The organism is Microseira wollei NIES-4236 (assembly GCF_020521235.1).
Classification (GTDB): domain Bacteria; phylum Cyanobacteriota; class Cyanobacteriia; order Cyanobacteriales; family Aerosakkonemataceae; genus Microseira; species Microseira wollei.
In genome coordinates this window covers 1-56413 of the sequence record NZ_BLAY01000030.1, presented here as the reverse complement: position 1 = coordinate 56413, position 56413 = coordinate 1, and the positions used below count along the sequence as shown (strand labels likewise).

The 56413-nt window shown below is 46.9% G+C and carries 59 protein-coding genes and 1 tRNA gene (1 of these 60 cut by a window edge); 21 read left to right on the top strand and 39 right to left on the bottom strand.

The features are described 5' to 3' along the window. On the bottom strand, positions 1 to 2004 hold the 5' portion of the coding sequence (locus tag MiSe_RS12000) for an ATP-binding protein (RefSeq protein WP_226579299.1). The gene continues 198 nt to the left of window position 1, outside the view; only the first 2004 of its 2202 coding nucleotides appear in the window; it begins with the start codon at positions 2002 to 2004; its stop codon lies beyond the left edge, outside the window. A gap of 471 nt (positions 2005 to 2475) precedes the next feature. Between MiSe_RS12000 and MiSe_RS11995 the strand changes: the two genes are divergently transcribed. From MiSe_RS11995 to MiSe_RS11980, 4 genes are all read left to right on the top strand, one after another. Beyond that, a complete protein-coding gene (locus MiSe_RS11995) occupies positions 2476 to 3606 on the top strand; it encodes a HetZ-related protein 2 (protein ID WP_226579297.1) in 1131 nt (376 codons plus the stop codon). Positions 3607 to 4440: 834 nt separating this feature from the next. Beyond that, on the top strand, positions 4441 to 5727 hold the full coding sequence (locus MiSe_RS11990) for an ATPase, T2SS/T4P/T4SS family (RefSeq protein ID WP_226579294.1): 1287 nt from the start codon (positions 4441 to 4443) through the stop codon (positions 5725 to 5727). Positions 5728 to 5975: 248 nt separating this feature from the next. Then, positions 5976 to 6659: a Crp/Fnr family transcriptional regulator gene (locus MiSe_RS11985; RefSeq protein ID WP_226579292.1), complete on the top strand. Its 684-nt coding sequence runs from the start codon at positions 5976 to 5978 to the stop codon at positions 6657 to 6659. 90 nt (positions 6660 to 6749) lie between these two features. Beyond that, the gene (locus tag MiSe_RS11980) at positions 6750 to 8537 is read left to right on the top strand and encodes a M61 family metallopeptidase (RefSeq protein ID WP_226579289.1); all 1788 of its coding nucleotides are present in this window, start codon (positions 6750 to 6752) and stop codon (positions 8535 to 8537) included. 151 nt (positions 8538 to 8688) lie between these two features. Here MiSe_RS11980 and MiSe_RS11975 read toward each other — a convergent pair whose 3' ends face one another. From MiSe_RS11975 to nadA, 8 genes are all read right to left on the bottom strand, one after another. Then, positions 8689 to 9294 carry a hypothetical protein gene (locus tag MiSe_RS11975; RefSeq protein ID WP_226579286.1) on the bottom strand — a complete coding sequence of 202 codons (606 nt, stop codon included), beginning with the start codon at positions 9292 to 9294 and terminating at the stop codon, positions 8689 to 8691. Positions 9295 to 9300: 6 nt separating this feature from the next. Then, the gene (locus tag MiSe_RS11970) at positions 9301 to 9624 is read right to left on the bottom strand and encodes a hypothetical protein (protein ID WP_226579284.1); all 324 of its coding nucleotides are present in this window, start codon (positions 9622 to 9624) and stop codon (positions 9301 to 9303) included. Next, positions 9621 to 9911, bottom strand: a complete 291-nt coding sequence (locus MiSe_RS11965; protein WP_226579281.1) for a type II toxin-antitoxin system RelE family toxin — start codon at positions 9909 to 9911, stop codon at positions 9621 to 9623. Before MiSe_RS11965 ends, MiSe_RS11970 begins: the two co-directional genes overlap by 4 nt. A gap of 42 nt (positions 9912 to 9953) precedes the next feature. Next, positions 9954 to 11288 (bottom strand): TldD/PmbA family protein, encoded by a 1335-nt coding sequence (locus MiSe_RS11960; RefSeq protein WP_226579278.1) that lies wholly within the window; start codon positions 11286 to 11288, stop codon positions 9954 to 9956. A 214-nt stretch (positions 11289 to 11502) separates the two neighbouring features. Further along, a complete protein-coding gene (locus MiSe_RS11955; protein WP_226579275.1) occupies positions 11503 to 12987 on the bottom strand; it encodes a TldD/PmbA family protein in 1485 nt (494 codons plus the stop codon). Positions 12988 to 13169: 182 nt separating this feature from the next. Continuing rightward, positions 13170 to 13865 carry a TIGR04283 family arsenosugar biosynthesis glycosyltransferase gene (locus MiSe_RS11950; RefSeq protein ID WP_226579272.1) on the bottom strand — a complete coding sequence of 232 codons (696 nt, stop codon included), beginning with the start codon at positions 13863 to 13865 and terminating at the stop codon, positions 13170 to 13172. A 52-nt stretch (positions 13866 to 13917) separates the two neighbouring features. Next, entirely contained in the window at positions 13918 to 14526 is a 609-nt protein-coding gene (locus MiSe_RS11945; RefSeq protein WP_226579270.1) for a TIGR04282 family arsenosugar biosynthesis glycosyltransferase, read from the bottom strand. A gap of 72 nt (positions 14527 to 14598) precedes the next feature. Further along, entirely contained in the window at positions 14599 to 15573 is a 975-nt protein-coding gene (gene nadA / locus MiSe_RS11940; RefSeq protein WP_226579267.1) for a quinolinate synthase NadA, read from the bottom strand. A 225-nt stretch (positions 15574 to 15798) separates the two neighbouring features. On the opposite strand from nadA, the gene MiSe_RS11935 reads away from it, so the two are divergent. Beyond that, positions 15799 to 16227, top strand: coding sequence for a CAAD domain-containing protein (locus MiSe_RS11935; protein WP_226579264.1), 429 nt, complete (start codon positions 15799 to 15801; stop codon positions 16225 to 16227). Between the two features lie 198 nt (positions 16228 to 16425). Here the strand turns inward: MiSe_RS11935 and crtB are convergent, their stop codons facing one another. The 6 genes from crtB to MiSe_RS11905 form a co-directional block, all read right to left on the bottom strand. After that, a complete protein-coding gene (crtB, locus tag MiSe_RS11930; protein WP_226579261.1) occupies positions 16426 to 17358 on the bottom strand; it encodes a 15-cis-phytoene synthase CrtB in 933 nt (310 codons plus the stop codon). Then, positions 17342 to 18784 (bottom strand): 15-cis-phytoene desaturase, encoded by a 1443-nt coding sequence (gene pds, locus MiSe_RS11925; RefSeq protein ID WP_226579258.1) that lies wholly within the window; start codon positions 18782 to 18784, stop codon positions 17342 to 17344. Before pds ends, crtB begins: the two co-directional genes overlap by 17 nt. Positions 18785 to 18947: 163 nt before the next feature. Further along, a complete protein-coding gene (locus MiSe_RS11920) occupies positions 18948 to 19289 on the bottom strand; it encodes a DUF5615 family PIN-like protein (RefSeq protein WP_226579256.1) in 342 nt (113 codons plus the stop codon). Between the two features lie 3 nt (positions 19290 to 19292). Beyond that, complete coding sequence (locus MiSe_RS11915) at positions 19293 to 19619, bottom strand: DUF433 domain-containing protein (protein ID WP_226579254.1); 327 nt, start codon at positions 19617 to 19619, stop codon at positions 19293 to 19295. Positions 19620 to 19756: 137 nt separating this feature from the next. Beyond that, entirely contained in the window at positions 19757 to 20035 is a 279-nt protein-coding gene (locus MiSe_RS11910) for a hypothetical protein (protein WP_226579252.1), read from the bottom strand. Between the two features lie 181 nt (positions 20036 to 20216). Further along, the gene (locus tag MiSe_RS11905; RefSeq protein WP_226579250.1) at positions 20217 to 23537 is read right to left on the bottom strand and encodes a CHAT domain-containing tetratricopeptide repeat protein; all 3321 of its coding nucleotides are present in this window, start codon (positions 23535 to 23537) and stop codon (positions 20217 to 20219) included. A gap of 27 nt (positions 23538 to 23564) precedes the next feature. Between MiSe_RS11905 and MiSe_RS11900 the strand changes: the two genes are divergently transcribed. Beyond that, positions 23565 to 23783, top strand: a complete 219-nt coding sequence (locus tag MiSe_RS11900) for a hypothetical protein (protein ID WP_226579248.1) — start codon at positions 23565 to 23567, stop codon at positions 23781 to 23783. A gap of 74 nt (positions 23784 to 23857) precedes the next feature. On the opposite strand, the gene MiSe_RS11895 is transcribed toward MiSe_RS11900, so the two are convergent. The 5 genes from MiSe_RS11895 to MiSe_RS11875 all read right to left on the bottom strand — a co-directional run bounded on the left by MiSe_RS11895 (position 23858) and on the right by MiSe_RS11875 (position 26484). Next, entirely contained in the window at positions 23858 to 24007 is a 150-nt protein-coding gene (locus tag MiSe_RS11895; RefSeq protein ID WP_226579246.1) for a hypothetical protein, read from the bottom strand. Between the two features lie 49 nt (positions 24008 to 24056). Then, the gene (locus tag MiSe_RS11890) at positions 24057 to 24443 is read right to left on the bottom strand and encodes a type II toxin-antitoxin system death-on-curing family toxin (RefSeq protein ID WP_226579244.1); all 387 of its coding nucleotides are present in this window, start codon (positions 24441 to 24443) and stop codon (positions 24057 to 24059) included. Further along, positions 24440 to 24946, bottom strand: a complete 507-nt coding sequence (locus MiSe_RS11885; protein WP_226579241.1) for an AbrB/MazE/SpoVT family DNA-binding domain-containing protein — start codon at positions 24944 to 24946, stop codon at positions 24440 to 24442. Before MiSe_RS11885 ends, MiSe_RS11890 begins: the two co-directional genes overlap by 4 nt. A 22-nt stretch (positions 24947 to 24968) precedes the next feature. Further along, positions 24969 to 26183 (bottom strand): caspase family protein, encoded by a 1215-nt coding sequence (locus MiSe_RS11880; protein ID WP_226579238.1) that lies wholly within the window; start codon positions 26181 to 26183, stop codon positions 24969 to 24971. A gap of 100 nt (positions 26184 to 26283) precedes the next feature. Next, positions 26284 to 26484, bottom strand: a complete 201-nt coding sequence (locus MiSe_RS11875) for a hypothetical protein (RefSeq protein ID WP_226579235.1) — start codon at positions 26482 to 26484, stop codon at positions 26284 to 26286. A 695-nt stretch (positions 26485 to 27179) separates the two neighbouring features. On the opposite strand from MiSe_RS11875, the gene MiSe_RS11870 reads away from it, so the two are divergent. Next, entirely contained in the window at positions 27180 to 27815 is a 636-nt protein-coding gene (locus MiSe_RS11870; protein ID WP_226579217.1) for a helix-turn-helix transcriptional regulator, read from the top strand. Positions 27816 to 27842: 27 nt separating this feature from the next. On the opposite strand, the gene MiSe_RS11865 is transcribed toward MiSe_RS11870, so the two are convergent. Together MiSe_RS11865 and holA are read right to left on the bottom strand one after the other, a co-directional pair. After that, positions 27843 to 28316, bottom strand: coding sequence for a DUF4168 domain-containing protein (locus tag MiSe_RS11865; protein ID WP_226579214.1), 474 nt, complete (start codon positions 28314 to 28316; stop codon positions 27843 to 27845). A 658-nt stretch (positions 28317 to 28974) separates the two neighbouring features. Then, positions 28975 to 29970 carry a DNA polymerase III subunit delta gene (gene holA / locus MiSe_RS11860; protein ID WP_226579323.1) on the bottom strand — a complete coding sequence of 332 codons (996 nt, stop codon included), beginning with the start codon at positions 29968 to 29970 and terminating at the stop codon, positions 28975 to 28977. A 172-nt stretch (positions 29971 to 30142) separates the two neighbouring features. On the opposite strand from holA, the gene MiSe_RS11855 reads away from it, so the two are divergent. The 3 genes from MiSe_RS11855 to cbiE all read left to right on the top strand — a co-directional run bounded on the left by MiSe_RS11855 (position 30143) and on the right by cbiE (position 33017). After that, a complete protein-coding gene (locus MiSe_RS11855) occupies positions 30143 to 30928 on the top strand; it encodes a DUF1868 domain-containing protein (protein ID WP_226579211.1) in 786 nt (261 codons plus the stop codon). Between the two features lie 86 nt (positions 30929 to 31014). Further along, on the top strand, positions 31015 to 31632 hold the full coding sequence (locus MiSe_RS11850) for a cobalt-precorrin-8X methylmutase (RefSeq protein WP_226579209.1): 618 nt from the start codon (positions 31015 to 31017) through the stop codon (positions 31630 to 31632). 119 nt (positions 31633 to 31751) lie between these two features. Further along, the gene (gene cbiE / locus MiSe_RS11845) at positions 31752 to 33017 is read left to right on the top strand and encodes a precorrin-6y C5,15-methyltransferase (decarboxylating) subunit CbiE (protein ID WP_226579206.1); all 1266 of its coding nucleotides are present in this window, start codon (positions 31752 to 31754) and stop codon (positions 33015 to 33017) included. A 74-nt stretch (positions 33018 to 33091) separates the two neighbouring features. Here the strand turns inward: cbiE and MiSe_RS11840 are convergent, their stop codons facing one another. The 3 genes from MiSe_RS11840 to MiSe_RS11830 form a co-directional block, all read right to left on the bottom strand. After that, on the bottom strand, positions 33092 to 34018 hold the full coding sequence (locus MiSe_RS11840) for a CPBP family glutamic-type intramembrane protease (protein ID WP_226579204.1): 927 nt from the start codon (positions 34016 to 34018) through the stop codon (positions 33092 to 33094). A 200-nt stretch (positions 34019 to 34218) separates the two neighbouring features. Continuing rightward, a complete protein-coding gene (locus MiSe_RS11835; protein ID WP_226579202.1) occupies positions 34219 to 34647 on the bottom strand; it encodes an AbrB family transcriptional regulator in 429 nt (142 codons plus the stop codon). Positions 34648 to 35015: 368 nt separating this feature from the next. Further along, on the bottom strand, positions 35016 to 35189 hold the full coding sequence (locus MiSe_RS11830) for a hypothetical protein (RefSeq protein WP_226579200.1): 174 nt from the start codon (positions 35187 to 35189) through the stop codon (positions 35016 to 35018). 322 nt (positions 35190 to 35511) lie between these two features. On the opposite strand from MiSe_RS11830, the gene MiSe_RS11825 reads away from it, so the two are divergent. Further along, positions 35512 to 36534 carry a succinate dehydrogenase/fumarate reductase iron-sulfur subunit gene (locus tag MiSe_RS11825; RefSeq protein WP_226579198.1) on the top strand — a complete coding sequence of 341 codons (1023 nt, stop codon included), beginning with the start codon at positions 35512 to 35514 and terminating at the stop codon, positions 36532 to 36534. A 3-nt stretch (positions 36535 to 36537) separates the two neighbouring features. Here the strand turns inward: MiSe_RS11825 and MiSe_RS11820 are convergent, their stop codons facing one another. From MiSe_RS11820 to psbX, 5 genes are all read right to left on the bottom strand, one after another. Continuing rightward, positions 36538 to 37905, bottom strand: coding sequence for a trypsin-like peptidase domain-containing protein (locus MiSe_RS11820; RefSeq protein WP_226579196.1), 1368 nt, complete (start codon positions 37903 to 37905; stop codon positions 36538 to 36540). Positions 37906 to 38394: 489 nt separating this feature from the next. Then, positions 38395 to 39528 (bottom strand): S1C family serine protease, encoded by a 1134-nt coding sequence (locus MiSe_RS11815; protein ID WP_307731341.1) that lies wholly within the window; start codon positions 39526 to 39528, stop codon positions 38395 to 38397. A 172-nt stretch (positions 39529 to 39700) separates the two neighbouring features. Continuing rightward, on the bottom strand, positions 39701 to 39841 hold the full coding sequence (locus tag MiSe_RS11810) for a hypothetical protein (protein ID WP_226579194.1): 141 nt from the start codon (positions 39839 to 39841) through the stop codon (positions 39701 to 39703). 130 nt (positions 39842 to 39971) lie between these two features. Beyond that, entirely contained in the window at positions 39972 to 40787 is an 816-nt protein-coding gene (locus tag MiSe_RS11805) for a Ycf66 family protein (RefSeq protein ID WP_226579192.1), read from the bottom strand. A 225-nt stretch (positions 40788 to 41012) separates the two neighbouring features. Further along, entirely contained in the window at positions 41013 to 41132 is a 120-nt protein-coding gene (gene psbX / locus MiSe_RS11800) for a photosystem II reaction center X protein (protein ID WP_226579189.1), read from the bottom strand. A gap of 248 nt (positions 41133 to 41380) precedes the next feature. Here psbX and MiSe_RS11795 point away from each other — a divergent pair, with 248 nt between their 5' ends. Continuing rightward, positions 41381 to 41674 carry a YggT family protein gene (locus MiSe_RS11795; protein WP_226579186.1) on the top strand — a complete coding sequence of 98 codons (294 nt, stop codon included), beginning with the start codon at positions 41381 to 41383 and terminating at the stop codon, positions 41672 to 41674. 83 nt (positions 41675 to 41757) lie between these two features. Here MiSe_RS11795 and accC read toward each other — a convergent pair whose 3' ends face one another. Beyond that, a complete protein-coding gene (gene accC / locus MiSe_RS11790) occupies positions 41758 to 43107 on the bottom strand; it encodes an acetyl-CoA carboxylase biotin carboxylase subunit (protein ID WP_226579322.1) in 1350 nt (449 codons plus the stop codon). Positions 43108 to 43374: 267 nt separating this feature from the next. Here accC and MiSe_RS11785 point away from each other — a divergent pair. Then, a tRNA-Leu gene (locus MiSe_RS11785) sits at positions 43375 to 43455 on the top strand. Between the two features lie 49 nt (positions 43456 to 43504). Here the strand turns inward: MiSe_RS11785 and MiSe_RS11780 are convergent. Next, a complete protein-coding gene (locus MiSe_RS11780; RefSeq protein ID WP_226579184.1) occupies positions 43505 to 44971 on the bottom strand; it encodes a PEP-CTERM sorting domain-containing protein in 1467 nt (488 codons plus the stop codon). Between the two features lie 541 nt (positions 44972 to 45512). Here MiSe_RS11780 and MiSe_RS11775 point away from each other — a divergent pair. Genes MiSe_RS11775 through MiSe_RS11765 form a run of 3 tightly spaced genes read left to right on the top strand, consistent with a single transcriptional unit; the run spans position 45513 to position 47968 of the window. Next, positions 45513 to 46319 carry a Uma2 family endonuclease gene (locus MiSe_RS11775; RefSeq protein WP_226579182.1) on the top strand — a complete coding sequence of 269 codons (807 nt, stop codon included), beginning with the start codon at positions 45513 to 45515 and terminating at the stop codon, positions 46317 to 46319. Positions 46320 to 46335: 16 nt separating this feature from the next. Then, the gene (locus tag MiSe_RS11770; RefSeq protein ID WP_226579320.1) at positions 46336 to 47151 is read left to right on the top strand and encodes a class I SAM-dependent methyltransferase; all 816 of its coding nucleotides are present in this window, start codon (positions 46336 to 46338) and stop codon (positions 47149 to 47151) included. 13 nt (positions 47152 to 47164) lie between these two features. Beyond that, a complete protein-coding gene (locus MiSe_RS11765) occupies positions 47165 to 47968 on the top strand; it encodes a class II aldolase/adducin family protein (RefSeq protein ID WP_226579180.1) in 804 nt (267 codons plus the stop codon). 118 nt (positions 47969 to 48086) lie between these two features. Here the strand turns inward: MiSe_RS11765 and MiSe_RS11760 are convergent, their stop codons facing one another. The 5 genes from MiSe_RS11760 to MiSe_RS11740 all read right to left on the bottom strand — a co-directional run bounded on the left by MiSe_RS11760 (position 48087) and on the right by MiSe_RS11740 (position 52066). Continuing rightward, positions 48087 to 49034: a putative 2-dehydropantoate 2-reductase gene (locus MiSe_RS11760; RefSeq protein ID WP_226579178.1), complete on the bottom strand. Its 948-nt coding sequence runs from the start codon at positions 49032 to 49034 to the stop codon at positions 48087 to 48089. Positions 49035 to 49283: 249 nt separating this feature from the next. Continuing rightward, a complete protein-coding gene (locus tag MiSe_RS11755) occupies positions 49284 to 49736 on the bottom strand; it encodes a type II toxin-antitoxin system VapC family toxin (RefSeq protein WP_226579176.1) in 453 nt (150 codons plus the stop codon). After that, on the bottom strand, positions 49724 to 49963 hold the full coding sequence (locus MiSe_RS11750) for a hypothetical protein (protein WP_226579174.1): 240 nt from the start codon (positions 49961 to 49963) through the stop codon (positions 49724 to 49726). The genes MiSe_RS11755 and MiSe_RS11750 overlap by 13 nt, the downstream gene beginning before the upstream one ends. Before the next feature lie 428 nt (positions 49964 to 50391). Next, positions 50392 to 51264, bottom strand: a complete 873-nt coding sequence (locus MiSe_RS11745; protein WP_226579173.1) for a three-Cys-motif partner protein TcmP — start codon at positions 51262 to 51264, stop codon at positions 50392 to 50394. Between the two features lie 13 nt (positions 51265 to 51277). After that, on the bottom strand, positions 51278 to 52066 hold the full coding sequence (locus tag MiSe_RS11740) for a DUF5131 family protein (protein WP_226579169.1): 789 nt from the start codon (positions 52064 to 52066) through the stop codon (positions 51278 to 51280). 134 nt (positions 52067 to 52200) lie between these two features. Here MiSe_RS11740 and MiSe_RS11735 point away from each other — a divergent pair, with 134 nt between their 5' ends. Then, positions 52201 to 52818, top strand: a complete 618-nt coding sequence (locus MiSe_RS11735; protein WP_444980486.1) for a chorismate lyase — start codon at positions 52201 to 52203, stop codon at positions 52816 to 52818. Between the two features lie 78 nt (positions 52819 to 52896). Here the strand turns inward: MiSe_RS11735 and MiSe_RS11730 are convergent, their stop codons facing one another. Then, entirely contained in the window at positions 52897 to 53298 is a 402-nt protein-coding gene (locus MiSe_RS11730; protein WP_226579164.1) for a hypothetical protein, read from the bottom strand. 119 nt (positions 53299 to 53417) lie between these two features. Here MiSe_RS11730 and MiSe_RS11725 point away from each other — a divergent pair, with 119 nt between their 5' ends. The 3 genes from MiSe_RS11725 to MiSe_RS11715 are packed head-to-tail and all read left to right on the top strand — an operon-like array spanning position 53418 to position 54609. Beyond that, the gene (locus MiSe_RS11725) at positions 53418 to 53819 is read left to right on the top strand and encodes a helix-turn-helix domain-containing protein (RefSeq protein WP_226579161.1); all 402 of its coding nucleotides are present in this window, start codon (positions 53418 to 53420) and stop codon (positions 53817 to 53819) included. Between the two features lie 47 nt (positions 53820 to 53866). Continuing rightward, the gene (locus MiSe_RS11720) at positions 53867 to 54319 is read left to right on the top strand and encodes a XisH family protein (RefSeq protein WP_226579158.1); all 453 of its coding nucleotides are present in this window, start codon (positions 53867 to 53869) and stop codon (positions 54317 to 54319) included. Then, on the top strand, positions 54286 to 54609 hold the full coding sequence (locus tag MiSe_RS11715) for a XisI protein (RefSeq protein WP_226579155.1): 324 nt from the start codon (positions 54286 to 54288) through the stop codon (positions 54607 to 54609). The genes MiSe_RS11720 and MiSe_RS11715 overlap by 34 nt, the downstream gene beginning before the upstream one ends. 132 nt (positions 54610 to 54741) lie before the next feature. Here the strand turns inward: MiSe_RS11715 and MiSe_RS11710 are convergent, their stop codons facing one another. Then, positions 54742 to 56070, bottom strand: coding sequence for a serine/threonine-protein kinase (locus tag MiSe_RS11710; RefSeq protein WP_226579152.1), 1329 nt, complete (start codon positions 56068 to 56070; stop codon positions 54742 to 54744). A 104-nt stretch (positions 56071 to 56174) separates the two neighbouring features. Here MiSe_RS11710 and MiSe_RS11705 point away from each other — a divergent pair, with 104 nt between their 5' ends. Beyond that, complete coding sequence (locus MiSe_RS11705; RefSeq protein ID WP_226579149.1) at positions 56175 to 56315, top strand: hypothetical protein; 141 nt, start codon at positions 56175 to 56177, stop codon at positions 56313 to 56315. Positions 56316 to 56413: the final 98 nt, after the last annotated feature.

Genomic DNA, 56413 nt, shown 5'->3' with positions numbered 1-56413 from the left:
TACCCCTGGCAGTTGGATATCCATCAAAATCAAGTTTGGCAGGGATTGCGGCGATACCAGCGGCGAGCCAATTCGCTCCAGCATCGCGCGCCCGTCGCAGACCAACTCAACTCCGTAACCTTCTAACTGTAATACCTCAGTCAGGAGTTGTTGGTTATAGGGCTGATCTTCTACCACCAAAACCCGTTTATCAGCGGTCAGTCTGTTGTCTTGGGTCAATAGTGCTTTACCCGCATCCCCTGACCACTGAGTGCCGATAACGGGCGGCTTTTGCATCTCGGTCATCGGTAACCAAATGCGGAAACTACTGCCTTGGTTTTCTTCAGATTCGAGGGAGACATGACCGCCGTGGAGTTCTGCCAATCGCTTGGTCAACGCCAACCCTAACCCAGTGCCTTCGTGACTTCTGGTTAACGAGGCATCGATCTGCTGGAACGACCTAAACAGCAAGTGCCACTTATCTTTAGGAATGCCGATACCAGAGTCTTTGACTTCTAGACACAGGTAAGGAGTTTTAGGATTGATCAAAGAGCGGTCGGGGCGATATTGTTTTAGCAACTGGGCGCCATCAGCCATGCGACCGCTGAGCTTGATAGACCCACCCTCGGGGGTAAACTTGACCGCATTGGAGAGTAAATTAATCAACATCTGGCCAACTCGACGCTCGTCCAAAACGACCTGCTGTAGGCGGTAATCGAGTTCAAACGAAAGCGCCAGATGCTTTTTATCCGCACGGGGCTGGATCATTTTCAAGCATTCGGTACACAGATGTTGAATCGAGACGGGGGCGAGTTCGAGTTCTACCTTACCTGCTTCGATTTTGGACAAATCCAAAATATCGTTAATCAACTGCAACAAGTGGTGACCGCTTTTTTCGATAATCTGGACATAGCCGAGTTGGCGATCGCTCAAACTCCCCCCAATTTGCCTGCTCAACAAATCGGAAAATCCCAGAATGCTGTGAAGCGGCGTGCGGAGTTCGTGGGACATCGAGGCGAGAAACTCGGATTTTAGCTGGGAAGCTCGCTCTAAATCCTCGTTAATCTGGCGCAAACGCTCTTCTGCTTGGGCGCGTTCGATCGCCACCCCCAACATGCGGCAAGCCGCCATCAGCATATCTTGTTGCGGTGCTTCTTGCAGTTTCATCTGGGTGCGGCATTCCAGGGTTAACACGCCGATAATCCTACCGTCAGCGCTGGGGATGGGAAAGATACCCAATTGACCAATCCCAGGATGGCGAAATCCCCCCAGTGCTTTGGGATGGTTATGATAATCTTCCACAAACAGCGGTTTTCCCGTTTCCACCACTTCCCAGAGTAACCCTTGACCGTAGGGGATACCCTGTTTCAGCACCGCCTGCATTTCCCCTACCGCAATTTCGCCGTGGGTGGCAATAAATTGACCAGAGATGTGGTTAATTAACATCCCAGCAGTGCGATCCGATCCAGTCTTGCCGATCACCTTGACATCGCCAAACGCTGCACCCATTGCTTCTACCAGGTACGACAGCGCAAACTGCCCGATTTCTCGCAAATCAGAAGCAGGTTGTAGCCGTTCCATCAGTCCCAACAAAAACGTCAGGCGGCGAACCTCTGGGTTACTATTTACTTGCGGGCGCAGATAGCCGCTGATATCCCAAAAATCAAACTGGCGTCCTCCATCGGCGGTAACCCCGACGTACACTTCATAGCAGTAGCCGTTGTTTTGCTGAATGCAGAACGAAAGGGTTTCTATTTCCGTCAAATCTAGTGCTGTGACGATTTGTGTCAATAGCTCCTGATCCCAATAGCCCCGCCTTACCAAATGGGAAAATACCTCTTGCCAATCGGGCGCCAAGAGCAGCCAATCGGGGGAAAGTCCCCAAAGCTGAGAAAATCTTTCGTTGCAGGTGAAAAGTCGCCCGGACGGTTCGAAGCTGGCTCGCGCCCACTGCGGCTGATTGGCAATTATATCTGGATCTTGCCCTAATCTTGGCAGGTGCGTCTCGATTGGCTGTGGAGGCATAATTTCACAAGAGGCAAGGTGATAACTATTTTGGGAACACTAGCTTCAAATTAACAAAATGTCACATAGAAGCCGCGTGAGTTGACTCGCGAATTTATTGTGATCTTAAACACCTAATTTGGGGCATGGGAGATGGGATATGAAGTAGATGATTTATTTAACAGCGCCTATTGCCCCATGCTGCATAAGTGCAATCGGGTCAGACGTATATTCAATTAGCAGGGGTTTGCACAAAGGATGAGGGAGAGCGGGGGCAAAAGGTGCAAAAGGGGCAAAAGGGGCAGGTGTGCAGAGCGGCAAAAGGTGCAAAAGGGGAATTTGAATATACATTCTCACCTGCTCACCTGCTCTTGAGCTCCCTATCTTGCCCTCGTCCCTCCATAAATTCCTGGTGCTAACCCTGATGGGTGAGTGATTTGATATACGTTCTGGGGCACACTTTTTTAGTAGGGGGTTCAGGAGGACAAATTGATGACACTAGCTGAAGAAATAGCACAAAAATGGCGCGCTCGCCTTGTGGCAGACTGTCCAAATGAAAGCCCAGCAACACGCGAGAGTATTATTCGCTGGCTGTTGGGAAAAGATTTAGCACGGTATGACTCGCTGACTAAGAGCGAGTTAGAAATTGCTTGGCAAGCGATGGACTATCGTTACCGCATTTTACGGCAGAGATACTTGGGAGTGAATCCAGACAGAGCTTATCGCAATCTGATGACTCGCCTGGGCAGTTTGGTGATGTTGCGGAATAAAATTAGGACTTGGGTTGCCCTCAGTCGCGATCGCCAGCGTGCCGTAGTCGATGTTTTGCAAGAAGTAATCCAAGAATTGCTCAATAGCGATCGCTACCTCCAGGAGCAAGTCGCCTGGATCGCCCAATGTACCAAAAACTCCAGCCTCTGGAACGCGCTGCTGCTGGCGGCGACTGAAGAATATTGTCTCCGACCGATTCGCAACCAACCTTTAATCCTTTATCGTTTTGTTAACTACCTGCGTCGTTCTGGGCGCGGCGGCATTACCCAAGTACCGGGGGGCGACCTGGTGCGGCTGGTTTCGGAAGAGGTTGTGCCGGATGATACAGATAACCCGGTGAGCTTGCTGGATACCCAAGCGATTGCCCAGTATCTTGAAGCCCAAGCGCAAGAAGAACAACAGGCGGCGCGCAACCAAGTCAAAGAGAAATTTGAAACCTATTTGGAGGAACAACTCGGACCAGATGCAGTTAGATGGCTGCACCTGTACTTGCAAGGCAAATCCCAAGAAGAGATCGCCCGCGCTTTAAACAAGCCAGTTAAGGAAGTTTACCGACTGCGCGAGAAAATTAGCTACCACGCCATCCGCGTGTTTGCGCTCAAAATCCAGCCCGAATTAGTCGCTAGTTGGCTAGAAACTTCGCTGACCGAACATGACCTGGGGTTAACGCCACACCAGTGGCAGGATTACTGGGAAAAGCTCACCCCAGTGCAGCAGCAAATACTGGAACTGGGAAAAGCTGGGAAAAGCTTCGATGCGATCGCCAATACCTTGAAGATGAAAAGCAATCAAGTTATGAGCGAATGGAGTAAGCTTTACCTAGCAGCCCTTGACCTGCGGAATGCCTCTTAGCCCTAGCGCAGACAAATACCGCTATTTCTTCGCCCCTCGGGGCAAACTCCTCAGTAATTTGGTGCCAAACTTGTGCAAGTAAAAAGCTGTCACAGGGAAATATACTGATAAAAAAAGATTGGTTTAGACTCTTGAATGTATCATAGACAAACCAATCAAAAATAGATATTCTTTTGAGCGTTAAGGGTGCAAATACTGACTTATACCTGACTACTTTATGGCTGAAAGTGTTAAATTTTTCTAAAAACCACGATTGACCATCGCTATTTAAGGGTGGGGTGAGAGCGAGCGGGCATATAGAAATATATACCTTGGCTTGGAAAAGGGAAAAGAGTAGAGGCGCGACACTGTACAAAGTTACCAAAAGTTAGCCAAAATAGAATTGGTAGATACTCCGCCAAACAGGGGTACTTAAATCAGTACGAAGTTGGCGAGGGATAACCAAGTCACAAGTAATTCTCCTCTGCAATGGCAGAGGCATCAGGCTGGATGCGTAAAAACCTCTCAACTGCCCCAAAGAAAACCTTGGGATCGGTGGCTGGACTAAACGATTAATCCTTAAGCTTTCTTTGTACGGGTGATTACCAAAAACTTAAAGTAGGCTAAAAACCTGCGAGGTACAAAGGTAAAACGGACGCATAATACAAGTGGGATCAAAAACAGGATAATGTAGCGCTCGCATCCTTAGGCGTGCATTGCTACTGCCAATTGGGCTGGTAAAACCATCGAACCTAGATGCAGGAGCGATCAACGACCGCAATCGGGTTTGATGAAGGCTCTGCTGATTGACCCAACCCCCTCACTACAGAACTTTGGTAGGCGAGGGGATGCTAGATGGTGAAAAATTTTATCATGGCGCTCTCACCCACTAACCCAGTTAAGCCCGAAGGCGCTAACGAGCGGCACGCATCTTCTTTTCCTCAAGGCAAATCTATGGTTCAGGCAGATTCGGAACAAATGTTTCAATTAATTGACAGTATCCTGCCATTTGAAGCCTGCCTGTATCATCAAGTCTTGCCTTTGTCCCTCAAGGGCACCCAACTAAACCTGGGCATGGTTAATCAAGAAGATAGCGCTGCCTTGGATTACGTTCGACGCATTTTGGCATACATGAATTGCTCTCTCATGCCGCAGCCAATTACAGCGGAAAAACATCAAGCCGCGTTAACGGCTTACTTAAACCATACCGGGCAACACAAGCAATTCAACCCTCAAACACCAGCACGTGGAACGGTGGAGAGTTCCCAAAAGCAAGAGCAACCAAGTGGCAGGAACGATCGTCCGACGCTGATCGTCTACAGTCCAGATGAGTTAGAAGAATCGGAACTCCCCCCAGAACACCTACCACCAAAAATGACGACCCCTCCTGCAATCGAATCTTTGCCTGTGGCGCCGCCTCCTCAAGTACCTCCTCAAGTAAAAGAAAAGCCTTTTTTGGCAACCCCGCCACACCCCGTCCCAGTCCCATCGGTCGCCTCGACCCCGCCCGTTTTAGAAATCCAACCACAGCACCTATCAAGTCCAGTGGAAGTTTTGGCAACCCTACCGCCGCAACAATTGCTCCACGAACTGCTGGGACGAATCCTCATGGGAGGAATTGGGCGACTTTATTTTGAGCGACATCCAGACCGAGGTCGCATTCTCTGGAGTCAGAACGGCGTTTTACAGTCGGTACTCCAAGGACTCGACCCCGGTGTTTTCCAAGGGGTGATTAATGAGTTGAAGCGCTTAACCCACATGTCCCTGATTACGGTAGACAAACCGAAACAGGTGGAGATCGAAAGACTCTATCAAAAAAACCGTTTGTTGCTGCGATTGCGCGTCATGCCTGCCACTCACGGAGAAGAAGCAACGCTGCAAGTTTTGCGAGGCGCTGCGTTAAAGTTTTACCAACAGCAACAGATCGAACATATCAGTCGCGACGCCCTCAACATCGCTCAGCAACTCCAGCGTAAGGTGTATGAAATTCGCGATCGCACTTCTAGAAATCCCAGCTTCACAGGCGGACAACTAGAAGCACTACCAGCGCTCAGTCAGCTAGTTAAAAACATCGAACAACAATTAGAAGCAATGAAGCAGATTACTACCAGCGGACCCCTCGACGATTCCACCACAAGTTGAGCACCCCAAACAGGCGCTACCGATGTCGCCTAATGGTGATATGATGTCGGGTTGTATGCTTCCACTTGAAGCCTTTGGGCAAAGCCCACGATCCCAAACCTATGCTAAAGGAATGGATATAACTTACCGTTATATTTTGTCATGGCAGGAATACAAGCTGGACTAGGATGGTAGAAGCTAATCTTTGCTCCAACAATGGAGAAGATGCCACCGCCGCCCATTTTGGTTGATTCTTCTATAGATCTTTCATGCAGACTGAAGATTTTAGCGAACTTTTCCCCCTCTTCAATGCTGCTAATCCAGAGACCGTGGAATGGCTGCTGTCTGTTGCCGTCGAACACGAATATCCAGCAGGCAGAGCGGTTTTAATGGAAGACTCTTGGGGTAACGCAGTTTACTTCGTAGTATCGGGCTGGGTCAAAGTCCGACGCACCGCCGGTGAGGAGGCGGCGACGCTGGCAATTTTGGGACGGGGTGATTTTTTTGGAGAAATGGCAGTTCTAGATGAATCTCCACGTTCTACCGATGTGGTGGCTTTATCAGAGGTGAATTTGCTCAGCATTTCCGCTCAGCGATTTATTCAAACCTTGTTTAAAGACCCCCAGCTACACCACCGCATGTTGCAATTGATGGTACGGCGACTGCGCCAAACTAACATCCGCATTCAACTGCGCCAGCAGCCTCCGGCGGTTAAGTTAGCCAATACGCTGGTTTCCTTGGGAGAAAACTACGGTCAGGTGAATGGAAATAGTACTGAAATTTATAACATTCCTTTTAAGGATTTAGCACAAGTGACGGGAATCGGTGTAGAGGAAACAATCAAAATTATGGAAAAATTACACAGCAAAGGTTGGCTCAGAATTGACCCGCCACATCAAACTATTCATCTGCTCAATATGAAACAGCTCAACCATCTTGCTGGAAAAGTATAACAATTTTAGATTTGAGATTTTAGATTTTAGATTAAAATTAAATCTGGGATCTAAAATGGGCAATTGCATCAGTCCAATGACTCAGGAAAAATGACACAAGCAACAACGGTTCGTCCCGGCACTTGGCAAAACACTGCACCCACTATTCAATACCAAGTCGCGATGCCAGAGCCAGAGTCCCATTTGTTTGAGGTGACTTTGCAAGTAACCGATTGGCAGGGTTCTACACTCGATTTAAAACTGCCGGTTTGGACTCCAGGTTCTTATCTGGTGCGAGAATATGCCAAGCATTTGCAGGATTTTTCTGCTGCCGATGGGGAAGGGCGTTCGTTAAAGTGGTGCAAGCAAGGCAAAAATCATTGGCAAGTTGAAACGGCAAATGTTGCTGATATTGTGGTAAAATATAGGATTTTCGCAAATGAATTGTCGGTGCGAACCAATCACTTGGATGGCACTCACGGCTATTTTAACGGTGCGGCTTTATTCTTTTATCTGCCAGGGTTCGAGCAACAACCGATGCAGGTTGCGATCGCACCAGCAAAACCAGATTGGCGCGTGACGACGCCTTTACCTGCGGTACAGGGTCAGGTTAATACGTTCTTTGCTAAAGATTTTGACACTTTAGTCGATAGTCCGTTTGAAATTGGCTGCCATAAGTTATGGGAGTTTGAAGTATTAGGAAAATCCCACGAACTGGCTATTTGGGGTGAGGGAAATTATCTGGTAGACCAGATGATTCAGGATACCAAAAAAATTATTCAGGTAGAGGCGGATATGTTTGGCGGTTTGCCTTACGATCGCTATGTATTTTTGCTGCATCTATCTGGGTCTGGTTATGGGGGTTTGGAACACAAGGAATGTTGTTCGTTAATTTACTCGCGCTTCGGTTTTCGCGCTAAGGATAAGTATAAAGGATTTCTACAATTGCTGGCGCACGAATTTTTCCATTTGTGGAATATTAAGCGCATTCGGCCTAAAGAATTGGAGAGTTTTGATTACGAAAAAGAAAATTATACGCCTTCTTTATGGTTTGGTGAAGGGACGACGAGCTATTACGATTTGTTGATTCCTTATCGAGCTGGAATTTACGACGTGAAGGCGTATTTGAAGGATTTAAGCAAGGAAATTACCCTATTGCAAACGAAGCCGGGACGCAAAGTTCAGCCGGTAAGCGAGTCGAGTTTTGATGCTTGGATTAAGCTGTATCGCCGGGATGCTAATAGCGATAATAGCCAGATTTCCTATTATTTGAAAGGGGAATTGGTTTCGTTTTTGCTAGATTTGTCGATTCGAGAAAGGTGGGGAAATAAGCGATCGCTTGACGATGTGATGCGCCAAATGTGGCAGCAGTTTGGCCAAGAGGAAATCGGTTATACTCCAGAACAGCTAAAGCAAGTCATCGAGTCTGTAGCTGGGATAAATTTAGATGACTTTTTTGCGCGGTATATTGATGGAACGGATGAACTGCCGTTTGATGAGTACCTAGAACCCTTTGGTTTGCGGCTAAAAGCGGAGTTTGAAGAGGATAACCCGCCTCACCTCGGTTTGACGGCGAAGGCAGAAAACGGACGCGAGGTGATTAAGTTTGTTGAAGCAGGTTCTCCGGCGCAGCTAGCGGGTGTGGATGCGGGGGATGAGTTGCTGGCGATAGATGGAATTCGGGTGACGGCGGAGGGGTTGAGCGATCGCTTAAAAGATTACCAACCTGGTAATATAATCGAGCTAACCCTTTTTCATCAAGATGAGTTGCGGACTGTACCCGTTACCCTCGCACCTCCCCATCCTAATAATTATAAACTGGTAGCGGTAGAAAAGCCTTGCCAAATTCAGGAACAAAACTTTAGCGGGTGGTTGGGAGTACCTCTGTCACAGGTTTAACATCTGCGCGACAGAATCCCGGTGGGGAGTAGCCGACACCCTGAAGGGTGTCGCTACACAAACAAAGCCTGCCTACGCAGGCTTTAAAAGCTTTAGCCCGCTAAAGCGGGCTTCGTTTGTATAGCCGCAACCTTCAGGGTGTCGGCGTAGATTAATCCCACCAGGCGCGCAGATAGTGCGACTGAACGTCAATTTCATCTGGTTCTCCGACAAACTCATAAAATTCCACAAGCATCTGATAGGGGTAATTTCCCCGATAGATAATACCTTCAACGCTGACGCGATAATCGTCGCGAAAAGGACTAATAGCGTAGCCTTCAAATGCGAATTGAAATCCTTTGCTAGCTTGTGCTTGAGCAAATTGTAAGAATGCTTGAATCGTTGGTGAATTATTTTGTTGTGCTGCTGGATCGGCAAATCCTTGCTCAATTATTTGTTGCAATTGAGCGAGACTCAATTGATAGAAAGGTTTGATATCGTTTAGATCCTCGTCCCATTCCACCGGATTACCAAAAATAATCAGATCTCTGGTTTGATAATCGGTGTTGTAAGCAAAGCGTCTGTGAAAATATGGACGCAGGGGTGAAGATTGCCCATTTATTTTGATATCTTCAGGAGGAATCCCCTGATTGAGAAAATAAAGCCGCAGTGCTTCCATTCTGTCTAGGGTGGAATTCTGCAAGCATTCAGACAAATTCGGGCAATTATAAATCACCCCAGTCATTGTTTTACAATCCAGTTGCATTGGGCAAAACATTGTTTTTTACCCTCCAATAATAATGTCGTCAGATGGGTGGTATAATCCAAGTTCAGCTATAAGTTGCTTATGGGAAATATTATTATTTGGCTTTTGAGAGCGATTTGGTTTCATCTGGTTGGCGGGAATATCAGCTAAGGTTAAAGTGGGGAGCATCAATGCTTGCTTAAATGATTCAATATCTCTGGTTAATTCTTCAAGCGTTCGCCCTTTTGGTTCGACGGCGTTTTCTGTGCAGGCAACAATAGATCCTGCTTCTGCATAAAAGACTTCGCGAATGATGCGATCGCCGTTTGCTTCCTGAAAGACACGGTAGTTCCAAGTTATCATGAAATAACCTCCTGCTTGCCACGAAAGAAAAAAGCATTGCCCTGTTTCTCGCCAATACGCTGTATTTCTACAATAAGTACCTGTTGCTCGACATTGTAGAGAACCCGAAATTCGCCAATCCGTAATTCCCTTCCAATGTTATTAGGTCGCATTAGCTTGCGATTGCGGGTTTCTCCGGTTGGTTCATAGCGCTGCACATCAATGCCTTCCACAATTTGTTTTTGCTCGTGCTTTTTGAAGTACTCCAGATCTTCTACTGCTTGTGGTGTGTATTCGATTTCGTACATAGAGTGGAAATTGTGCTACCCAACCTTGAAAGCACCAGCAGTTTAAACACTATCGCTGACGCTGCTAAAATTAAACGCTTTTACTCTTACTCCGGGTACAACGCTACTACTATATCGTTCTACAGTAGTCAGCATGTCAATATCTCGCATCATTTCCGGTAGTTTTTGGTTGAAGCGCAAGTTTTTAATCGGGTAAGCAATCTTCCCATCTTCAATCCAAAATGTGCCGTCCCGCGTCATACCTGTAATTTCCAATGTTTTGGGATTGACATAATTTGTGTACCAAACTCGATTGACTAAAATTCCTCGTTCGGTTTGAGCAATTAAATCGGTTAAACTTTGGTCTGAACCGTTCATGACAATGGGAGAGAAATAACCCGTTGGCGATTTCCCTTGTTTTTGCGCCCAGTAGCGACTGTATGATAAAATATTAGGAGTGCCGTCTTTAATTATCTCCAAATAGTTATTGCTTAATCCGTCGCTAAAGCAAGGACTTGTTTGCAGTAAAGGATGCGCCGGATCGCGATTGACTTGGACGAGGGGACTAAACATTGCTTCGCCTAAACGATTTCCCCCGCCGTCGGTACGAGACATGAAGGAACGACCTTCATCGGCGGCGCGCGCATCTAAATTCCAAATTACCCAAGCGAGTAAGTCTGCAAATGCGGCGCTATTAAAAATGACTGGATAAATCCCTGGTTTGATGTCGCGGGGATTGCGCGCGGCGAAGGCGCGGTCTATCAGTTCTTCTGCGATCGATTGTACTGGTAATTGGTCGATTCCCCAAGCGGTTCGTTCGCTCCAACTCGAACCGTTTTCTACGCGAATTGTTAAACCAAAATTCGCTTCTGTAGTTCGATTATAAGCTCTCAATCCTTGGGAATTACCCAAGACAAATAATCCTGCTTCTGTGCTGAGAGTACCGGAAGCTTCGACGCCTGCTTTGGCGCTGGAATGACAGACGCGCTGAATTATTTCTCCTCGTTTTAAGGGGGAACAGGTGGCGGTGGGAAGATCGAAGGCGGGGGTACGTTGGTCGTAGGTTTGAGGGTCGAGTAACGGTACCCATTCGGGATCTTCTGGGGCAATTTTTGCTAGTTCTTGGGAGCGTTGGATTGTTTGCGCGATCGCATCGGTATCCAACTCTGTTGTAGAAGCGGAAGCACTGCGCCTACCAAAGTAACTGGTGACGGTGAGGTTAAACTTTGTACAAGTGAGATTTTGAGTAATCTGGTTTTCTGAATAGCGACTGAGGGATTCTTCGCCGCTACTCAAGCTGACAAATACGCCGGCGGCAGAAGATTTTTTGATTGTTTCTTCTACTAAGGCGATTGCTCGATCTTCTTGCAGTATGGTTGGTTCTTTGGCTAAAGTCATTTTCAGGTGGTAGTTGTGGCAACGATTCTGTAATTTGGCAGGATTTACGATTTTAGAGTTGTGGATTCTTCTTGGATTTGAAGACTATTTAATTGAACCGCAGAGGACGCAGAGGGAAGAGTAGAGAGAGATGGTAGATGAGATGCGGTTTTCTGCGTCAACCAATCTAAAATCTGCGTTCCCAGGCAGGAGCCTGGGAACGCGCTAAAATTCCCTATGATGCGCTTCCTATTTGAATGTTGCGGATGCGCGCGGGGACGCAGGCGTGGGTCATTTGTGCGACTTGCATGGGTTCTCCTTTGCCGCACATATGCGTTCCGTATTTTTGCAGTTCGCTGGCGGGTCCAATTGCATCGACGCTATTCCAAAAATCGGTGGTCATTGAGTGATATGTGACATCTTTTAGCATTCCGACTATTTTGCCTTTTTCTACTTTCCAAAAGGCATCGCCGCCGAATTGGAAATTGCGCCGCTGCTGATCGATGGAAAAACTGCCTGTACCGTCGATTAATATGCCTTCTTCGGTGTCGGCGATCATTTCTTCTAATGTGGCGGTGTGGGAATCCCCTTCTTTTCCTGGTTCTAATCCTAAGTTGGGAATGCGTACCATTGGAGTGCTTGACCAACTATCGGCGTAGGCGCATCCGTTGCTGCTGGGTCGTCCGAGGCGGTAAGCTGTTTCGCGGTCGGTGAGATAATCTACTAAGATGCCGTCTTTGACAATGTACCAAGTTTGTGCGGGGACGCCTTCGTCGTCGTAGGCGACGGTACTGCGGCTGCCTGGTTGGGTGCGATCGCATTTAAAATTGATCCAAGGTGCGCCATATTGCAATTTGTTCAATTTGTCTGTTGTGGCAAAACTTGTCCCGGCAAAGTTTGCTTCATACCCGTATACGCGGTCTAATTCTGTGGGATGTCCGACGGATTCGTGGATAGTTAGCCATAGGTTTGTTGGTTTTAAAATTAACGTTGTTTTGATTCCAGATGGTGCTTCTGGTGCGTTTACTTTTTCGATTGCTTCTTCTGCTACTCGGTCTATTTGAGCCAATAAGTCTGCTGGATTAATATGTTCGTAGCCTAGATTTAAGGGGGGACGTTCGTAGTTGCGACTTTGCGCGTCTCCGTTGGCGATCGCCGTACAACCAAATCCAGGCAAACTGCGATATATTGTTTGGTGGATTACCGACCCGACTGTGGAGGCAAATAGTTTATCTTCGCGGGTAAATTGCAGGTAGGAATAAGCTTTTTTGATGCCTTTATCGCCATAACTGAGCAGTCGATCGTTGATATTTAAGAGTAATTCGGCTTTTTCGGTAATTGGGATTGTAAAGGGGTCAATTTCGATGGGGGTGATGTAGGTATTTTGATAAGCGTCTACTGGTACTAACTGTACTTTTTTTTGCTGGGTGAGGCGACTCGCTTTGGCGATTTCTACTGCTAAATCAACGATGCGTTCAACTTCGGCGGGGGTTTTATGAGGACTGGCGGCGAATCCCCACGCGCCGTCTAGCAATACTCGGACGGCAAAACCGGAACTGACTTGATCTGATAAGTTGGATAGGGAGCGATCCCGCGCTGTTAAATTTTGTGTATGATACGTGCAAATTCTCACATCTCCGTATTCGCATCCAGCTTTCTCAATTAGAGCGATTGCTAGAGCGGCTAAGTCTGTTGCGGTTCTTGCAGGAGCTTGTACCATAATCAATTCTATGCCACTAAGTGCATGTATTATAGCAGTTTGTAGTCAGGACAAGAGTCCTCGCTTTGTCTATAACTTTTCTTATTGAACCGCGAAGACGCGAAGAACGCGAAGGAAGAAGAAAGAAGAAGAAGAAAGAAGAAGATAGGTAATGTTGCGGCGAGAAGGGAGTAAAGCCGTTACTAATGACTTTTGTGTTTTATTCTATACCACTGAGCGAGTTGATCCGGAGGAATTCCTAGAAAATAGCCAAGAATAATCAATTGGTTAATTAGAGTTGTTTTTAAGACTCCCAGTTTCTGCCATCGTCTTCCTGATGTTACCACGGGAGCGGGTACAATCTCTATTTTTCCTAAAGGTTGGAGGCGGCGGACTAATTCAAAATCTTCCATTATTGGCAGGTTGGGAAAGCCACCGATTTGGTTAAATACTGTGGCTTTTAAAAAGATTGCTTGGTCGCCATAAGGCATTTGTAAATAGCGCGATCGCACGTTCACCATTTTCTCAACTATACGTAGGGAAGGTATGTCGCTATCAATCTTTAATTCAAATGCACCGGCGATGGTTTTTTGGATTTGTAAGCTTTGGCGAACGCTGGTATCGAAATTATTTGGTAATCGGGTATCTGCGTGCAGAAATAGCAAAATATCCCCCGTTGCAGCAGCTGCACCGCGGTTCATTTGCGTTGCACGTCCTGGGGGTGAAAATAATACTTTTATGCCCAAGGATTGAGCGAGCGCAACTGTTTCGTCCTCACTTCCCCCATCTACGACAATAATTTCTATATTTGAGGCTTTTTTAATACTAGCTAAGGTTTTGTTAATTGTGCTGGCTTCATTTAAAACCGGAATAATAATAGAAATTATTTCCTTTAGCATATCAAATAATTTATTGCTAATTGCTTGCTAATTGCTATTTTTTTTTACCCCATTACCCATTACCTAATTTTGCCAGATCTTCCGGACGGTCAATATCGGAAAGGAAAGTTAGGTAAGCGACAGCTAATTTTAAATTATTGGCAATTTCTACTGTTTTTTGAAATACCTCAGAGGTTCCCCAATTAATTCCTACAAACAGTTCGGGAATTAACCGACGCAAGCCAATTAGATAATAACCCCCATCGGTTGCTGGACCAAGTACTAAATCGTTTTGGTCAAGCTTTTGAAACGCTTCTGCGATTAACTCTGAGTTCAGGCTGGGGCAATCCGTACCGATAATAATAGCAGAATCGATGCCGCTGGTGAAAGCGGCTTCAAATGCTTGTGCCATTCTAGAGCCTAGATCGCCTTCCCCTTGGGAGTGATAAATTAGATCCGAGCCTAGCCAGTTTTGGAAAGCTGCGCGATCGCTTCCTGTAAAATACACTTCTATTGAGACAAAATGCTCAGTTTGCAGTTGTCTTACCTGGCTAATTGTATATTCAGTCATCTGGCGATGCAAGTTGGCAGCACCTTCAGCACCCAAAACTGGAATTAGTCGCGTTTTGGCTTTTCCTGGTTCTGGATAGCGGGTAAAAATAATTAGGCGTTCTCTACTCATATTGTTGATTTTAGATTTTAGATGGATGTTTTTATCCCAATCTAAAATCTAAAATCTAAAATCTAAAATTCCTCATGCGCTCATTTCCAACATTCGTTGAATCGGTCGCAGTGCTGCTTCCTGGATATCTTCTGGTAAAGTAATCTCTGGAGCGCGATTTTTCATGGCAAAATAAAGCTTTTCCAAGGTATTTAACCGCATGTAAGGACACTCGTTACAAGCACAGCTATTCGTCGGAGGCGCGGGAATGAAGCGTTTGTGCGGTTCCCGTTTTTCCATTTGGTGAATAATACCAGGTTCGGTCGCTACAATAAAAGCTTGACTAGCACTCGCTTGAACGTACTTTAGCAAAGCAGCCGTGGAACCGATGTAGTCAGCGTGACGCAATACAGGGGGTTCGCATTCTGGATGTGCAATTATTTCCGCTTCCGGGTGTGCGATTTTTAACTGGACAATCTTCTTTTCCGAGAAGTTTTCATGTACAATACAAGCTCCCTGCCACAGTACCATGTCTCGTCCTGTTTGTTCGATTACATACCGCCCCAAATTTCGATCGGGGCCAAAAATAATCGGTTGATTTTCTGGTATCTGGCGGACAATTTTCACCGCGTTGGAACTGGTGCAGATAATATCGCTCATGGCTTTAACCGCAGCCGAGCAGTTGATATATGAGATTACCAGATGATTGGGATGCGCGGCTTTAAATGCGGCAAATTCGTCGGCGGGACAAGTATCTGCTAGGGAACAACCCGCGTTTAAATCTGGTAAAAGTACCAGTTTATCCGGGGTGAGGATTTTGGCGGTTTCCGCCATAAAGTGAACCCCTGCAAAGACGATGACATCGGCATCGTTGCTGGCAGCTTTGCGCGAAAGCTCTAAAGAATCGCCGATAAAGTCTGCAATATCCTGAATATCCGAGTCTTGGTAATAATGCGCCAAGATTACGGCGTTTAGCTTTTTTTTAAGCTCTTGGATCGCCTCAAATAGGTCGTAGGGCTCTTCGGGGGTGTGGGTGAGGTGTGGCGCTTGAAGTGCGGTCGTAAACACAAGCTTTGAGTTGTTGGATTTCAGAAGGTGTTAAGGTAATTATAGTATTTTTTACCAAAAGTGGGGCGTGGGTGTGGCGGATTCCAGCAGTAGCGTTGGCGAAGGCGCGCGAATCGCCTGATGGGAATATCCGAAACGTTTTTGATTTCTCGCTAAAGATTGATTTAATTGGGGCTGTAACTCGTTAGCTTGATAAAAAAGATTGTTTAGCTAAGAACTAAAACTATGGACGCCCAATTGCAATACTCCGAAGTCGATACCAAGTCTGAAGAAAGGTTGTTAGAGTCATCGGAAGCAAACGCCGTCGCTCTTCTACCTCCTGCAACTCAATCGCCAGCTGGCTATCAATGGCAGCGTATAAGTCAGCAAATCAAAGATTTCTTGGCGCAACTACCCGATTATTTGGGTAGGTTCTTCCAGCAAAACCAACGCCCGATTACCAATATTGGTCTAATTTTGGCAGCGCTCGTCGCCCTGCGGCTAATTATCGGCATCCTGGACGCGCTCAACGATATACCGCTAATAGGTTCTACCTTTGAACTCATCGGTATTTGCTACTCGGTGTGGTTTGTTTACCGCTATTTACTCACAGCGGATAGTCGGCGAGAGATCGCCAGACAGTTTGAATACTTGAAGCAACAAGTAGTTGGATAAGCAACTCATATCATGTGCGCGAGAGATCGGTAGTGTATGGATGGCTAATTGCTCGCTTGCTAATTGCGAGCTTTTCAATTGCCAAAAGAGCAGCCATTAGCGATTAGCTATTAGCAATGAATCCAATGACCAATTACCAATTACCATCATTGGGTTGTTGGCAGCCCACACTGTACCTGAAAACAGTGTGGGCGTATGTCACAGAACTTGCGCGCGCATAGCCGCAATCGGTAAACTTAGCAGCTTGCGCGGGGTAGAAACGTAGGCTCTATTTCGGAACACATCATACCCGTTGCGCTCAATTGCATCCAATATTTTCTGGTATTGCATCAAAGCTGCCCAGACGGGTAAACGGGCATCGGGAATCAGGGCGCTGATGCCTTTTTCTGCCTTAGTAAAGTATTTACGCGCTCGTTGAATTTGGAACCGCATTAACTCGCGCCATCGTTCATCAACTACCCCCTTAAATAGATCTTGCTCGGTATAGTTAAATAGCGCTAATTCTTCTAAGGGCAGGTAAATGCGACCCCGGCGGGCATCTTCGCCCACATCGCGCAGGATATTGGTTAACTGCTTAGCGATGCCTAATACGACCGCTTCATCTGTGGGAATATAAATATCCCGCCAGCAATTCCAGGGTGAGGTGTAATTCGATTTATCCACACCCAGCACGGCGGTGGACATCAACCCTACCGTACCAGCCACCCGATAACAGTAGAGATTGAGTTCCTCAAAAGTTTCGTACCGACTGCGGTACAAATCCATCCGCTGCCCCGCGATCATATCCCGAAACGGTTGAATCTCTATCGGGAAGCGTTCCACAGTATTTACCAAAGCAACGTCGGTGTCATCGACAGGATGACCTGCGAACACCGATTCTAGCTGTTTTTCCCAGCGGTCTAGGGTTTCGGGAGTCGTTGCACCGGACTGGGGGCCATCTACCAGTTCATCTGTCGAACGACACCAAGCATAAATTGCCCAAATCGCCCGACGCTTAGGGGCTGGTAGTAGCCAAGTGGCTAAATAAAACGTCTTGGCGTAGTAGGCGGTAATCTGACGGCACAGTTCGTAAGATTGCTCCAGAGAGGCCAGCGTTCTCATGCGGGGGGGGGAGTTAGACAGTTGCAGCATTGGTCGCAGGCTGGGAGGTTGTCGGGATTTTTGGTTCCTTTTGGGCTGTTTTGGCAACAGCTTCAGCGATCGCCTGCGCTGTCAGCTTACCAGAAAGTACGGCCCCTTCCATACTCCCCAAGTAACGTTGCATGGTGTAACTACCTGCAAGATAGAAATTCCCGATGGGAGTGGTTTGGGAAGGACGATACTGCTGGCGTCCCGGCGTCGCTGTATAAACCGAGCGCGGCGTTTTCACCACGCGGGATTTTAGTAATTTAGCAGGATTTTCACCACAAAAATGGTTGGGGAAGAGTTTTTTCAACTCTGCCATCGTGGCATCGACGATTTCGGCCTCGGATTTGTTAATCCAATCTTTAGCCGGTGCCAACACCAGTTCCAGCATCGAACGGTCGGGGTTGGAATATGAGTTGCAGGTGTTGCTCATGTCGGCGTAGACGCTGAGCAAGGGAGAACGGGAAAATAGCAAGTGGTCAATATCCGTCAGCTTGCGGTCAAACCACAGGTGCAGGTTAATCACGGGGACGCCTTCCAAACCATCCAGCTTTTGGAAATATTCCATTTGTTTCCAAGGTTTGGGCAGCATCACTTTAACCACATCCACCGACATGGCGGAAACGTAAGCATCGGCGGTTAAAATTTCATCCGGTGCGCCCTTGAGTCCCCGAATCAGAAAATGCTTCACCGTGCCATCTTCGTTTAGCACAATTTCTTTGAGGGGAGAATTCAGGCGTACTTCCCCGCCAGCAGCAGTAATTTTGTCTACCAATGGTTGACAAAGTCGCTCGGTAGGAGAACCATCCAGGAAGGCCATTTTCGAGCCGTTCTTTTCCTGAAGGAAACGATTGAGGGCGGTGAGGATAATAGTCGCAGAAATTTCTTGCGGGCCGATAAAGTTGAGCGCCTTGGACATGGCGATGAAGACTTCTTTTTCTACCCTTGGGGGGATGTTTTGCTTTCGCATCCACTCCGAGAAGGAGTATTTGTCCATTTGCTCAACGTATTTCTGACCCTTAATCATCGCTGGAATCAAACCGAGTCCGAAGCGAATTTTTTCCTCCCAGGTCAGCATATCGTTGTTACCCAGAATCGCGGTGACGCCGTTAAACGGTGCTGGGATGTCGGGGAAGTCGAACCGGGAGTAAGTACCGGGTTTGTCGGGTTGGTTGAAGATCATGGTATGCTCTTTCCACTGCAACCGATCTTCGATGCCGAGTTCTTTGAACAGCTGCAACATGTTGGGGTAAGCCCCGAAAAATATGTGCAGTCCAGTTTCGTACCAGTCGCCGTCTTCGTCTTTCCATGCGGCTACTAAACCGCCCAATACGTCCCGGCTTTCTAGGACGATGGGAGTATGACCCGCATCGGTGAGATATTTGGCACAGGAGAGTCCTGCTAGACCCCCGCCAGCGATCGCAACTCGCATTCGATTGCTCTTCCCCTACTCGTGACAAGCGTTTTCCGATTTCTGATTATACTTTACATGTTGTTACATTTTTTCGCAGGGCGTCAGAGATCTTAAGAATTTGAACCGCGAAGACGCGAAGAACGCGAAGGAAGAGGAGAGAGGGGGAGGGCGAGTTTGCTGTTTATCCCTGGGGACGGTTGACTCGAATCAGATTTCCTCTTAAGGTTTCAAATGCAGAAATAGCTTCGTTAATGCGCGTCGCCATTCTTTCCCGCTCTTGATCGTCTTTGCAGGCGATGATACCAAAATGTTCTGGTTGTAAGCGGTGAAGTCGGAAGAAATCTTGCCGATTTAAAGTCAAAACTGCCCGTTGTTCGCTCACAGCAAAGGCTAACACTTCTTCGTCAGGAATTTTAAGATTTGCTTTTCCTGCTTCCTGTACTGTTAGAACATCGTGACCTAAATTTCGTAGCAATTCTACTACCCGCTTTGGGAATTGTTCGTCTGCATAAAGACGCGCCATCTGTTAATCTTCCTCATTGTTTTTGATTGCTATTTCAATTTCATCAGGATATGCCTCAGCATAAGCCCAAGCATTTGCTAAGTCAGCAGCTGATATAGTTGGGTAGTCATATAATAGTTCTGCTTCGGCGATTCCTAAACGACGAGCGTTCACCAGTACCCAAACAGGGATGCGAGTTCCGGCAATCCGGGCATCGCCACCGCAGACACCGGGAGTTTTTTCGATTCCTTGCCAAGTGTTACTTAAACTTTTGGCTAATAGTTCTATTGCCAGTGCTTTTTCGGCTGGCGTTAAAGCCAGGAGTTGTTTTTCTAATTCTTTGAGTGTCATAGTTAATAGCTTTTTGTATCCTGGATACATCTACTTCAGGACTTACGCAGCTCGTCCATAAATAGTGTTTTGTAGGGGCAATCCCCCGTGGTTGCCCCTACATCTAGAGGCGTTGCGTAAGTCCTGTACTTGAGATTTTAGCAAGTAAATATGATGGCTGATATACAGCGGCTTGCAGCCGCGTGAGGGAAAGCGTTATCGCTTCGTTTGTGTAGCGGCACCCTTAAGGGTGCCGCTACACAAACGAAGGTGTACCTCATTCGAGTGCAATCCGCTATAATATCGTTGACCGTTGCATCGGAATTAGAGAAATTTTCAATGGTATCAACGATCTTTGTAGGGGCACGGCATAAATAAGCTTTGCCGTTAACTCGCAGGTTTTCTGCCGCCGTGCCCCTACAAACAATGTTAATCATTCCGATGCAACCGGATTTGATATAACAGACGGTCACTCTGATTTCGCAGCTTGCCTATCCGCCACACCTAATACAAAATTTCCCGCTTAGGTTTTTCGATTTCAGCTATCGGCAATTAACCCCACACGATCTTACGCCAAACAACCGGGTTTATATGAAGTTTATAAGTAAGTAGCAATGTTTATCTCCACTCACCCTGAACCACAAAAGATGCCCAGTAATAAGGCGCTTTCCATTGTTGAGACTTAATCATTTCTAACTGAGTGGCGCGCATCGCTGCCACGGGATTTAAACCCGCTCGTAGCATCTTTTGGTAATAAATTTGCATCAGTTCTGAAGTTTCTACCGTACTAACGCTCCACAAAGAAACCACGACTCGCTTTGCTCCGGCATACATAAATCCTCTGGTTAAACCGCTAATACCTTCTCCCGGTTTAGCTTCTTTCAAAGTTTTCTTTGTGTCATCGGTTGTGACTCCGGCTAATCCGGTATCGCAAGCGCTTAAAACTACCAATTCTGCCGGTAAATCTAAGTTGAAAATATCGCTCATTAGTAGGAAGCCTTCTTGCGATTTTCCTCGTTCGTCAAACAAAGAAAATACCAGTCCCGATAATTCTGGGCGAGTTTCATTTAACAGTCCGTGAGTGGCAATATGAACGATGCGATATTGGGCGAGATCGGGGCTGTTTGCAGTGGCGAGATTAGCCTGGAAATCGAAGGCTGATTTTTGGGCGTTTTTGGGGAATAAGGCGAGGATGGCATCGGCTTCTTGGCGGGTTTGAGGTAGGCGACCAAATGAACGTCCAAAAGCAAAGTCATCTAGCGATCGCGTCAATGCCATCCCATTAAGATTATTGCTTTCTGCCTGGGTTTGTGCGCTGTTCTGGAGGCGGGAGTCGTTTGATTCAAATACTGGATCTGCTATGGCAGCGATCGCTTTCGGGGCGAGGGTGCGTCCTTGCACTTGTTGGCGCAGAATGGCAATGCTGGAAGCTGAAGGCAGGGTGACTATTTCGTTTTGAGCGATTAAGGGATTTTGGCCTAAAGGTAAGGCAGCAAAGGGAATTAATTGCAACACTCCGTCACCGACAATTAATAAGCGTTGATTGCCGAGTTGATTGGCTACGGGTGCGAGTAAGATTTGGCTTAATTGAGTTCCGGTTTCAGGGTTGGGGGATTTTGATTTAATTTGTTTTAAATAGGTTTGAACTGCGGCTTCTATATCTGCGCGTTTGGGTAGTTCGTAACTGGTAATGCCGGTTTTTGTGACTGCCCATAAATAGCTGCGGTCATCTCCGAGGGAATATTGTAATAAGATGGTGTCGTTATCGAGTACTTGTTGTTGAATTTGTGGCAAGGTGAGGGGGTCGGGATATTTCAGTGCCGCATAGCGGGGACTTTTTTGTTTAATTTGCGCTTCTAATTCTTGCAGTTGGTTGCTGAGGGTGGCAATTTTTTGTTCGAGTGCTTTTAAGTCGGCTTCGCTGCCTTGACGGGGTTGTAGGCGAGTGGCTTCGGCGGCGTTAAGTTGTTGGAGTAAACTGCGTTCTTGGGCGAGTAATTGGGGATCTACTCCTTGACGAATATCTGCACCTGATTCGGCGAGCAGTTCTAAAAAACTTCTGGCTCTGGCGCGTTCTGATATGTGCAATGCTAGTGCGTCGTAACCTTTGGTGGGGTTGGTTTTGTGCAATTGCATTAGGAGGTCGATGTAAAATTTGTAATAATCTTGGACTGTGGCAAAGTAAGAAGCGCGGAGGTCTTGGCTGATGATTTTGCTGCGGAGTTGTTCGATTATTTTGATTGCTGCTTCGATGTTGGTTAGTGCTGCGTTGAGATTGTTTCTGTCGCGTTCTAGATAGGCGAAATTAGAGAGGGTAAGAGCTTCTCCTGATTTGTTGCCGGTGACACGAGAAAGAGGTAGAGATTGGTTGTAGTAGTCGAGCGCTTTCTGTTTCTCTCCTAATGCAAAGTAGACTGCACCGATGTTATTGAGGCTATCTGCTTCCCCAGCCTTGTTGCCCAAGGCACGGCGAAGCGCCAGGGATTGGTTGAAATAGTCGAGCGCTTTCTGTTTCTCTCCCAACTCTAAGTACACTTGACCGATGTTATTGAGGGTAGTCGCTTCCCCAATGCGATCGCTCACTGCTCGAAAAACGGGCAGGGATTGGTTGAGGTAGTCGAGCGCTTTCTGTTTCTCTCCCAAAGCAGAGTAGACTTGACTGATGTTATTGAGGGTAACGGCTTCCTGTCTCTTGTCACCTGTGGTACGAGAAAGGGGCAGGGATTGATTGTAGTAGTCGAGCGCTCTCTGCTTTTCTCCCAATGCGTCGTATACTAAACCGATGTTATTGAGGGTAACAGCAACGCCTGCTTGGTCGCCGACGGCACGAGCAAGAGGCAGGGATTGGTTGAAGTAGTCGAGCGCTTTCTGTTTTTCTCCCCAATCGTCGTAGATTCGACCGATATTATTGAGGGTAATAGATTCCCCAAAGCGATCGCCGACGGCACGAGCAAGAGGCAGGGATTGGTTGAAGTAGTCGAGTGCTTTCTGTTTCTCTCCCCAATCGTCGTAGACTCGACCAATGTTACTGAGGGTACGAGCTTCCTGTGCCTTGTCGCCCACCGCACGAGAAAGGGGCAGGGATTGGTTGAAGTAGTCAAGGGCTTTGTGTTTCTCTCCCAATGCGGAGTAGATTCCACCAATGTTACTGAGGGTAGTTGCTTCCCCAGCTTGGTCGGCGGTGGCACGAAAAACGGGCAGGGATTGGTTGAAGTAGTCGAGCGCTTTCTGTTGCTCTCCCAATGCGTAGTAGACTCCACCAATACTGTAAAGGGTAATCGCTTCTCCTGCTTTTTCCCCGGTGGCACGAAAAAGGGGCAGGGATTGGTTGTAGTGGTCGAGTGCTTTCTGTTTCTCTCCCAATGCTTCGTAGACTCTACCGATGCTATAGAGGGTAATCGCTACTCCTGATTTGCTGCCCACGGCACGCCAAAGAGGCAAAGATTGGTTGAAGTAGTCGAGCGCTTTTTGTTTCTCTCCTAAATCTGAGTAGACTCTACCGATGCTCAACAAGGTAAAAGCTTCCAATCCCTTCTCCCCCAGCGTCCGATAAAGCCGCAGTGCCTCTTCCCATTTTTCAATTCCCTGTCGTAAAGATTCTGCTGTTCCTTGCTGCAATAGTTGCGTTCCCTCCTGCAACGCTCGTTCGGCAGCAGCGCGAGTCGCCTCTTGCCCGGTAGCACCTGGCTGTTGGGCAATGCTTGCACCCATGCGCCTCGGCGTAGCAGGGACAGACTCTGATACCAAGAGAAAACCGAGCAATAGAGCCAATAAAACCTCACCCCCAACCCCTCTCCTGCAAGCAGAGGGGCGTCTTTCTCCCCCTTCCCTCGCAGGGAAGGCTTTTGAGTGAGGTTTTTTCCCCAGAAGCGATACTACTTTATGCAATAAAACGGGCGACTTCTGCTCAATGGCATCTCTGTTCGGTGGTTGAGTCATAGCTGCACCTGCCCTCTCTTGCGTCTGATGGAATCTCTACTGCAAGATATATCCGGTGCGGTGGAACTTATGCAGGTGGATAAAAAACGTAACGTCGGGAATGTGGTGGAAAGTTATCAGCTCACCCGAAGATTACAGCGGTTTTCAATGGGGTGCAATACGACATGGTCGGGACACGGCAGGAGAAAACCTTGGCGCTGGTGGCAAAAGTTACTGATGCCGTGTCCCTACTCCCGATCGATTTGACTGATATCATTTTCGATGGCATTGATATCGTAAACCATCGGACAAGGGAGACAAGGAGGACAAGGAGGTTTGGATCAAAAGAACTCCTCAACTTGCACAACCGATGCCACCTGTCTTTGAGATTCTTTTCTGGAGAAGTCTAATCGGAAGTAGGGAACATGAGTCAGTTTTGTCGCCAACTCAAAGATTTTCTTCTGCCGTGCCCCGACAATGTTGCGTTGCACCCAATTGAAAACCGCCGTAAGCGCGTTGGGTTAAGGTACGAAACCCAACCTACCCATCTACTGAATTTACCTCTAACCATTGAGCTAGAGAATCTTGATTTTCTTGGTCAGTTGCCAACCGTTCCACAATCTCCACCACTTCCATTTCAGCCACCTCAAGTAAATAGCCATTTAATCCCAGGAATGTGTACATCACCATAAAAGCGGTTCTTTTATTACCGTCGATAAATGGATGATTTTTCGCCAAACCATATCCATAAGCTGCTGCTAGTTCAAACAGACTCGGTTGACCGTAAGTAAATAGATGTCGAGGTCTAGCTAAACTAGCCGCCAGCAAATTTTCATCTCTGATTCCCGAACGTCCTCCATGTTGAGCAATTTGATCCGCATGGATAGCTTTCGCCACATCTTCAGATATCCAAAGCGGTTCGCTCATTTAGCTAACTCCCGCAAGGCATTTTTATATTTTTCACTACCTTTTCTGTAGATTTCCATTGCTGTTTCAAACTCCGGATTGCCAGTTGTTAGTTGCATCCCTTCAGGAGTTTCTGTCAGCAACAAACTATCTCCCTCGCTGAGATTAAGCTGTTTTAAAAGTTCTTCAGGCAAAGTAATTACTAGAGCATCGCCCATTTTCTGAACTTTCAGCGTATACATAACATTCTCTCTTTGTATTTTTGAAATTAATTGTACCAAAAATCCGGGAAGGGCAGGCGGGACGCCCACCCCACAAGAATTTTTCTGATTTTGTGGGGTGGGCATTCTGCTTCCGGAAAGGGCAGGCGAGACGCCCACCCCACAAGAATTTTTCTGGTTTTGTGGGGTGGGCATTCTGCCCGCCTCGCCCACCCCACAAGAATTTTTCTGGTTTTGTGGGGTGGGCATTCTGCCCGCCTCGCCCACCCCACAAGAATTTTTCTGGTTTTGTGGGGTGGGCATTCTGCCCGCCTCAAATAAAAAATTAATCACCCAGACGCAAAAGCATTCCAGGTTTAATATTCCCTGTAAAAGTTGCAATTCCAACTAAACCCCGACGCGACTGTAGAGTCACTTTACTCCCTAAATTTTCCGGCGGACTAACAACAGTCAAAACCCTACCCGGAGTTGAATTTGCTAAAGCCCTATGGTTTAATCCTCCTAACCACAATGTAGCTCGATTTCTGTTGACTTCAGTAACCGCAGCATTGGCGGCGGGAGTAGCAGGATCGAGCAAATAAATTGGTTGCTGACCGTAGCCACTGCCAACTTTCACCTCATAGGTAGGATTTTGCTCCCAACTCTCAGGAATTTGTTGATTGGTATATGCGATCGCCCGATCCGGCGTACTCGTCTGTTCCCAAAGATACTGAATTAAAAGGTAACTAAAAATCCCGGCGAAAAAGCCATTAATATGCACATCTTTGGCAGTTTGATTGCGGTTTGTCGCCGCTAATACAACTCCGTTACCAACCCCAGTTTTATACCCCTTGACAAATTCTTCAGGCGTCAGATTTAATCGAGCCAGCCACCGTTCTTGGTAAGACTTCTCCAGTGGCGAAATTTCTAAGCTTTCCCTACCATTGATTACCCGCTCTTTAAATTCTTTTCTGGTCGCACTACCGGAAAAACAACTATCAATCACCGCCGTAAAATTTTCTGTTTTTATCGCCGACATCAACAGAAATAAAGTATGCCCCATAATATCTCTGACTTCCCCACCAGCTTTAATGCTTAAGGTGCTATCAATTGGCACTAACGTCCCGTTTACATTATTCCCATCCACCCATGAATCAGTCATAATCGGGTGAGGATCGCGGACAAGGGAACCGTGACCAGAATAGTGAAATACTGCCACATCTCCTGGTTTAGCTTGTTTAATTAAATGTTCTTCAAACGCCGATAAAATTCCTTGACGAGTTGCCTGTTGATCGGTGATAATATAGATATCTTTCGGATTAAATCCAAACCGATGAATTAGCAGATGGCGCTGCATCTCCACATCAGTGATACAGCCATCTAAAGGCAAAATTTTATATTGATTAATTCCCACTAATAAAGCAAGTTTACGGCGAGTAATTTGGGCTAAAAATTTACCGTAACGCTCCGCTTTTGGCATCAAGTTTAACTGACTCAAACCGAGGGTAGCGAGAGTCGTTACGGCAAATTGGCAAAAGCGACGACGCGATATTTGAGACATAATATCGACTCCTTTATCAGACTAGATTATAGGCGGCGCTCGCGCGTTCTTTCCCCCTTGGGGAATTGATTTGCTAGGAAAGAATCTAAGCAATTAGCAATTAGCAATTAGCCTTTTCGATTTTAAACATTTCAAGGTCTAGGTAAAAAGCTCGAACGCTTGTCGCTTTGTCAGGAACCTTGAGCAAAACCGATAGATGGCTATACCAAGTTAAAAACTCCTGCAACTTTTCATCTTTAGCCAAGAGTTCATCTGGATTTTGCTTGAGCGACAGGAGTTGCTCATCAGCATTCTGGATCATAAAGGTATTTTTGTAGAATTAGTTGCCACGATTATAGCGATCGCATCAACCCTCCCCAACCAGAAGAGGAGTCATATCATGTCCCGCAACGGTTGTGTAACTGCTAATAGCTAATCGCTAATGGCTAATGTCAGGAAAAATACTATATTAGCAATTAGCAATTAGCAATTAGCCATCGATACACTACCGATCTCTCGCGGACATGATATCAGGACTTACCCCAATCACCGTTTCTCCGAAAAATCGTTGGTTTGGCAACCAGAGATTGACTCAGAAACTTTGGTGATGGCCTCTTTGTGCGTCAGTCCTGGGAGTATCCTGCCAGCGAAGGGGGCAGGATTACCGCCCTCTCCGCGCCGTCGAGGGGTAGGGGGATAGGTATCCCTTGTAGTATTGAGAGTGACAGTTTCCAGATTGGTTGCCCTCTCCTGGCTCAAAAGTCCAGAATTCAAGCCAGATAGGGCAATTTTCCAGTCAGATGACTTAGTGTCATAACATCCGCATATTCACGCATCCGGGTGATTTGCAATGGATTTAGATACATGATGACTGAAAAATCAGTAATACGACTGGGGTGCATTCTCAAAATCAATCGGTAATAGCTAATGGGTAATTGGTAGTAGGTAATAGGGGTGCAAAGACCCAAGACCCAAGACCCAAGACGGATAACGATTTATAAATCAAGCAGGTAATTCATGTTTTCAACTTACAGTAACGAAGCCCTTAGGCTTGTTCCAAAACAACCCAGTATTCAAACCCAACAGTTAGAAGACGCTGCTTTAACCAATTTGAAGCCTATTTCGCTCTTGCAAGCCGTTTTGGAAGGCTTTATTGACGGGATTTTGATTCTGACGGAACAAGGGGAGTGCCTTCATGCCAATCAGTGTGCCACAATGATTTGCGAGCAACTGCATCCAGGAAATTCGCCAATTAACCCGGTGCCAGCAGAAATTTGGCATGTTTGCGAGTCCTTAATTGAAAGTCGCGACTTATTTCCGACTCAAAAAATGATTATTGAGTCGGAAATTACCAAAGGCGATTCCGTCGCATTTCGCGTTCGCGTGCGGTGGCTTAAATTAGAACAAATCAAGCGTCCTTGCCTGTTGGTGACGTTAGAAGATCGATATCAGTCGATCCAAAGGATCGTGACAACCGATGTCCACAAATACGGCTTAACTCCCCGCGAAGCCGAGGTGTGGTTACTTTATCGAGCCAATTACTCGTATAAAGAAATTGCGGATGAACTGTTCATCACCCTCAACACGGTAAAGAAACACATGAAAAACATTCATGCCAAGCGAAAAGCTATCTGCAATTTTGATCGAGACTGAACCCTAAGCCTCAAATTACCTCTAGGGTTAACGGCGATTTAGGGCATCTTGGACTCGTCGTTCCAGCGCCTGGTCAGATTGCCGCATGCGTGTAATCGCATTGAAGCTTTCATTGGTGAAATTATTCTTTTTAACAATGTTCTCAGCCTCGTCGCAGTAGCGAGCGGCAATATCGCGGGCGCGTGGGGGGAGAGCTTCGAGGCTTCCAGGTCTTTGGTCGCAAGCAAACGAGGGAACTTCTCCGCCGATAATTCCCTTAATTTCGTTATAGGCGCTTTGACGACTGGACTCAATCTCTCTAGCTGCTTGGGCGTAGCGATTGATCTCATCGTCGCTTTGCGCTAAGGCGCTGGAACGAAAGGCAAAACTAGGGGAACCCAAAGACAACTCAACAGTCACCCCGGAAAGTAAACCCCAGGTGGAGAGAACTCCCACAATCAGAGATTGGGATAGTATCCGATTCAACATGGGTCGAGCAATAGGACGGCAATTATTGGACATAATGGTTCGAGAGGGATAACAACCATATCAACTGGTTGTATTTTTTGAACTATTTTAGGGGAGTAAAGTTCCTGAGTTATCAGTAGTCACTTGTGTGGGGGCGCACTTTGACCAAAAATTTGGCATACAAGCCCCGTCGTTCTACGACGGCTTTATTGTATTATGGGTAGTGGTCAACGACCCACCTAGTTTGGCAGTCGATATACCACCCTAGGCGGTGTGAAACCGAGCCTGAAACAAAATAGGGAAGCCAAATAGTCAATAGTTTATAATCTACACTTCCAGGCATAAGTCAAAAATTTGTTGCATTTTTCAACGATACATAAGTCGCGGGTGGGCTATCCGAGACTCTAAACGCACTTGGAAGCAAGTGTCAGACTACAGTAGTAGCAGTTTGCGCTCAACCGTCAACCCGCCCTTACTCTTTTGAATGGTAGGAATCTCCGTACCTTCAGCTCCCAGAGGATGTCAACAACCATCAATGCCCAAATCGACAGTTGCAGGACTTACCCACGACGAGAAAAGAAACAAAGGTGAGACCTCGATCTCTGGTTGACAAACCAACGATTTTTCATAGAAACCCGGTTTCTTTGCGTAAGTCCTGCGATCTCAACTCGCCACAGCGTCAGTAGTTGGTGGTTTTTTTCTTAACTATTGACTACGGACGACTGACAGTCCTCAAAATTTGGCAAAGTTCGATAACTTTGGCAATTAGGGTGGTTTTTGCTGCCGATCCCTGCTTGAGGCTGACTTCTAAGTCTAGCAGGATGGGCAAGGTTTTCTGGAGTTGGTGCAAGCTGATAGACTGGACTTCCTTTAACAGGATGTAGACGCGCTTGGGGTTCGGCACTTCGGCAGCTTTTGCGATCGCCATTTCATCCCGAATTCCCTCTGCTGTCATCAGCTTCACCCACAACCAAGTGCGAAATCGTCCGATAATTGTAGCCGCAATTACCAAGGGTGGCTCGTTACGCGCGATTAAATCCTCGACTAAGGCTAATGCGCGTCCTGTATCCCCCTCGCGAATCGCGTCTGCTAGTTTAAAGCTATTTTGAGTATTCGCCGTTACCAAGGCGGCAACAACGTCGGCACTTAAAGTTTTTTGGGTACTATCGGCGTAAAGCTGCAACTTTCTCAGTTCGCTATCTTGCAGTCGCGTATCGTTCCCCACTGCGTCCACCAACAAATCGATCCCTTCTGGGGTCAGCTTCACCCCCAGATCGAAGGCAGCTTGCTTTACCTGCTGGGCAAGTAGGTCTTCTTTCCAGGGCGGAATTAAGGAAAACTCTTTAATTTCCGCATGTTTTTGCAGCAGTTTGGTAGATTTAAGCCGACCATCCGGTTTATTGCGCGTCGTGAGCAAAACGACGGATGTGTCGGGTAGGGCAGAGAAGGTGCGCTCTAATTCCGCCAACAGCGCTTCGGAACACTGCTGACATACCGTCGTATCGCACAACCAAACCAAACGCCTTTGAGCGCCAAACGGGGGCGTCATGGCTTGATTTAAACCCTCAATTACCCCCTCTGGTCGCTCCGCCGCAATTTTGTCATAGTTAAAGCTAGCCCATTGGGGATCGATAACCGATTCGCGCAATTTGTCAACCGCTTTGTGCAGCGCAAAATCATCTTCCCCCCAGTAAAAGTAAATTGCCATAGTCCCTAAGGATTCAAAACCTCGTTCTTCTTTGCTAAACTGTGATTCGTATAAGATTTGGGCATTTTTTTGCATCGGCTTCCCAGTTTTGCAGAAAAACAGCTTCTAAAAATAAACGGCATTTCCATAGCGCCCAACTTTAAAATCAAGTTAGCACGGGAGGCAATCGAAGGTGGACGATAACTATCCAACTTACTTAAACCGAGTGGCACGGATGACGCAGCCGGAAACTTATAGGTTCCAAGTACAGCACGTTCAGGAATCTTCAAAGTTTGAACCGCGTCCAGAGGGTGGCAGGCAAGCTGTACCTTTTCCTGGGTATACATTGATTACCCCGCCTTGGGAAGATGAGTCAAAAAACGAGGAATTTTATACAAATTTGAAGGCTTGTCAAGAGCAAATCGCGCAGCAGATTGACCCTGGGTTAATGGTTCCCCTGCCTCCATCTAGCTTTCATCTCACTTTAGCCGATTTGATTTGGGACGATGCTTACCGTCACGCTACAGGGGAAAAGCCTGATTTTGAACCGCATCTGCGCCATACTATCGACCAAATCTTAAAACAGTCCCAGCCTTTGGTCAGCGGTGGAAACCCGATTCGATGGCAGCTGTTGGGACTGATCGTCATGCCCAGAGCCTTGGGGGTAAGTCTTGTGCCAGCGGATGAGCAATCTTACGATCGCATTGTAAAATTACGTCGGGCGCTCTATCAAACTCCCGATTTAATCGCTTTGGGGATCGAACAGCAGTACGGCTTCACCGCCCACGTCACCCTTGGCTATTTTGGCGATATCCCGTCCAATCTCGATAGCGATCGCCTCAGCAATCTTTTTTCCGATTTGAACCTCCAATGGCTCGATAATCCCCAAGAAATCTTGGTACACCGCGCCGAACTTCGCAAGTTTGACGATATGACTCGCTACTATCGCGAACCTGACTGGCCTGTATTAGAATTTTAGATTTTAGATTTTAGATTTTAGATTGGGGGAATTTGGTTAAAAGTCCGCATAATCTAAAATCCATCTATCTAAAATCCAAAATTTCCATGATTTCTCTCAATCACCCAATTCTGGAACAAAGTTTTGCCATCATCGACCAAGAAATCGGCGAACATAACTTTAGTCCAGCCGAGTACGCGATTGTCCGGCGAGTGATTCACAGTACGGCTGACTTCGAGTTTAAGCACCTGATTCGGTTCAGTCCAGGAGCGATCCCAGCGGCAATCACTGCTCTCCAGCAAGGCGTGCCTATTGTTACAGATGTGGGAATGGTTGAAAAAGGGGTTGCCTGGATGGTCGCCAAAACCTTTAACAACCCCCTCATCTGTGCCGTTCAGGCAGCAGACGTTGCACTTGCCGGCAAAACTCGCACCGAAACCGGATTACTCCAATGCTGGCAGAAATTCCCCCAAGGGATTTTTGTCTTCGGCAATGCGCCTACGGCTCTGCTGGCGCTGTGTACTGAGTTGAAGTTGGCACCCGTATCACCCGCTTTGGTAATTGGCGCACCCGTTGGCTTTGTTTCCGTGGTCGAGTCCAAAGCAGTCCTGGCGCAAACTCCAGTACCCCAAATTCGCGTTGCCGGGCGCAAAGGCGGTTCTGCCGTTGCATCTGCCATCCTTAATGGTTTAATAGTTCTGGCTTGGGAAAACGCTAATGGTTAATGGTTAATGGCTAATGGCTAATTGCTAATGGCTAATTGCTAATTGTGAAGCTCGTTAACTACGTGTTGGAGATCAAAGCTTTTTACTATTAGCCATTAGCCATTAGCCACGATCAAATTATGACGGTACATGTAGTTGGAATTGGCTTGGATGGGGTTGCTGGACTGACTGCTGAGGTGCGGCACCTGGTTTTGCAGGCGACGCTGCTGGTGGGGAGCGATCGCCACCTGGACTATTTCCCCAATCACCCCGCCAGACGCATCGTTCTGAACGATTTTACCCCGGCGATTCGGGAAATTCGCCGCCGTCTGGAAACCGGCAACACCTGCAGCATTGTAGTATTAGTCTCTGGCGATCCGCTGTTTTTTGGTTTGGGGCGTCTGCTGCTGTTGCTATTACCTCCAGAAGAGTTGGTGTTTCATCCCCATGTCAGTTCGGTTCAATTGGCGTTTAACCGCATTAAGGTACCTTGGCAAGATGCCCGATTTGTTAGCGCCCACGGACGTTCTTTTGACGAGTTGACGCAAGCGCTACAGCAGGGTGCGGGCAAGATTGCCGTATTAACCGACGATACCCGTACTCCCAATGCGATCGCTCGCCTGCTGGAAGTTTTAGATCTATCGATTTACTACGATTTCTGGGTGTGCGAAAATTTGGGCGGTAACGAGGAGCGCGTCAGGTGTTTAGCGATATCAGAGGTATTAAATCAAACCTTTGCCCCGCTGAATGTGGTAGTTTTACTGCGTCGAGAGTCTCTGAGCGATAAAGACGAGGACATTTTGCCCCTGCCCAATTTAGCATCTCTGCCGATGCTGGGGTTACCCGATGGCAGCTTTTTGAGTTTTAGCGATCGCCCAGGATTGATCACGAAGCGGGAAGTCCGCACGTTAGTTTTGGGAGAATTAGCCCTAGCAGACAAACAAACTATCTGGGATATCGGGGCAGGTACGGGATCGGTTTCGATTGAAATTGCCCGCTTATTTCCGACTTCGCGAGTTTATGCCATAGAAAAAACCGCCGCCGGTAGCGCCCTGATCGAGAAAAACTGTCAGCGCTTTCAAGTGAGAAATATTATTTCTATCCACGGAACCGCCCCAGAAATTTTATACCGCTTACCCGCCCCCGACCGCATTTTTATTGGTGGTAGCGGCGGCAATTTGAGTAAAATTCTCAGTTTTTGTGGGGGTAACTTAGCTGCTGATGGATCGATTGTACTAGCCTTGGCAACCGTGGAACATGTGAGTGAGGCGGTAAAATGGGCGAGCGATCGCAACTGGAATTACCACCTGTTGCAAGTTCAACTATCGAGATCCGTTTCTGTAGGGCAGCTAACGCGCTTTTCCCCCCTCAATCCAGTCACAATTTTAACCGCCAAGCGCTTTTAGATTTTACTCCCTTCCCAGTAAAATCTTACTACTTCTTCCCTCTTCTTCCTTCGCGTCCTTTGCGTCTTTGCGGTTCAATAAAATTTTTCTCCCACCGAAGCGAGTAGATTCAATTCCATTATCCACAAAACCGCTGCGGTTGCTAACAAACACAAAATACCCACTGCACCCGCTAAAGGTTTCCCTGCCAAACCTGTTATCCAAACAGATGCCTTACCAGTGTATTTTATTAACCCAGCCGCATCAATACTAGCGAGTCCCCATATCCACCCCGCGTGGAGTCCCCAAGCTAAACCTAGATCCCCGACCTCACACAACCTCGCTAATACCAGTACCATTCCCATGAGCCACAATCCTGGTATTTGGGGCAAGGTTTCTCGAATTTCCCAAACCAGATGCAGAACAGCAAAAATCAGACTGGAAATTGCTGCTGCCACCCAAAGTGTAGCTGTGGGTTTAACCAGCATCTCTGCGGAAACAGCAGAGGCTTCTTTAAACCCGCCCCCCATTAGTGAGTTCAAAACGAAGCCCCGAAAAATTAATTCCTCGGTGCCACCAATCCACAATCCCAGCAATAAAGTCGGCAACCAAACCGATTTCAGTTGCCGCCAGTTTGACTGCTGCCAACTAATCCAGCCCAGCGCCCATTCTATGCCAAATATAACGACCAAGCTGATTACGGCTAAGCCGAACCCCAACCCTAAAGAAACTAAAACAACAGGGTTTGGCGGCAAGCCGTAAGTTGAAAAAGATCCCCCCTCTACCCCAGCAATTCCCCACAATAATAGGGGCGCTATCAGGTAAAGCGAAGCCAATAAAGGCAGCTTTTGCGCTGCTGCCAATGGCTTTGGCGGGTGCCAATTAATCGCCAGCGCAATTGGGATCGCTATCGGTAACCAGCACCCTACCCAGGCTATGAAAAAACATATTACCCGCAACATTGGGTGCGCCTGGGTAAAAAACAACAAAAGCGAACTAGCTGCCCGGTCAAACAAGGTCATCGCAACAGCAGCAACAGCTTTGATTTCGTTGACAGCAAGCTTTGGCGAAAAAGGCTTCCGATTGCCCTATCCGGCTTGGTGTCAGTCAATTGAGTTGACACTCCCCCAGATAACTCAGGGGGATTCTTGGTCGCTCAAACCAGCTTGCCGTGACAGAATTACTCGAATTCCCACGCTATATAAACCAAGGCTGGCGAATTTTATTCTTCGTCAGAGTCTGAGTCTTCCTCGTCTACTACTTTACCGTTGCTAGAGCTTTTATCGCTGTCAACCTGAATCAGGTGGATGTGTTTGTAGCCCAGCTTGATTTCAAATTCATCACCAGGCTTTAATCCCATTGCCTCGGTGTAGGTTGAACCGATAACAATCTGACCATTTTTATGGACGCTTACGCGGTAGGTCGGTTCGCGACCGCGACCATCTTTTGGTCCTTCTGGACTGAGAGGAATGCCTCTTGCTGCCAGAACGGCATCATAAAAATCGGTCAGATTGACTCGTGTCTGGCTGTTTTTGGTTACGGTGTAGTACCCGCAGCGCTTTGCTGTTTCGCGCCGTGGCAAGTGGGAGAGTTCTTTTACTTTTTGAAGCAGTGCCTTTCCTGTTAATGCATTCGGTGTTGATTCAGTCATCGTTTTTGGAAATATCCAGTTTTAGGTAACTTAATAAAGTCGCACATGCCCAGATGGGCCTTATAAAGAATATATCCTTAAATCTGCTATTTTTGACAAGTGTTTTTGAGAATTTTCACCGTGACTAAAAACCTGCATTACCCAGGGCAATTTCCGGAAGTACATCCAAGGCCAATCTGGCAATCAACACACAAGGGTCGCCGGGGTACTTACCACAAAAAAGAGCGATCTGCTACAGAATTTTTAAAGAAATGTCTACCTGGGGTTGTACAAGCGATCGCACCGTTGTATAGCGCCAGCCATTTTTTGATCGGTACTGACCTTAGGGTTGCCAGATGTGAGCGACTTGGCTGATGGAGAAATATATCTTACAGGATATTTGCTGGCATTTGATCGGTTGATCTTTTTGATCTCGCTACAGGGGAATAAGGGGTGATTCCCCAAGGCAGGTAAGATGATGGGGCGTAAAGGTGATGGGGAATCTGACTTTTCGGTGGCACAGATGAGGGATGTTCGGGAGATGAAGCAGAATTTTTTCCCATCTTCCCCCGCTTCGGGATCTTCCCCAGCTTTAAAGATGCCCTGAAAAGTTAAGATATCCCCACCAGCCTAATCAGCCTATCTCCCTACTTAAAACTCAGCAAATTAAGTACAGATAGCTTAAAACGAGTTTCTCGCAACAGGGAGCGTCAACCGGGAAAACGGCGCTGGACTTAGCTCTTGTAGCGATGTTCGGCTTTAAACTGGAAGTGGTGATAGTTTTGTCGTCACCAGATCCCGCCACCCATGTTGAAACGACCCGCTGGCTTTGAGCGACACTTAAGAGCAGGGCAGGTTTAGATTTCGAGACAAAGGTTCAAGAAAATGCAAGTTTTTTTTAAGATTTTACGGCAGAGTCAAAACAGCGAGCCTTGGATTCAAACTTATACCCTGGATGTCGATCCAGGCAATACCATCCTGGATTGCCTCAATCGGATTAAGTGGGAGCAAGATGGAAGTTTAGCATTTCGCAAAAATTGCCGCAATACCATCTGCGGTAGTTGCGCGATGCGGATTAACGGTCGTTCGGCTTTGGCATGTAAGGAAAATGTTGGCAGCGAAATGCAAAGATTGCAACAGTTGCTAGCCGCGTCAAATTCAACTCCAGGTGAAACCCTACCCGAAATTACCGTCGCACCGATGGGCAACATGCCAGTCATTAAGGATCTGGTGGTCGATATGAGTAGCTTTTGGGATAACTTGGAGGCGGTCGATCCTTATGTATCTACGGGTGCTAGGCAAGTTCCAGAACGCGAGTTTCTCCAAACTCCCCAAGAAAGAGCCAAGTTGGATCAAACGGGTAATTGTATCTTATGCGGTGCTTGTTATTCCGAGTGCAATGCTCGCGAGGTGAATCCCGATTTTGTTGGCCCCCATGCGCTGGCTAAGGCATATCGGATGGTAGCAGACTCTCGCGATGCCCAAACCTCACCTCGTTTAGAAAAATATAACCAAGGGACTGCGGGAGTTTGGGGTTGCACTCGCTGTTATTACTGCAATGCGGTTTGTCCGATGGAGGTCGCCCCAATGGATCAAATCGGTAAAATTAAAAGCGAAATTCTCCATCGCAAGGATTCCCAGGCGAGTCGCTCAATTCGCCACCGTAAGGTATTAATCGATTTGGTTAAAGATGCCGGTTGGATTGACGAACGTCGGTTTGGCTTGCAGGTGGTGGCTAATTCGTTCCGCGATATCAAGGGATTAATTAGTCTGGGGCCTTTAGGGTTACGAATGCTAGTTCGGGGCAAATTCCCCCTGGGATTTGAGCCTTCACAAGGGGTTGATGCGGTACGGGATCTGATCGAATCGGTGCAAAATCTAGAGCAGCAGTCTCAGCCTCAATTATAGATTTCAGCTACCTGCCAGAGTCAGCCCATTTTCGCGAACTACTAGGGTGAACTGACCTTCGCCTTCGCGATCGGCGGTGCTGACTCTTACAATATATATGCCAGTGGCAGGTAATTTAACTTTGAGCTTTTCGTCGCTGCTGCCAAGGGACTGAGCATCAGGAGCCAACAGGGACAAACTCGTATCAAGATCGCGACTTTCCAAACTAATCGTCACTGACTGTCCAGCTTGACCTGAAAACCAAAAATCCTTATATTCACCTGAGCGAAGTTCGCCGGTTTTCCATAAAATCAGGCTCTCGCCGCGTAGGTTATAAGCTCCTGATTCCCCTGCACTGTGAGAGTTAGCAATTACCCTGTAACTGCCATCCGATTGCAGTTGGATCGCTATTTCAGCATCAGGGTCAATGCCACCTTGATCCGAGAATAGTTGTACGCCATTCGGGTCGAGCAAAATCAAATAGGGGTCAAATTCCAGGCTTACCATGTCAATTCTGACCCACTGACCAGCCTTTCCTACAAAGCTGTAGGCATCGCAAAGGCTTCGATTCTTAGGCAAAATGTTGTCACCGCTACTGAGCCTACCACTGACAACTGGGCCGTTCAGCACAAGTTGTTGAGGTTCCTGCTGACCAATACAAGCCCATTGCTTCGGAGGAGGTTCTTTTAAGAAAGATTGCACCGCATCTACAGAAATTGCAAAATTCACACCCCCATCGACGTAACCCCATCCCCTGGTGTTCACTCCAATCAATTCGCCCTGACTGTTCAACAGCGGTCCCCCAGAATTGCCGGGATTGATTGCTGCATCAGTTTGCATTTCTCCATTTTTTCTGTCGATGCGGCTAATAATACCTCTAGTCAGGGACTTGCCAACATCAAAGGGATAGCCAATCGCAAACACTGGCTGTCCCACCCTGACTGAGTCGATACTACCAAAGCGGATTGTTGGCAAATTCTTTTGTCCCCGAATTTGTAGGAGGGCTAAGTCTATGCCATCAACTTCTCCAACGTAAATCACATCTGCTCTTAAGTGACTCTTATCTAGCAGGGTAACAGTCACAGTAGCGGCATTCCCTACAACGTGAGCATTCGTGACTACTTTACCGTCTGGGGTGATAATGAAGCCGCTAGCAGTGCTGTCAGCAGTCTCTATGCGGACTACCGCCCGACTTGTCTTGCGATATACTTCTTCGCTGATGTCTTCTTGAGCTACGGCACGGTTGGAATAAACCCAGCTAGGGTTTGAGAAAGCAATCTCGTTAATCGCTGTCACGCCAATTGTAGCGACCGTCGTCAAAATTCCCGATACTGCTAGACGCAGTAGTTTCCTATTCGTTCTTCGGGTGCAGTGCGACTTTTCGTCTAACATATTGACTTATTGCACCTAATCTGCTATATATAGCTTTCCCCTGCTTAACGTTTAGGAATTATATCATGTCCTTAGGTATCGGTAGTGTATGGATGGCTAATTGCTCGCTTGCTAATTGCGAGCTTTTCAATTGCCAAAAGAGCAGCCATTAGCGATTAGCTATTAGCAGTTACACATTGGACATGATATTAATGCTGAATCAAAAATTTGCTGTTTGAAATCTTTGTTAATAGGATGTGGGAGCCAGCAGCTGGGACTGATACCAAATCCGGTTGTACAACCCCTTTTGAGCCAAAACGACTGAAAGTCGCGCCTACACAAACCCAAAACGACTGAAAGTCGCGCCTACACAAACAAAGACCGCCTACGCGGTCTAGCTGATAAAGGGGGTATTAGACCCGGATTTGGTATTATGTGGTGCGATCGCTCATCTGATCGCTTCAACCACTACAAACCCCAGCTTGGCAATAGCTCCAAAATGCAGGCATCTTACCTCAGTTGCAGTCGGCGACCGACGCTACTAGCCACGGCGCGTAACAGGTAAGCACCCGTTTCTCCAGGTTCCCGCGAGTTTGCCAGTAACATATAAGTGCCGTTTTCCGGCAAAATCGCGGCAATCCTGGCGTTGCCGCCGCCACCGCCATCACCCACTTGTGCGAGTTCCCTGCCATCGGGACCCAGCAAAATTAAATAAGGCTCAATTTCCTGGCTGCTCATCTCAATCGAGACGCGCTGACCCGCTCTGCCCTCAAACGTGTAAAAGTCGAAGAAGCTGTTATCTGCCGGTAACACATTGTCTCCCCTACCCAGGGAACCAGAAATTGGCGAACCGTTAAGTACCAACCGTTGAGATTGCTGAGGCACTACATTTGATCGTTGCGGTTGTGTTTGGGCGACGCGGGGTGCCCTTCCCTGACGCACCGCCGTGAGGAAAGGCTGCACCCGGTCGATGTTAATCGCAAACCCGATGCCGATATTACCGGGAGTCGAACCGTTGGTAAAAATGGCAGTATTGACCCCAATTAATTCTCCCTGGCTGTTGAGCAATGGGCCACCAGAATTGCCGGGATTGATTGCAGCATCGGTTTGTATCAAGCCCCGTTGTCGGTCAATGCGGCTGACGATCCCGACGGTGAACGTACCGGCAAACCGACCAAAGGGATTGCCAATCGCAAATGCTCGCTGACCCACTTGTACCGAACCCGGACGCGCCAGTCGCAGCGTCGGCAGATTGCTAGCCTCTCGAATTCTCAGAACGGCTAAGTCCAGACCGTTGTTACCAAAGGCAACAATATCGGCTGGGACTTGCCTGCCATCTGCCAGGATTAGAGTAATGGGACGGCGGGCGTTGCCGACGACGTGGGCATTGGTTAAAACCAGGCCATCCGGGCTGATAATACTACCGCTGCCCGTGCCCCTACCTGTATTAATCGAAACAACTGCTGCACTCGCTTGTTGATAGACGCGAATATTCGTTTGTTCGTCAACAGCTTGGGCAGAGACTGGAGTAACATCGAGCCAGAATTGGCTGGTTAGAGCGATCGCTCCCATGCCAGCAGAACCTATAAAACCACTGGTAGCTAGGACTCCTGAAGCCGCGATTGGTAAAAGTTTAGTATTCATCCTGAGATTTGGATATAAGTGTTGACGGGTTTGAATAGAGTAAATATGATTTAGCTTCACCTTTATTTTTACTTTTTCCCATGTGGCTGTCTAATCCTTTTATGAATGTTGAAAACAAGGTTTTGAGCCTTGTATAGCGGATTGCACTCCCATGAGGTACACCGCAAGTTTGTCAAGCGCGCAGCCATTTTTGCTGCGCGCTTGACAAACGAGCGCGATAACGCTTTCCCTCACGCGGCTGCAAGCCGCTGTAATTGATAAAAATATTAATTTTAGCCGCTCGCGCTAAGTATGCTTGCGGGTTTTGCGCCATCGTTGCAGTTCCATAAAAATGCTAAAAAGCAACCGTTGCCAATCAAAGCCGGTTGCTTGTCTGTATGAGCTTGCGTTAGTATCAGGCAAAAAAACAGCCTCTAGTCAAACAATACCCACCTATTTAAAGTCTAGTAGTCAAAATTCCCGGAATTATCTTCTTCATTGCTGGTTTTAATTGGCTGGTAATCAACGTAGTCTGTTGGCGTTGCTTCTACATCTTCTCGATTGCGTCGCGATGCAGACTCTTCAGAACGACGCCGCCTGGGGCGGGGCGAGGTAGTTTCCGTCTCGGTGATTTCTTCCTCGCGGGGGGGACGAGTTCTGCTACGGCGAGGGGGTCTGTCTTCATAAGAGATATTCTCTTCTGGTGTTCCCCACTCATCTGTTGGTTCTAGCGTCCGTGTTTCTGTCCGGGAACGACGTCTGGGGCGCTCTGCTGACCCTTGTTTTTCTCTATCGGCACTTGATAGTCGCCCGGATGGACGAGGACGGGGTTCCTCCTCATACGCTCCATTGCGGGAGGCGCGCGCGTCCCTGCTGCCTCGAATTCTAGGACGAGCTTCGTACTCCTCATCCTCCGCCCCGATTTCGTCGAGTTCGGCTTCCTGATAAACGTTGTATTCTCGGCTGACGGTGCGTCCCCTATCTACAATTGGTGTATTCCGCTTCGCTTGCTCGGTGGTAACGCCCCGCAGGCGAAGGTTTTCTACGGCAAAAAATACCGCCGATCCTGCCAACAAGTACTGACTAAACGCCAGAATTGGATCTAAGCGCCATCCCTGAAATAGAAGTATCAAGCCGCACACTAAACTAATCGCGGCAAAGAATATATCCTGATCTCTCGCTAGTTCCGGGCGTATCGATCTGAGAAAATATAGACCTACACCAGCGATCGCTAGTGCGATTCCTAGAAAGCTGACAAAAGACAAGCCCAGATTGAGCATTTTGTTTCTCCGTGCATGAGTGTTAGGGCAGCGAGTCGGTGTTCCACATTTCCACTTTAGCTTGACACGCTTAGTTTTAAATCAAGAGCCGCTTTTGTCTATATTCAAAAATGGACGCTTGTCTGCCGTTCTAACGGCGTGTAGGCGTCCTCGTCATTGTTTTTCTGTTGCTTTAAAGCCAGAAGCTTTTTTGCTCGTCTATCACACTTGAGATTCGGGTGGGTCTTACGAGCGCTGAATTTTATCTTTCTGGCTGATAAAGACCAGCCCGACTACTACTGGGATGACGACGATTACCAAACCGGCGAGCAGACTGTAAAAAAAGTTAGCTAAGGAAGGAGTCATAAATTCTGGCCCTCTTTGTAACAAAACGATACTGTCCTCTCATTTTACCCTTGCGATCGCACCTTGAGAAGCCATTGCAGCTACGGAAAACTCGTGAAAGTTGAGTCGAAAAAACGCTTTGGGGGGATACAAATCTTAAAATTGTAGTGAAAGCGGTAGTTTTGCCCAAACCTGGGAGAAATTCCTGGTGTTGGCATCTTGACAAGACAATCGCTGCTAGTGAATGCCAGACCTTAGATTAAACCGCCATGACAACAGCAACCATCACCAGCTGGACTTTGGGTATCGTGTTAGGGCTAATGACCCTGCTGTTCATTTTCCGGATTGTACTCACCTGGTATCCCCAAGTCAATCTCAATCGCTTCCCCTTTAACCTGATTGGTTGGCCTACCGAACCCTTTTTAGCGATAACCAGAAAGATCGTACCGCCCTTAGGCGGCGTAGACATTACCCCCATTATCTGGGTTGGCATCTTCAGCCTGCTGCGGGAAATTCTCTTAGGACAGCAAGGACTGATAACGATGATGGCATCGGTTGGGTAATTGGTAATCGGTAATGGGTAATTGGTGAGGAATTGCCCATCACCCATGACCCTCGTGACCCAGGCGGTCGCCTGGGAACGCCATTACCCCTTCTTGATCATCCCCTCGACAAAATTGGTGTAAACATCGCCCTGCAAAAATGCTGGATTTTCCAGGATTTTTTGATGAAATCCAATCGTAGTTGGCACACCAGTGATGGCAAACTCCCGCAGGGCGCGTTTCATTCTCCTAATCGCCGTTTGACGATCTGGCCCCCAAACGATTAACTTACCAATTAAAGAATCATAATAGGGTGGAATTTCATAGTCTGTATAAACGTGGGAATCCATCCGTACCCCATTACCGCCGGGAGGCAAGTAACCGCTGATCCGCCCTGGGGAAGGTCGAAAATTATGATCTGGATCTTCGGCATTAATTCGGCATTCAATCGCATGACCCCGTAGCATTACCTGGTCTTGAGTTAAGCTGAGTCTTTCACCTTGCGCTACCCGAATTTGTTCCGCAACCAAATCAAGACCTGTAATCATTTCTGTAACGGGATGCTCGACTTGAATTCGGGTGTTCATTTCCATGAAATAAAAGTTACCCGATTGGTCGAGGAGAAACTCAACCGTACCCGCGCCGACATAGTTAATTGATTTAGCCGCCATCACCGCCGCTGTTCCCATTTTTTCTCGCAATTCCGGGGAAAGTGCGGGACTGGGGGCTTCTTCTAATAGCTTTTGGTGGCGTCTTTGAATCGAACAGTCCCGTTCGCCCAAATGGATAACATTGCCGTAGGAATCGGCTAAAATTTGAAATTCAATATGGCGCGGACGCTCGATAAATTTTTCCAGATAAACCCCTGGATTGCCAAAAGCTGCTTCTGCTTCTCCCTGCGCTGCTTGGAACAGTTTGAGGAATTCACTCGCTTCGCGCACCAAGCGCATCCCCCGTCCGCCGCCGCCAGCAGTGGCTTTAATCATCACCGGATAACCAATTTGACGCGCCAGGGAAAGTGCTTCTTTCTCTTCTTTTAGCAACCCGTGGCTTCCAGGTATTGTAGGGACGCCAACTCGCTGCATGGTTTCTTTAGCAGTTGATTTATCACCCATTGACCGGATGGCTTCTGGGGAAGGTCCGATAAAAACAATCTGGTGATCGGCGCAAATTTCGGCAAATTTGGCATTTTCTGCCAAAAAACCGTAGCCTGGGTGAATTGCCCCGACATTGCGCGTCAAAGCTGCGGCGATGATATTGGGGATATTGAGATAACTTTTACTGCTTACGGGTTCGCCGATGCACACGGCTTCGTCGGCTAGCTGGACGTGGAGGGCGTGACGGTCAATGGTAGAGTGAACCGCAACAGTTGCGATTCCCATTTCTTCACAGGTGCGGAGGATGCGGAGGGCAATTTCTCCCCGGTTGGCAATTAGAATTTTAGAGAAGCGCATTTTCTGTGCTTTTGACAACAGCGGTGGCACGAAGTTAGATAGAAGAACCACGACGAGCAACGCGAGGCAGGTTGCGAACGGCGATTCGCTACGCGACGGCTACGCCGAACGCAAGCAGCTTGATAGCGAAGCAGCTTTTTGTGTTCGGCTGTTAATCGTATCATGGCTGAATGGGGCTAAAAGAAGAAATTAGCAACTTTTCTTATCCTTGGGTCTTGTTAAGCTGGGCGAGTGTGAGTTAATATGAATATCTGACTCCTGACAAACGCGGATGTGGCGGAATTGGTATACGCGCACGTTTGAGGGGCGTGTGCCTTTGGCTTGCGAGTTCGAGTCTCGCCATCCGCATTGATGATTTAAAGTAGGGACGCTTGTGCGTTCCCTACTTTTCTAAGTTTTATGCTGACTTGGCTTGACGCTTGGCGATTGTCCGGCGGACAGGTTTGGCGATCGCACCACAAGCAGCAGCTGTTAATAAGCCTAATACAGTAGAAGGTTCGGGGACGGGTTGGGTAGAACTAGACGCGCTCTTGATGCGATAAATTCCCCCACTATAGTCAGCGACGAGCAATCCTTCTGAGTCGGCAAGAATATCTAGGGGATTCTGGAATCCATCCGCAACTAAACTAACATCCCCGGTACTGGGATCGACTAAGACAACATCCCCGTAACTGAGGGAATTTTCTCCATCTGTTTCTACTATCGGGCCTTTATTAAAGCGGGTAATAAAGGCTTTGTTCTGGAACTGTATCGGTAGTTTATTACCCTTGTAAAAATCAAAACCATCAGGCGATGCGGATGGCCCTAAACCCTTGGGGTTTTTCGGGTCATGCAGAATAAATGAATCGGTAAAAAGATTATCAAATGTTGTCGATGTTACCCGGTTTTCCGGAGCAAAGAAACCTGCGGCTAGAGCTTGCGGGTTGTTTCGCCCGTTAGGATTAGCGTAGCCGTAATCTGCTAGTGGAGCCACCTTAAAAAACTGGTCGTAAACGTCATCACTCAAGTCGTTATCAAGCGAATAGTTGGGACGGGTATTGCTGGTTCCATCACCATTAGAATTAGCTCGATTATAGTTGTTGGTCATCCATAGATTGCCGTCGCGGTCAAAGGCAATACCAAAAGGATTTCTCGCTCCTGAAGAATGTACAATTAGTTTATCTTTTGCGGTTGAAGTATAGGGACTGCTGTTGGTGAGAAAATCCAAACCACTCAACAGGTTACCGTTGTTATCTCTTAATTGAGCCGCATTCGGGATGCTGGGAACTAGAGTCAGATCTTGAATCCAAGAAATCGTCCCACCGTATGATGTTTCACCAAGGGAATCGTTGCCTGAAAAAATTACATTGGTGCCATCAATCGTGCGGTTTCCGATGCCGATGTAGAGTGTATTACCCTGAATTTGAATTTGGTCTACCGTATTGTCGCCTGAGGGTATTCCCTCAACAATATTGACATTGGTTTCGCCTGACTCACCCCATATCCCGTTGATGTTGTCATCGCTGAGGCGAACAATTTTGTCATAAGCACTGAGATACATTGTATTGCCAAGGAAGCCGATGCCAAGACCGCTGATATTTGTTGCAGTCTTGCCATCGCTCAAAATGCCACTGTTGAGGTCGTAGGCGAAGCTATACACCCCTCGATTTTGCGTGATGGCATAAAGACGCTTGTCAGGACCAAACGCCATCTGCGTAATTCTACTGGGATTGTTATCAAAAAAAGAACCGCTAATCCGATCAATCTGAAGTTGATTCTGGAACGGCGGAGCAATAGTGGCAGCATTTGCTACATCGGGAAAACCCAGACAAGTTAATGCTATTGCGCTGAAGGAGCGCCATAGCAAGGATTTAGTGCTGTGCATGATTTGATAACTTCTGCTTGTACCCTGATTTTTTTGATTTGTTTGAATACCATATTATAATTCCCTTCACCGAAGAAACACTGGTTTACCAAATCTTTAAAACATATCTCGTTAAACCTGCGTAAGTAGTAATACTTAAAAATAAATAGACAGCACATGGCACGGTATCCGATTAGGATAGACTCAAGGGTCTACGAGGGAAAGCCATCCACCAAACACTGGACAAAGCTGGACAACCATTACCTGTGAGAGATAGCCAGTCTCAGTCCTTCTTTGGACTACGTTAAGGGGGTGATGATACCCAAGGGTGCTTTCGGTGCCTTTGGCTCTATCGTCAAAGATTAAACAGATCTATTTTGGTTAAGTCAGTGTCTTTGACTGAAAAAGCCCTTTTAACCTTGACGAGGAAAACATTACCGGAGCAATCCGAGTTGGTTTTCTAGGTTTCCCATCAAAAAACCTAGTTCAAATTCAGTTATGTATGCTTTGCGACCTTTCTCCACTTAATCAATAATTAGAGGCGTACCGATCGCGAGGTGCGATGATGGAAGCGATTCAAACACCAATCTCAAAACCATCGATTCGCTGGCCTATACTGCCAGACGACTTTGTATTACCCGATGACCCCGTGGAAAATATCGATCAACCCCTACTAGCTGCCGCACTAAGACAGCCATTAACAGCATTTCCTCAGTTAATGGAAGATGCAATTGTTGTATCAAATATGGCTTTGTGTGCTTCTGTAGACGAGCGAATTATTTGCAAAGCACCGGACTGGATGTATGTAAAACCCGTCAACCCTTGGCAGTCAACCCAACCCCGTCGCAGTTATACACCCCATACAGAAGGAACAATTCCGCAAATCGTGATGGAGTTTCTTTCTGCTACCTACGGTGAGGAATATTCGGTTGAGCATACCGAGGGTGTGGGCAAGTGGTATTTTTACGAACAGGTAATCAAAGTTCCTTATTATGCAATCTTCCGACCGACGACAGGACGGCTGGAGGTTTATGCTTTAGAGTCGGGGCGTTATAGTCAGCAAACACCCAACGAGTTTGGGCGCTATTGGATTGATGGATTAGACTTGTACTTGGCAGTCTGGGAAGGAACCCACGAGGGTAGGACGGGCTACTGGTTGCGTTGGTGGAATAGTTTGGGCGATATTCTGCCATTCTCAGAAGAACGCGCCCAAGAGGAACGTCAACGTGCCCAAGAGGAAAGCCAACGGGCCCAAGCGGAACGCCAACGGGCCCAAGAGGCAGAGGCGTTGCTAGAACGGGAACGACACAAAGCACAAGCAATGGCTGCACGTTTGCGCGAAATGGGGATCGATCCGGAACAGTTGTAGGGGGGTGGTTGAAGTGATGGAAAAATTAGCAGAATTTAGGGAATTTGAATATCAAGGATGGCAACAATCTGCTGATGAGTATCATTATTCTTTTGGTTCTCTAACTTTGCAAATGATTGAACCTTTGCTGAATGCTGTTAATGCTCAACCTGGGATAAAATTACTCGATGTTGCCACTGGGCCTGGTTATGTAGCCGCCCAAGCCGCGCAACGTCAATGTCAAGTAACTGGATTAGATTTTTCTGAGGCGATGTTAGCCAAAGCTAGAGAAATCAATCCCGACCTTAATTGGGTTCAGGGAGACGCAGAATCTTTGCCTTTTGAAGCAGGAGAATTTGAAGCGATCGCGATGAATTTTGGGATTTTGCATTTGGCTGAACCCCAAAAAGCAATTAACGAAGCTTTTCGGGTACTGCGCGGTGGCGGTAAATTTGCCTTTACTGTCTGGGATGTTATGGAAAAATCCATCGGCTTCCAGCTAATTTATCAGGCGATTCAAACTTATGGCGATCCAGATGTGCCGATGCCGCCGGGGCCACCATTTTTTTATTTTAGCCAGCCAGAAAACTCGATCAATGCATTGGAGAATGCGGGATTTACCAACCCTTTAGTCGAGCAAATACCTTTAATTTGGGAATTAGAAAGCGCCGAGCATTTTTTTGCAGCTTTTTATAAAGGTACAGCTAGAACAGGTGGTTTGCTGCGGCGTCAACCTGAAAAAAATCTGGAAAATATCCGCGCCGCCATTAGTGAAACAACCCTGCCTTACTTGAAAGATAATAAACTGGTTGTACCAATGTCGGCTTTAGTTGTATCGGCTGAAAAATTGTAGTTGGAAAACACCTATGGTTTCATCTATTGACCCCCAATTAGCGATTCAAAAGTCACAATCGACAATCTCACTTCCTCAACCACCTACGTTTGAGCGATTCGAAGATGAACGCCTGCATCGCAAACAACGTTTAGCCGCTGCTTTTCGTCTGTTTGCGCGCTACAGATTTGATGAAGGAATTGCCGGACACATTACCGTCAGAGATCCGGAATTGACTGACCATTTTTGGGTTAATCCTTTCGGCATGTATTTTGGTCATATCCGAGTCTCAGATTTGATATTAGTTAACCATAAAGGTGAGATTATCCAGGGCGATAGACCCATCAATGCTGCGGCTTTTGCGATTCACGCCCAAATCCATTTTGCCAGACCTGATGTCATAGCTGCTGCCCATGCTCATTCTCTCTATGGTAAAACTTGGTCAACCCTGAGGCGCATGCTTGACCCCCTGACTCAGGATGCTTGTGCTTTCTATGAAGATTGTGCTTTGTTTGAGAATTACACTGGTGTAGTGTTAGATCCAAAAGAAGGTTCGCGCATTGCTGATATTTTAGGAAAAAAGAAAGCAATTATCCTTTGCAATCATGGCTTGCTAACTGTGGGACATTCAGTTGATGAAACTGCTTGGTGGTTTATCGCAATGGATAATTGTTGTCAAGCACAATTGATGGCTGAAGCAGTGGGCAAACCAACTTTGATTGATGCCGATATTGCCAAGCTAACCTATAGCCAGGTAGGAACTCACTCGCTAGGTTGGTTTAGCTTCCAACCTCTGTATGAAATGATTGTTAAACAAGAGCCAGATTTACTCAATTGATCTATTTAACTCAAGTTGCTAATTGCTAATTGCTAATTGCTAATTGCTAATTGCTAATCCTGGATTTTTACCAATCTCGCCATTAGCCATTAGCCATTAGCAAAGCCCTTGTTTATAACTAGCAACTTGCGTTATTACCTATGGCTTCCAAAAATTTTAATTGCTGATATAGCATCGTTATCTGAGGCACTGGGACGCCGACTTGTTGCGCTGCGCGCATTGGGTTGCCAAAAATGGCTTCTATTTCCATAGGAAGATGAAAGTCATAGTCGAGTTTCATGCTAGTAAGGTAGGGTTTCATTTTAACTGTATCTTCCAGCCTTTTTTGGATGAAACTCTCGTCTATCTTCAGGCCACATCCAAAAGCAGCAGCTACTACTTCTCGCATTAATTGTTCAGCCATTTTACGACCGTGTAGGTCAGCCATGATGGCATCTGTTTTGGCATTTAATACTACTGATAGACCGTTAAAAGGAATATTCCAAACTAATTTTTTCCAGCGCGTCAGCATTAAATTTTCTTCCATCTGGATGGGAATGCCAGCTTGCTCAAAATCAGCGGCAATCTGACGCATTGCAGTCGTAATTCCTTGCGGTTTACCGTCAGTGCCATAAGCGGCTAGCTGAATCTGACCGTAATCGATATGATGAATTTTACCCGGACTAATTTTGTTGGAACAGATAAAGCACAGCCCTCCCAGGATTTCGATATCTTCCCCCACAACCGAGGCAATTTCAGGTTCAATTCCCAATCCGTTTTGCAGGGTTATGACAACAGTCCCTTGTTTGATTAAAGGTGGCAATAAGTCAGGCAGTAGGTGATTTTGAGTGGTTTTCAGGGCTATCAATACGACATCACAACGAGGCATATCTTTTACATCGTTGTAGGCATTCACCTGGGGTAAGGTAAAGTCGCCATTGATTGACGAAATCGCCAAACCATGCTTCTGGACGTGTTCGTAATCTCGGTGCAGCAGAAAATGCACCTCTAGCCCAATTTTTTGTAACAGAGATCCGTAAAAGCCTCCAATTGCCCCTGTACCTACAACGGCGTAGCTTCTTCCCATAAGTCAAGTTTCCTGGTTCTACTCTTGAGATGTGACGAGCGCTATTTTTTACCTTTACCCTAAATTGGCATCGAATAGAGAAGTAGCCAGGAGATCTTTAAGTCATGGGTTAGGGAAGCGGCGCGATCTTCGCTTGGCGCTTGAGTTGGGGGAGTTGTTTGCTATGACTAGGAATTAGTGCGATCGCTGCGTGAAATGGCACTCGCTGCGGAACAGTTGTATGGGAAAAGGGAATGGGGGAAGCGCTTCTTAAGCTGAGGGAGAACTAATCTGAGAAAGTAAAACCACCGATAAACCAGGAACTTGACTAAAGCTCTGGTCATTCGTCAGAAACGTGGTACATTGAGTCAACAATGCCGTTGCTGCATGGATAGCATCAGGTAGTTTAATGTTGACAGTAGCACGGAGTCTAGCAGCCTCAATTAACACATCGCGGTTAACAGGAATAACTGATAAATTTTGTGAAGTTCGGATGAATTGTTTATAGGTTGTCTGTTGTGCTAAGTCCTGATTTTGGATAGGTTTAACAAGTGCCTCAGCTAGTGACAGTTCGCTGGTTACAGCAGTCAAATTACCCTGGTCTATGCTTTGGAATAGCTGGGTTAAGTCTTGAATGTAAGCTGGATATCCTTCTAAGGCATAGATCCAGATGTTGACATCCAGGTAGACTAGATTGCCTTGAATTGCATCTAGGATTCCCATGAATCCCGTTCCTGACGAATAAATTGATCCGCTGACTCTGGGGTGGGGAAAATGCCTTTTGCTGTTCCAATAAAACTGGTTAAAGACTTTTGAGGAGCATCGGTATCGGGTATTGTTTCTAGAAGTACAATAACCTCTACAGTTGCGCCTGCTGGCAGTTCTAGAGAACGGATTTCTACTAGACCACCAGATTGTACTATTGCCTTTTGTCTAAGTTCAGTAAGCATTAGCATTCATCCCGTTCGGTGGAGGAAAGTTACAGTTTAATCATAACTTGGCTTGCATTGGAAGCGAGCGATCGCATTTTGATCTCAAGCAATGCCTTAAACTTGAAAGCCTTTCACAATGCGAAACGCGAAGCGGCGCGATCTTCGCTTCGCGCTTGACTGGGATAATTTGGCGAAGGGTTTCCATCTTGAGATGGGAGAGTTGTTTGCTAAGACTAGCAGGATTTACGCAGGCGGGCCAAAAACAAAGGTGATGCGTCAATCTCGCGACTCTAAACCCACGATTTTTCCTATCGCCCTTTGTTTTTTTGCTTAAGTCCTCGACTAGGATAGAGTGCGATCGCCAGCCTTAGCCGCCAGATTGTGCGAAATGGGACTCTACCCGAAACAGTTGTAGGGGAGAAGGGGATGCGATCGCACGAGCAAAACTAGCTTTCTGATTGCCTTAAACGTTCGTATCGAGCGAAAATATCGTTTGTAATCTTAGTCGCTGTTTGATTGTGGCTGGCTAGGCACAAGGCATATAACACCGAATTGGTGGAGTTTTTCATCAGAACTGGTTTGCTGACGTACTCAAAAAGCGATCCCAATTGTTCTGCATACAAGCTTGCCAACTCTTCCGCTTTGATAGTTTCGCGACTTAGAGTAGGTTCTAGCGAGGGAAACAGACTTAACTGTCTTGGTGGTTGATATATTTGATCGAGCCAATTAGTGCTGCCCATAACTTTGTTTAATTGTTCTAATACTTCCCCCTCTGGACGTTGATCTCTAGGCAGGAGGCGAGTAACCCCCATTACAGAAAAATTTACAAAGATATCACAAGTTCTAGTATTTGCTAATTTTCTAACTGTTTCCCAATCTACTTGTAAGCCATAAGGATCTAAAAACACAAAAGCACGCTGCTTTGAAGCATAAGTAATTCGCGGAATTATATCGTTACACAAGATTTCGTTACAGTTTCCCTGACGAATCTCAATCGTACAATCTGGAAACTCGTCACGCAGTCCTTGTATACGATCGATACGTCGCGGTGAAACATCTATAAACCAGTAAGCATCAAATTTAGGTTCTGTTTGTAAAGCACGTAAAGGAGAACCATCAATATATCGCTGTTCATCTTCTTTAGATCTGGGTCTAACAGAACCTGCAAAAGCATCTATATAATAGTAAGCCTTGAGCCAGCTTTGCTTTTGTTTGTTCATAATCGCAGAGTAAGCTTTGAGATATTTTGCCAGTAAATCTAGCTTCTCCTCAGACCAACGCCCGATAATGTCCTCACCCTCACTACCAAGCCGACTCATTTCTAAACTCTCTTTATTTAGCAGGAATTAGATATTCTGGTTTTAACTCAATTAACTTTTGTTGTCTAGAAGATTTCTTTGGGGACTTAATCTTGTGCTGATTCCAAGCATCTGGCATTTCGTCCCAAGTGCGTCCATCGAGTATCCTACCACCTGCTTTCGAGTACCTTCCTCCCCACTGCTTGAAGAAAAAGGCAACCTCTGCTTCCCGTGTTTGCTGCAAAATCTCTCTTACCCATTCTGGTTGCATAGGACGATGGTTATATCCAGATTCACCACCTACAATTACCCAGTGAATATCTTTCAGATCTAAATCCAACGCTCCCAATAAAGGCTCGCATGAAAGAAAGCGAACCTTTGCTGGTACTTGCCGCAAAGCATCAATTCTATAAGTATATTTTTGGCTTTCTACAGATACACCTACCCAAATATTTTCACACCATTCAAGATGGGGCGCTAATTCTAATAAACGGCTTGAGCGCTTAGTTAGGATCTGATAGATATGCCACGGAGTTTCTCCCATCACGCTAAAAACTTCCTGTAAGTAAGAAAACGGCACATCTTCGTGAAAAAGATCGCTCATGGAGTTGACAAAAATACGACTAGGGGTACGCCATCGCTTTGGTTGTTCTAGTCGTTCTGGATGCAACGTCAGCTTAAAGCCTTCTGGAAAAGTTTTAGGGAAGCGTTCGGTAAGTGCTTCAGCATAGCAATAGCGACATCCTGGGCTTACCTTGTCACAACCAGTTGTTGGATTCCAGGTTTTGTCAGTCCATTCAATACCAGTGTTGCTGCTTGACATCTCGCTAGTATATATCTTTTTTTTGGACTGTTCGCCACCTTAATTATAGTACAAAAGATCTATATAGACTAACGAACCATACCGACAGTAAGAACAACGCTATCATAAGAAAAAGTTAAGTTATGTTAAGAACCTTGACTGCGACTTTCACAGCACCAGACAGCCTCACCCTGCCAACCTCTTGGCACGCCCTCACGCCGATCTGGCAAGGGGGAGAAAGTATTATCCAGCAAGGATTGCCCCATTCGCAACTCGCACCGACTTGGCAATTGTTGCTTCTGGGAGACGGTTCCCCGACGCGCCACTTGCAATTGCTGACAGGGGAGAAGACCGAAGTAGATTTAATTGATATGTCTCCTGTGGGAATGAACCCAGATGGCGCACCTGAACAAATGCAAGTCGTGCCGGGACCGCGCGTCAGACGACAAGTGTGGTTGCGGACAGCTTCTGGGCAGCGGTTAGCTTATGCTTGTTCTTGGTGGGAAGCTAGCCACGTGGACGAGTATTTGCAAAATCGTTCTATTCCCGTTTGGTTGAGTTTAGAAAAGCTGCGAACTGAGTTGTATCGCGATGTTCAAGGCATTTATTACGGTCACTCTGAGGCGTTAGAAAAGGCTTTTGGACATACTGGGCCATTTTGGGGTCGCCATTATTTGTTTTGGCATCATAAACAGCCTTTGACGCTAATTTATGAGGTGTTTTCCCCTTATTTGACTAAGTATTTGGGGCCAATGCAGGGGGAGCAATTTTAGATTTTAGATTTGAGATTGCCGATTTGAAATTTACTTCAATTTACAATCTAAAATCTGCAATCTTAAATCTGCAATTAGCTAGCAGCTACTTTCCCATTTGCCGCCAGACAAGATCGCTTCCCTTTCTCGCAGCAATTTTTCTTGACATTTCTGCCATATTTGGTGCAGAAATAGCTTCACCGCATCATTATATTGCTTGCCGTATTTCTTGCTATCTCTAGAAATTGCACTCTTCAAAAAGTTTAGCTGCTGCAAAGTTTCGCATTTTTGCATGTGGGAAGCTAGAGCATTTTTCCACTGTTCTAATTTGCGATAGCTGATAAACTGCCCGCCTCTATCCCGGCGATGGACGAAAAGGACGTAATGCCAGCGTTGGATATCTTTGATCGCAGACTCAGCAATCCCCAGGAATTTGGCAATTTGACCCTTGGTGATGCGGAATTTGGCGGCGGGTTGAATGCGGTTAAACAAGGCTGTCATGGTTTATACATCCTTTCTCATCCGGCTGAGCGGCAATTCTTTGCCTAAATACACTATCCACTATTTTGAAGCAAAAGTCAATATACACGATTTGGGAAAAAGGGTGAGATCGACCAACAGTGACAGCGATCGCGCTAGAATGCTTGTATTATCGAAGGATTCAGGATTTTAGAGGCTTGTGTCTGGTGGTTATGCCGCGTCAAACCAAGAAAAACCAACCAATAGTCCGATTTGACAAGGTGGGAATGGTAAAAGTTGGGCTAATTTTGAAAACAGCCCGCGAACAGAAAGGCTTAACGCTGGATGAGTTATCAGACCTCACCGGGGTTGGGAAAACCAGACTCAACGATGTGGAATTGGGAAACGGCAATAAACTGATGGTAGATACGTTGGAAGCGTATCGGCGGGTTGTTCTGCCCAAAAATCCGCAGAGTGGTAATGTTTATCAGTGTTGGGAATTGCTGGAAATTGCGATGATTTTTGAAGATCCGCCGGAATTGGAAAAGCAAGAAAGGGTTTAGAGGAAGGGGAAGCTGGCGCTGGATTTAACTAGAAACCAAAACGGGGAATGCCACCAAGAGATACAATCCACAATATCGTTAAACAAGCCCTGGTCAAGGATGGCTGGGAAATCACCGACGACCCCTATGTTATCTCTTACGGTGAGCGATTTTTGTTCGTAGACTTAGCTGCAACTGACCCAATTCAAGGACAGTTCATCGGTGCTGCACGAGAAAATAGCCGCATCGCTATTGAAATTAAAGAATTTCGGGGACAATCAGCAATTGCCGACCTGGAACAAGCGCTGGGACAGTATATTCTGTATCGGCTTTTGCTCAGTAGAATAGATGCAGAACGCGAACTTTATCTAGCTGTAACAGATATTACTTATAGCGAAATTTTTAGCGAACCAATTGGCGAACTCGTTATCGCTGAAATTCCTCTAAAAATGCTGGTTATCAATTTACCAACAGCCGAGGTGCAACAATGGATACCACCGCGACTTATCGAGACATCGTAAAGCAGGTTATTCTTAAATACGCTAAACTGCGTCCCTCTCACGGAGATATCCGACTCGATGCCGTATTTGATGAAACTCATGACCGCTATGCGCTGATGCAAGTCGGTTGGGATAGGGGACGGCGCGTGAGGGGCAACCTAATTTATGTCACTTTGCAAGATGGAAAAGTTTATATCGAATACGATGGGATGGAGCATGGGATTACTCAAGATTTGATTGAGAAAGGAATTTCCCCAGATGATATTGTTTTAGCTTTTCTGCTCCAATCTCCGTTGGCTGTTAGCGTTTAAATTGCTATAACCCGCAAGCTGCTGGTCAGATGCTTCAGCGTCAGTGCCAGGTATCGGAAAGCCAGACAGGGCATGGTTTCGAGGAAATCGACCCTGAAATCAATCTTTTCGATCCGCCGTAAGCCTTAGATGTTACAGTTTACAAGTCTCGACGCGAGAAAAGAAGATTTGTATGTCTCGGCGGACCGAGTAGACCGCACGCACCACCCAACCACCCCCCACCCACCACCGCCCCCCGCCTCTCGGGAGATGACCCAGGGGGGCATTGAGGGAGAAGGTGAGGTCATTGTAGTTTAACCATTCGTCTTTCACACGCCATCCTAGGCGATCGCCCAGGCGGTGTTCTGTTTCTAAATCCTCTACATCGCCCACTTCTTGCCAGATGCGCTTCTGCACGCTAAAGCCGAAGCGCCCATTGCTGTATTTTACCCAAAGCTGGTCAATGGCGCGGAGGTCTTCACAGGGAAAGTTTTGGATGGAATCGGAATCTAGCCAGCCTTCTTTTTCTCTCCCAGCCACCTGAAGCATCACCTTTGCCGTTTCCTTATCCGCCTCTTTCCACTTCCCAGCTTTAAGCAAATCCCGCAATTTCTGATATCGCGCTGGAACTTGTTCGCTATCCTCCTGACTGGGGAACAAAGCCAACCAATCCGAAACAGACTGAGGACGCTTTTTAGCTTCAAATTCCATCCCCGCAATAATAGCCCGATTCAATTCATCGCTGAGACTGGCGACGTGACTTTGAGGCGGAATTAATTCCTCACCATCCCTGCGGTCATAAGCCTTCGTCGGATATTCACCCGTTACCGCATAGTACAGCGAAGCAGCCAGGGTATAAATATCCACCCTTGGGTCGCTATAGCCTGGTTTTTTGTTTAGTAACTCATAGGGTGCAAATATTGGATTCCCAAATAGTTTTGAACTAATGGAAATAGGAACAATTTCTACCGCCAATCCAAAATCAATCAGCACCGCCGAAACAGAATTTCCCCCTGTAGAATTTGACCGCAGCATAATATTGCCAGGGTGAACATCCCGATGCACGATGCCCTCGCGATGCACAACATCCAAAGCCGAAGCAACTTGCCGGATATATTGTACCGCTTCTGCTTCCGGTAGCTTGCCTCGACTGCGGACTAAATGAAACAAGTTCTCCCCTGGAATAAACTCCATCACCAAACAGGGAGTATTTCCTTCATCAAACAGGTCATTCACCGAGACAATATGAGGATGGCGGCAGCGCTGACACAATTGAGTTAGTAACCGTCCTTCTCGGCGAAACTTTCTCACATAACTGGTATATTCCGGGTCGTTTTGTAGGGTTGGATCGGGCGTTTTGAGGACAATATGGGTATTAAACTCGGCGTGCAGTGCCTTGTAAGTCATTCCAAATCCCCCCCGTCCCAAAATGGTTTCTATTCGGTATCTACCGCCCTGTAACTCCTGCCCATCCCGAAACATAGCTGAAGTTTGTTTGATAACTAAGTTAATTTTTACACAGCAGTCTGGTTAAAATCCGGGCTACGGGAATCCTGACGAGTGAAGTTGGGGATACAAAACCAAAGATGCGCGTCGGGGCACGGCAATATAGGTATTTCGGTTTGAGGTTGATGATTGCTGATGCCGTGCCCCTACAGTGTGATATCACAGATGCGCGTCGGGGCACGGCAATATCGATATTTCGGTTTGAGGTTGATGATTGCTGATGCCGTGCCCCTACAGTGTGATATCACAGATGCGCGTCGGGGCACGGCAATATCGATATTTCGGTTTGAGGTTGATGATTGCTGATGCCGTGCCCCTA

Coding starts and splice junctions, on each gene's coding strand:
- crtB (WP_226579261.1), bottom strand. CDS start 17,358: ATGCTGCAACTGTCTAACTCCCCCCCCCGCATGAGAACGCTGGCCTCT.
- MiSe_RS11835 (WP_226579202.1), bottom strand. CDS start 34,647: ATGACTGAATCAACACCGAATGCATTAACAGGAAAGGCACTGCTTCAA.
- MiSe_RS11965 (WP_226579281.1), bottom strand. CDS start 9,911: ATGTACGAAATCGAATACACACCACAAGCAGTAGAAGATCTGGAGTAC.
- MiSe_RS11740 (WP_226579169.1), bottom strand. CDS start 52,066: ATGTCAAGCAGCAACACTGGTATTGAATGGACTGACAAAACCTGGAAT.
- MiSe_RS11885 (WP_226579241.1), bottom strand. CDS start 24,946: ATGCCCACCCCACAAAACCAGAAAAATTCTTGTGGGGTGGGCGAGGCG.
- MiSe_RS11995 (WP_226579297.1), top strand. CDS start 2,476: ATGACACTAGCTGAAGAAATAGCACAAAAATGGCGCGCTCGCCTTGTG.
- MiSe_RS11975 (WP_226579286.1), bottom strand. CDS start 9,294: ATGTTTTGCCCAATGCAACTGGATTGTAAAACAATGACTGGGGTGATT.
- MiSe_RS11755 (WP_226579176.1), bottom strand. CDS start 49,736: ATGGGAATCCTAGATGCAATTCAAGGCAATCTAGTCTACCTGGATGTC.
- accC (WP_226579322.1), bottom strand. CDS start 43,107: ATGCGCTTCTCTAAAATTCTAATTGCCAACCGGGGAGAAATTGCCCTC.
- MiSe_RS11980 (WP_226579289.1), top strand. CDS start 6,750: ATGACACAAGCAACAACGGTTCGTCCCGGCACTTGGCAAAACACTGCA.
- MiSe_RS11820 (WP_226579196.1), bottom strand. CDS start 37,905: ATGTTAGACGAAAAGTCGCACTGCACCCGAAGAACGAATAGGAAACTA.
- MiSe_RS11715 (WP_226579155.1), top strand. CDS start 54,286: ATGGATACCACCGCGACTTATCGAGACATCGTAAAGCAGGTTATTCTT.
- MiSe_RS11795 (WP_226579186.1), top strand. CDS start 41,381: ATGACAACAGCAACCATCACCAGCTGGACTTTGGGTATCGTGTTAGGG.
- MiSe_RS11990 (WP_226579294.1), top strand. CDS start 4,441: ATGGTGAAAAATTTTATCATGGCGCTCTCACCCACTAACCCAGTTAAG.
- MiSe_RS11775 (WP_226579182.1), top strand. CDS start 45,513: ATGATGGAAGCGATTCAAACACCAATCTCAAAACCATCGATTCGCTGG.
- MiSe_RS11905 (WP_226579250.1), bottom strand. CDS start 23,537: ATGACTCAACCACCGAACAGAGATGCCATTGAGCAGAAGTCGCCCGTT.
- MiSe_RS11970 (WP_226579284.1), bottom strand. CDS start 9,624: ATGATAACTTGGAACTACCGTGTCTTTCAGGAAGCAAACGGCGATCGC.
- MiSe_RS11910 (WP_226579252.1), bottom strand. CDS start 20,035: ATGATTAACATTGTTTGTAGGGGCACGGCGGCAGAAAACCTGCGAGTT.
- holA (WP_226579323.1), bottom strand. CDS start 29,970: ATGGCAATTTACTTTTACTGGGGGGAAGATGATTTTGCGCTGCACAAA.
- cbiE (WP_226579206.1), top strand. CDS start 31,752: ATGACGGTACATGTAGTTGGAATTGGCTTGGATGGGGTTGCTGGACTG.
- MiSe_RS11870 (WP_226579217.1), top strand. CDS start 27,180: ATGTTTTCAACTTACAGTAACGAAGCCCTTAGGCTTGTTCCAAAACAA.
- MiSe_RS11815 (WP_307731341.1), bottom strand. CDS start 39,528: ATGAATACTAAACTTTTACCAATCGCGGCTTCAGGAGTCCTAGCTACC.
- MiSe_RS11805 (WP_226579192.1), bottom strand. CDS start 40,787: ATGCTCAATCTGGGCTTGTCTTTTGTCAGCTTTCTAGGAATCGCACTA.
- MiSe_RS11880 (WP_226579238.1), bottom strand. CDS start 26,183: ATGTCTCAAATATCGCGTCGTCGCTTTTGCCAATTTGCCGTAACGACT.
- MiSe_RS11720 (WP_226579158.1), top strand. CDS start 53,867: ATGCCACCAAGAGATACAATCCACAATATCGTTAAACAAGCCCTGGTC.
- MiSe_RS11770 (WP_226579320.1), top strand. CDS start 46,336: ATGGAAAAATTAGCAGAATTTAGGGAATTTGAATATCAAGGATGGCAA.
- MiSe_RS11850 (WP_226579209.1), top strand. CDS start 31,015: ATGATTTCTCTCAATCACCCAATTCTGGAACAAAGTTTTGCCATCATC.
- MiSe_RS11810 (WP_226579194.1), bottom strand. CDS start 39,841: ATGGCGCAAAACCCGCAAGCATACTTAGCGCGAGCGGCTAAAATTAAT.
- MiSe_RS11890 (WP_226579244.1), bottom strand. CDS start 24,443: ATGAGCGAACCGCTTTGGATATCTGAAGATGTGGCGAAAGCTATCCAT.
- MiSe_RS11935 (WP_226579264.1), top strand. CDS start 15,799: ATGGACGCCCAATTGCAATACTCCGAAGTCGATACCAAGTCTGAAGAA.
- MiSe_RS11955 (WP_226579275.1), bottom strand. CDS start 12,987: ATGGTACAAGCTCCTGCAAGAACCGCAACAGACTTAGCCGCTCTAGCA.
- MiSe_RS11750 (WP_226579174.1), bottom strand. CDS start 49,963: ATGCTTACTGAACTTAGACAAAAGGCAATAGTACAATCTGGTGGTCTA.
- MiSe_RS11710 (WP_226579152.1), bottom strand. CDS start 56,070: ATGTTTCGGGATGGGCAGGAGTTACAGGGCGGTAGATACCGAATAGAA.
- MiSe_RS11830 (WP_226579200.1), bottom strand. CDS start 35,189: ATGGGAAAAAATTCTGCTTCATCTCCCGAACATCCCTCATCTGTGCCA.
- MiSe_RS11705 (WP_226579149.1), top strand. CDS start 56,175: ATGCGCGTCGGGGCACGGCAATATAGGTATTTCGGTTTGAGGTTGATG.
- MiSe_RS11760 (WP_226579178.1), bottom strand. CDS start 49,034: ATGGGAAGAAGCTACGCCGTTGTAGGTACAGGGGCAATTGGAGGCTTT.
- MiSe_RS11875 (WP_226579235.1), bottom strand. CDS start 26,484: ATGATCCAGAATGCTGATGAGCAACTCCTGTCGCTCAAGCAAAATCCA.
- MiSe_RS11765 (WP_226579180.1), top strand. CDS start 47,165: ATGGTTTCATCTATTGACCCCCAATTAGCGATTCAAAAGTCACAATCG.
- psbX (WP_226579189.1), bottom strand. CDS start 41,132: ATGACTCCTTCCTTAGCTAACTTTTTTTACAGTCTGCTCGCCGGTTTG.
- pds (WP_226579258.1), bottom strand. CDS start 18,784: ATGCGAGTTGCGATCGCTGGCGGGGGTCTAGCAGGACTCTCCTGTGCC.
- MiSe_RS11730 (WP_226579164.1), bottom strand. CDS start 53,298: ATGACAGCCTTGTTTAACCGCATTCAACCCGCCGCCAAATTCCGCATC.
- MiSe_RS11865 (WP_226579214.1), bottom strand. CDS start 28,316: ATGTCCAATAATTGCCGTCCTATTGCTCGACCCATGTTGAATCGGATA.
- MiSe_RS11780 (WP_226579184.1), bottom strand. CDS start 44,971: ATGCACAGCACTAAATCCTTGCTATGGCGCTCCTTCAGCGCAATAGCA.
- MiSe_RS11950 (WP_226579272.1), bottom strand. CDS start 13,865: ATGCTAAAGGAAATAATTTCTATTATTATTCCGGTTTTAAATGAAGCC.
- MiSe_RS11920 (WP_226579256.1), bottom strand. CDS start 19,289: ATGGCGCGTCTTTATGCAGACGAACAATTCCCAAAGCGGGTAGTAGAA.
- MiSe_RS11960 (WP_226579278.1), bottom strand. CDS start 11,288: ATGACTTTAGCCAAAGAACCAACCATACTGCAAGAAGATCGAGCAATC.
- MiSe_RS11985 (WP_226579292.1), top strand. CDS start 5,976: ATGCAGACTGAAGATTTTAGCGAACTTTTCCCCCTCTTCAATGCTGCT.
- MiSe_RS11745 (WP_226579173.1), bottom strand. CDS start 51,264: ATGAGTCGGCTTGGTAGTGAGGGTGAGGACATTATCGGGCGTTGGTCT.
- MiSe_RS11915 (WP_226579254.1), bottom strand. CDS start 19,619: ATGACACTCAAAGAATTAGAAAAACAACTCCTGGCTTTAACGCCAGCC.
- MiSe_RS11840 (WP_226579204.1), bottom strand. CDS start 34,018: ATGACCTTGTTTGACCGGGCAGCTAGTTCGCTTTTGTTGTTTTTTACC.
- MiSe_RS11900 (WP_226579248.1), top strand. CDS start 23,565: ATGGAATCTCTACTGCAAGATATATCCGGTGCGGTGGAACTTATGCAG.
- MiSe_RS11825 (WP_226579198.1), top strand. CDS start 35,512: ATGCAAGTTTTTTTTAAGATTTTACGGCAGAGTCAAAACAGCGAGCCT.
- MiSe_RS11945 (WP_226579270.1), bottom strand. CDS start 14,526: ATGAGTAGAGAACGCCTAATTATTTTTACCCGCTATCCAGAACCAGGA.